Below are 57671 nucleotides of genomic sequence, written 5' to 3' on the forward strand. Positions count from 1 at the left end.
CTCGATCAATTCGTGCCCTAACTATTTTGATATTTATTTATCTCCCTTACCAAATAAGCAGATTCAGTTAATATCTAAGCATGTTTTATTGTTTAGTTTCTGACCCAGACTGCTAGATACCCTGGTGTTGATTTTTTGTTGTTCAATAGCTTTTAGCCCTTATCGCTCCCATGCTGACCCATCACCGCAAGCCTGTGTGCTTATCACTAATTTCCACCGACCTACCAGTTTGGTCTGTTGTGGAAACCGCCGGAACATTGTATCAAAAAGATACTGACCGTTTTCATTTACTCTTGACTGCACCACCTTTAATTAGTTGCGAAATCATAAATTCTCAAAATACCGAGGATACACCTCCGCAAAAACGGAGTAGTGCTTATGCACCCAGCAGTCCCAGAATTTTGTGGTTAGAGATTTCCCCATATCGGGTAATAATGACCATGCAAGGTAACGCGCAAGTGAGTTATCGTCACTTCTGGGAACAGGGTGTTTATGGTGTTAGTCGTTACTGGTTACCAACTGAGTCATTGCAACCTAATGAGCCTATCCGTCTGCGTAATTTCACAACTGCTATGGTTCTCACGGGCAAATCTTTACCAGAGCATTTGCGGATAGAATACGAATTATGGGCAGACAAAGTGCAATTAGGACGCTACATCCTTAATTTAGAAATCAAGCATTAATCGTCAATTTATCTTCACCCTCACCCAGTTAAAAAATCATCGTGAGGGTGAATTTTTAAATGGTCATTGGTCAGAGACGCGATGAATCGCGTCTGTACAATTGTCATTAGTCCTCCTTGTCTCCCTTGTCTCCCTTGTCCTCCTTCCCTTCCCTAGCCCCTAGCCCCTACCAAAATAACTAGGCGCATTCCCAGCTTTCCATTTAATATTGCAGCCAATGCTGGGTTTTTGCTCATCTGACACAGATTTACCCGCTAGCACCGCTTCAATAGCTGCACGTAAATCCGTACCTGTGACAGGTTGACCATTACTGGGTCGGCTATCATCTAATTGTCCGCGATATACAAGTTTCTGTTCACTATCAAAGACAAAAAAATCAGGGGTACAAGCGGCTGTATAAGCCTTGGCTGTTTCTTGGCTTTCGTCGTAGCACACAGGAAATTTTAAACCCAGTTCTATCGCCATTGCTTTTAACGATTCTGGCGCATCATCTGGATAATTTTCCGCATCATTCGCACTAATAGCAATTATGCCTAAATCGCTATTTTCATAGTCAGTTCCTAACAGCGCCAATTGCTGTTGAATATGTTTTACAAACGGACAATGGCGACAAATAAACATGACCAATAAGGCTTTTTTATCAGCAAAATTAGCCAAAGAAATTACTTCACCAGATACTACTTCTGGTAGATGAAAATCTGGAGCGATAGTGCCTAGTGGCAACATTGTTGAAGCAGTTAAAGCCATAATTTACCGGATGAGATTTCCCTAATAGATCATACCAATTGAAAAACAATGCAACAAATTGTAGGGGCACGGCATTGCCTTGCCCTCTAGAATAGATTGATGTGTCGCAAAAATTATTTGAATGGGTATAACAAAATAAAAGCACAACAAATTAATTGTGCCCTATCTGTTTACTTAATTTACTGGAAAGAGGCTAGATTTTCAAATATTCTTCACCACCACAACTTGGTTAAACCCATGTGGATTAAAGTCTCCAAACGAATAGGTAGAAAAGAAAAAGTCACCTGTCAATGGATCAATTGCTGCGCCAATGGGGCCGTCAATTCCAGTTATAAAATCTTGGCGGCTGCTGCTAATGGGATCGCCATTTTCATCTATGCTGTAAACGCCAACTTTGTCAGCATCTTGCTCTGTCATTAAGATGCGCTGGCTTTTAAATTCTGGCATGGAACCAGACACATAAACAAAAGCATCAGTACCACCACTGAGATTGACTGATTTACTTGCAGGTGCTATATCCCAAGTCCCTGCGCCATCAGCAGACACAGTAGTGTCATAAAATGTACTGGTATCGTAGGAGGTAATTTTTAACCGCCCAGCACCAGGAAACCCTTGAGGTACAAAAGTTAGCCCACCTGTAGAGGCGTCAAAACCTAGCTCGTTTAAATCGATTTGCTTGTCAGCGCTAGAACTACCAGGTTTGATTTGCCCTACTGTATTGTCATTCCATGTGGTATAGAATAAGACATTATTAGGGCCAAAGTCTAAACCTGCATCAATCAAACCGCCATTTAACCCAGGTGCAGTAGCTAATAAGCTAGCTGTGCCTGTAAATCCGATAATATGATTATTAGCATCTCGTTGGAGTGCGATCGCATAAATTTGGCTATTTTCTCCCTGGGGTGTAGAACCAATAAACAAAGTATTGGGATCGTCTGCTTTAAAAGCCAATCCCACATAAGGAGTTGGTAACCCTGGTACTGCTCCCAGACTCGTAACAGTATAAGCAGTATTAAAAGGAGCAGCCAAAGTCATAAATTGGCTAACTTGTTGAGCGTAATCGATTAATTTTTTACCAGATTCTGTCTTACGCCATTCTTTTTGGGAATTAATCAGTGCATCTAAGGGAGATGTTTTCCCCGTTGCTCCCTTAATTTGAAAAATCAGATCGTTATAATCCCAATCAGAACCTTGAGACGCAAGGATATCTTCAACACCGAAAGTTGCACCTTTCTCTGTTCCCTGTCCGAGTTGGGCAAAATGAACAGATTTGTCAGTATTCGCATTAGCAATCGAAAATATAGCAATTTTATCTTTAGGAGAATTAACCAGTTCGCTAATTTTTCCATTAGGTAATAGTAGAAAAGCAAACTGCTCCCCAGGATTCATAGCAAAGCTTTTTTCGCCTAAAAAGTTACCATCATTTTTCTCACTTTCTCCAAAGTTGCCACTAAATTTAGCACCTTCTGTAGAATCGGTAATAGCAAGATAACCAGCTACAGAATTGCTGAGAATCCGACGGGCAGATTCTTGAATAAATTCCATCGAACCAAGTTGTAAACTTTCCATCCCCTTCAAACTGAAGAGGCCAAGTTCTCCATGATAACTACCACCATCAGCTAAAAATTCAATATTGGCTTGCCCATCAAGCCCGACATTAAACACACCAGGATCTAAAAAAGACATTGTTTAAAAATGTTGAGCCTTACTCGCAAAAAAAAATCAATTTCAATCATGCAAAATTAGACTTAAATTTTAGTTAGCAATTTACATTACCGTGTAATCTTGCAGCTAAAATTCAAGTCAAGCATGAATACAGACAGGATTTAATTGATAAATCTGCTGTTACTTAAAGATTGATATTTAAATCTAGCAAAAAAAAGTCTCGATAATATTTAGGAAATCTACGCAATTTTTTTTGAATATATTATGTTTTTCTGAATTGATTTCGGTATTTACAGAGATGAATTATTTAGGTAAAATCTAACAAAAAAAATACAACATTTACTGGATATACAAAGTTATTAAATTGACGATTATTAATAATTTTAGAGTTTTTAGCATAAAAACCCTGACTGTATTAAAAAGTCAGGGTTCTTGTTTCTCACAAATTATTGAAAATTACTCAATAAAAATTAAAGTTACTATTTACAGATTTGCCAAAAGACCAACAATACCGTGTCCTGTAACAACTTCTAAGGCTATTAGAGACACAAAACCAATCATTGCTAAACGGCCATTGAGGAGTTCTGCATAGGGTGTAAAGCCAGTGCGATCGCCTTGCTCATCTACATATACCTTTGGTTCAAGGGCAAAGTTGTTCATTAAACCTTGGTCATCAACGATGGAAGTATTGGTACGCATAAGATTTTCCTGCTTTGATTTACTATGTAACGAAGTGTAACTCATTTAGTTAACTTTTGTAAAGTAAATGAGTAAGTTGAATCAAGTCCAAGGCAGCGATATCATAGAGGATCGTTGTTTTAGACATATCTCACGAACAGGCTGCATACTCATGGATCGATTTCGCGTAGAGGTTATTAGCAAAACACCCAATCCTCAGCAGGTGATTTATGCCGCCATGCACCAGGACTACACTGAGGCGTTCGTGTATGATGAACGGGACTCATGGCCGTCTGAGTCACAATGCGGTGAAATTATTGTCAAGCGACTTTTAGCAGGTGAAAGGGGACATTACGGGCCTTTAGAGCATCCCCAGATTGTTTTTAACTGTGGCTACTTTCCCCACAGTGTTATGCAACAGGCGCGTACACATAGGGTGGCTGTATCATTCGATGTCCAATCCCTGAGGTATACGGGTAACCAGTTTATTGATGTAGTAGAGGGCAAGAAAGATATTGAAGATGTTTTTTACCTGCGTCCTGTAGGCTATTACACTGATAGACAAGGTAAAAAATATTATTACTCACCAGAGCAAAGAGCATCAGATTTACAGTGGTGTTTAGAAGCAGCGAAACGATATAAAGCTGACTTTGAAGCTGGAATGTCTGAGGAACATGCTAGAGGTAAAATGCCTTTTGATTATCGCCAGCATTTTGTTGTGAGTTTTAATTTAAGGTCTTTCTTGCATTTTTGCGACCTCAGAAACAAGAAAGACGCTCAATTAGAGATACAAAAGTTATGTGAAATGATGTGGCCGCATTTTGCTGATTGGGTGCCCGCGATCGCAGAATGGTATGAAAAGTCCCGCCTGGGTAGGGCGAGATTAGCACCTTAACTTATGGCTAACTTCAGCCTTAAACTTTCGCTAAGGTGACTTTTTCAGATTGATCCTGATATTTACCTTGACGGGTTTCGTAACTAATTGCGCAGGGTTCACCTTCTAAAAAGAGCAATTGCACAACACCTTCATTGGCATATATGCGACAGTCAGCACTGGAAGAATTAGAAAATTCTAAAGTTAGATGACCTCGCCAAGCTGCCTCCGCAGGTGTTAAATTTGCGATTATGCCACAACGTGCATACGTAGATTTACCGATACAAATCACGGTAATATTATTGGGAATCTCTAGTTTCTCTAGGGCTACACCCAAACCATAGCTGTGGGCAGGTAAGATAAAATAACTACCATTAACATCAGTATGTAAAGGCGTTGACTCTAAATTCTGAGGATTAAAGTTTTTGGGATCGATAACAGTTCCGGGAATGTGGCGAAAAATGCGAAATTCAGCAGATGAAAGGCGAATATCATAGCCATAGGAAGATAAACCATAGCTAATAACTGGTTTTAAGCCTATTTCTGCGTCTTGTTGCACTTTTCTAATTAAAGTTGGCTCAAAAGGCGAAATCATACCCTTTTGGGCCATTTGAGTAATCCAGATATCGTTTTTAATCACAAGTCCACAGTTAATTTAAACAGAATTACTAGAATATCTTGAAGTGGCGCATTATTTACGGGCTATGACTGCGGCGGATTTCGGTAATTTGATCCGCTACATCCAACAGGGATTTTGGCATATCTGGCCCGGTGAGGATGATATCAACATGGGGAGGACGTTTGGCTAAGAATCCTAAAACTTCGCTTTCTGGAATTAAATTAAAGTTGATTGCTAAACTTAATTCATCTAAAACAACGAGAGAATACTGATTCTCACATACTACCTTTTGTGTATGTTGCCACAGCTTTTGTAAAGCTTCGTTTTCTGCATCATCTAACTGTGGTGTATCGATACAACGAGGTAAATCGCAACGAATCCAATCTAAATTTTGCCCCAATTGAATTGGTCTTTCATGCCCTTGACGAATGCCACCTTTGAGAAATTGTACAACTAACACTGGGGTGCCTTGTCCGGCAATTCTCAGTGCTTGAGCCATAACAGTTGTGAAAAAGTTACGGTGTGAGCTAGTGAAAACTTGTACTAGCCCTTCAATGGGGGATGGTAAATTAAGGGTTGAATTTACACTTGAGGTATCTAACTGAGCTACCATAAAACGAAGTTTAAAATATTACAAATTCACAAAGAGTTTTTGCTGAAACAAGCGATCGCCAATTAACCTGTATAATCAATCATATTTTCCCAAATGTATTTTATTGGGCAAGTTGCATTTTTAGTCAAGCACTACCTTTGTGTGGAAGTCAAGAGTTAATGATATTGGCATTAATCGGATATAAATGCAAGTCGTCTTGACCCTCCCCGCACGTCGCTTCTCTGCGAGACGCTGCGCGAACGCTATGTGCGGGGATTCTTCTTTCCACGAGATGATTTACTCGCAGAAGTTACCTTCTTCGAGCAGGGATCAAACTCTCCAGAAGCGTGAATTTCCGACAGTCCATCGGTATTTTTCATCATTTCTAATCCTCGACTGAGGATGTTTTTTGCGGCATTAATGTCGCGGCAATCGATATATGAGCAAGCAGGACAAATATGCGTCCTAGTACTCAAAGTTTTGTGTACTAGATGCCCACAATTGCTGCAATTGATTGTCGTGTTGTGAGGAGGTACAGCTATGACAACTCGCCCATATACTTTGCCAAAATATTCCAACCAGTTAGTGAAAGTTGACCAACTCGCATCTGAAATACTTTTGGCGAGGTGATGATTCTTCAGCATATTTCGCACCTGTAAGTTTTCATACGCCACGATGTCTGCCGACTTCACTACGCATCGAGCTAATTTCACAGCCCAATCTTGACGCTGGCGTTGTACTTTCAGGTGCTTTCTGCCGAGTCGATTCCGTACTTTAACACGATTTATCGACCCTTTGGCACAACGAGATAATCTCCGTTGTGCCTTTTTTAATGCTTTTTCAGATTTTCTCAGACACCGAGGATGTTCTATTTTCTTACCATCAGAGTCGGTGTAGAAACTGCTTAATCCTAAGTCAAGACCTAAAGATTTACCAGTGGGTTCTAATTGTTCCTTCCGGTCGTGGTCAATACAAAATTGAATATATATTCCATCAACACGACGAATAATTCTCACCCGTTTTATCTGACTTATTTGATAGTAATTTAAGTCACGAGTTCCCATTAATTTTATTGTTCCCACACCAAATTTATCTGTGAATGTTATGAATCGACGGCACTCTGAAAGTGACCAGCCACTTTGCTTATATTCAACAGATAATCTAGTTTGAAATCTCCGAAATCTTGGGAATCCTTTCTTACCTGGCACTTTTTTCTGGCAATTATCAAAAAATCTGGAAATTGCTGCCCACACTCGTTCTGCCATTGCCTGTCTTGCCGTCGAGTTCAGTTTTGATACCCAAGGAAAGTCAGGATTGTCTGACAGAACTTTCGTATATTTATTTAAATCAAATCCGGTTTTTGCATGACCATCTAACCAATAGCGCAAGCAAGAATTACGTACAAAAAGAGCAGTCATTAAGACATCATTTATCTTAAGTGACTGCTCTTTTGTTGTTTTTGCTTTTGCTTCGTAAACTATCATAGTTTTGCCGAATTTTTCCTAATTAGATTACCAGAATATTGTCAAAAACTCAACTACCCTCTTAGACTTATTTCTTGTAACGAAATATTGTCTAAAAGGGTGTTTCGTTTTTGACAGTTATTCATGAGGCAGTGCGTTGCGGGGGTTCCCCCCGTTGTAGCAACTGCCGTCCCCAGGTAAAGCTTCGTGCAACCTGGGGTCTTCTAACTTTTAAAGATAAAACTCAAAACACAGAACTAGCAGTGCCAATTCATCAAGAACCAGGGTGCAAGCTCTGCAAATCAGCAGATGTTAGATTTACTATTTGTTTGGGCACAACAGAGTAGGTAAGTAATAAATTTAACAGGATGAGGAGTAAAGTGTTGTGAGATTGGTGATTCTGGGTGGTTCAGGATCGGGGAAAAGCACTCAAGCAGAAAAACTTTGTAGATACTTTGAGATTCCGAAGATTTCTACAGGGGAAATTTTACGAGAGGCCATATCTGTTGACTCGCCATCCTTCCGAGAAGATGCTTTGCAGTCAAGTGTCAACAATCACATGAATAATTTGGGAGATTTGGGACGCTATGCACAACCCTACGTGGAAACTGGGGAACTAGTCCCGGACGAAATGATGATTGAATTGATTCAGATGCAGCTGACAAAGCTAGATTCGCAATCGGGTTGGATATTGGAAGGCTATCCGCGTACAGCTTTCCAAGCTGAAGAATTAGATTTTTTATTGGAATATTTAGGTCAAAAGTTAAATTGGGCAATTTATTTACAAGTACCAGAAGCTATTATGGTTAATCGTTGTTTAGGGCGATCGCTCAAAGATGAGCAATCCGAAATCGTCCAGAGGCGGATAGAGTTATTTTACGATCGCACTATCCCCATACTCGAATATTACGACCGTCGCCGCCGCCTATTAACGATTAATGGCGACCAATCGCGAGAACTAGTACACCAGCAAATTGTTAACCTCTTGGCAGTTCATTAAGAAAATCTGCAATTTTTATTAGTAGTTGCAGGACTTAAGTTGGGCGCTGACTACACCAACAAGCTTCTAGAGAAGCTGTGACATTAATGTAACCTTAAGGCAGTATTCTCTATGAAAATTCTGAGGTAACTCCAATGGTTTGGCAGCGTCCAGACGGCCGGAACTCCGACGAACTCCGTCCTATCAGCTTTGACAGTGGCTTTACTCGCTTTGCCCCTGGTTCTGTGCTGACAAAATGTGGTGATACAAAAGTACTTTGTACAGTCAGCGTTACCGAAGGAGTACCCAAATTTCTTGCAGGTAGCGGTAAAGGTTGGTTAACTGCTGAATATCGAATGCTTCCCAGTGCCACGCAACAACGGCAAGAACGGGAATTGATGAAATTATCGGGACGTACCCAAGAAATTCAGCGATTAATTGGACGTAGCTTAAGGGCTGCCTTAGATTTTGAAGTTTTAGGAGAACGCACGTTAACCGTAGATGCGGATGTCTTGCAAGCCGATGCGGGAACAAGAACCACAGCGATTACAGGTTCCTTCGTCGCCTTAGCTAACGCCATTTCCCAATTATTGCAGCAAGGGAAAATCGAGCGATCGCCTTTATGCGGACAAATAGCCGCCGTCTCCGTGGGTTTATTGGAAGGAGAACCATTTTTAGATCTCAACTATATCGAAGATGTAGCCGCCACAGTAGATTTCAACGTCGTCATGAATCAAAATCTGGATTTCATTGAAATCCAAGGAACAGGAGAAGAAGGCAGCTTTAGCCGCAAACAGTTAAATCAACTATTAGATGTCGCCGAACAAGGCATTCAAGAATTACTCATCGCCCAACGGGAAGCCATTACCGACTGGAAGGAGATTTTTTTGAATTAGGGCATGGGGCATGGGAGCAGGGGGCAGGGAGCAGGGGGCAGGGAGCAGGGGAGACATGGGAGACATGGGAGACAAGAAGGCAGAGGAAGCAGAGGAAGCAGGGGTGCAGAGGAGGAAAATTATATAAATGCTCTCTCTCTGCTCACTATTCACCCAATGCCCAATGCCCCATGCCCAATGCCCAATGCCCCATGCCCAATGCCCAATGCCCCATGCCCATCGACAACTGATCTTAAAAGTTTCAAAAGTTCAAACGGGGGATTGTAATAAATTCGGTATTGTATTGCTGGAAGCAGGCAAAATGATGATAAAGCCATGAACAAAACGGTCGAAGTTCTAACGGATCAGTCCGCTCTAGTTAAACGGGCGCTAGACTTGATTCTGTCCAAGATAGATACTGCTATTCAAGAGCGGGGGCGGTTTACTATCGCCTTATCTGGCGGCAGTACACCTAAGCCGTTGTATGAGGCGATCGCTAATCAAAAACTGCCTTGGGATAAAATTCATGTATTCTGGGGCGATGAACGCTATGTTCCCCCAGATCATCCTGACAGCAATGAACTGATGGCGCGTCGTGCTTGGCTAGACCGGGTTGATCTGCCGGAAACCAATATTCACCCCATGCCAACCTTGGAAGCCGATCCCGCAGTGGCGGCGGTGAAGTACGAACGGCATTTGCATAACTTTTTCAATTCTGCATCCGGAGAGTTTCCTGCTTTGGATGTAGTTTTGCTAGGAATGGGTGATGATGCGCACACGGCTTCCTTATTTCCACATACAGAAGCGTTAAAAGTCAGCGATCGCTTAATTACTGTGGGTAATAAAGATAGCAGCATCCGCATCACTTTTACTTACCCATTTATCAACTCGGCTCGCAGCGTCATTTTTGTAGTTGCAGGTGCTAATAAACGCCCAGCTTTAGCTCAAGTATTTGCGCCCGTAGCCGATGACTTTACCTACCCATCGCGCTTAATTAAACCCCAAGGAGAACTTTGGTGGCTGCTAGATGCGGCGGCGGGTGCAGAACTCCCTAGTTAATTTTCCCAGAGCTGTCTTGCCTGGAAACTGCATCGGGAATCTTTTGGGTCGTCTACTATCATTAGTCATGTAGTATAAATGTTGACAAATGGTAAATTGCCAAGTCTTTTTAACTTTGTCAACATCAAACAAGCGATCGCCAGCAAATTTCTCTGATGCAGGTAATAACACCATCTGCAAGCTCTCTAGGAACAATGTCCAATTGAGACACATGTTAACTTATCAGGAGTAATTGTTTAAAATTGAAAGCTAGAGCCGCTTCTCTGCTTGCCAGTCCCATTTTACGATGAGCTTGAACAAAGGCCGAAATCCATGATCGTCTGCCCTAATTGCAATCACCCCAACCCAGACGGCGCTGTCCAGTGTGAAGCATGTTATACGCCGTTACCAGCGACTAATAACTGTCCCAACTGTGGGGCAACTGTGCAGGCAGATGCCGCTTTCTGTGGTCAGTGTGGCTATAACTTGCGCGCAAATGCAGCAGCACCTCCAACAGCAGTAGCCGCAACTGTCGCCCCTGACATTCCTTTAGAAGTGCCACCATTGGTTACTCCCGATCCACTTGTCGAACTGGTACAACCAGATCCTTTGGCAGTTCCTAACCCGGTTGCTGCTTCGTCTTTACCACCCACAGCCGTGGCTGTTCCTCCAGAGGTACCAGTAGTACCAGTAGCACCGCCACCAGTAGCACCACCAGTAGCACCGCCACCAGTTGTACCAGTTGCAGTAGAAATTACTCCTGCACCGGAACCAGTAGCGGTGATTCCCGAACCCGAACCAGTAGCGGTGATTCCCGAACCCGAACCAGTAGCGGCGATTCCCGAACCCGAACCAGTGGCGGCGATTCCCGAACCGGAACCAGTAGCTGAAATTCCCGAACCCGAACCAGTAGCCGCAGTACCGCCAGCACCTGCTGTTAGCCCTGCCAGAACCCAATTACAGCAGATTACAGCACAACTATTCCACGTACAAAGCGATACCAATATTGAATTACCCCAAACACTGTCTGTAATTCATATCGGCAAACCTAACGATCGCATTCCCCCAGATGTGGATGTCTCCGGATTTCCCAATTCGGAAATTGTCTCGCGGATTCACTCAGATATTCGCGTTGAGGGAGATGCTTTTTATATTGAGGATGTTGGTAGTTCCAATGGTACCTACATCAACAATTTGCCCCTATTACCAGGAAACAGACACCGCCTCAGACCAGGCGATCGCATCAGTTTGGGTAAGGGCGATTTGGTAACATTCCTCTTCCAACTCAGTTAAGTTAATTTTGCAGTCAAGGCTTTAGTCTTAAAAAAGATGACTAAAGCCTTGACTATCAAAATTGTGAATAAAGAAATTAATTCCCCAAATAATCAAACTGAAATTGCTTAGGGACTTCCAGAAAATAATACCAATTGGAAAAAAGAATGCGACAAATTGTAGGGGCACTGGCACTGCCATGCCCTCTAAAATATTTTGATGTGTCGCAAAGATTATTTAATTGGTATAAATTATCTAATTTCCCAGAGAAGACATTGTTATTTTTTCCCCCTGCCCCCTGCTCCCTGCCCCCTGCCTACACAGTGATAGTATATTTTTTTAGTTGGAAGTTCCTTAATCCTGGCGCTTTAGTAAAAACACAGCCAAGATAATTCCTAAAACTGATAAACCAATGGTGACATTAAAAAAGGGTAAATAGTTACCAAAAATATCGCGGATATTACCAGCAATTAAAGTTCCTAGCAACGCACCCATCCCAAAGGCAGTAAAGACGATGCCGTAGTTTTTGGCATAATCCTGAGTCCGAAATAAAATCAAAGTAGATGTAGGCCCAATTGCCAGCCAACCGCCAAAGGCGAGATAAATTAAACTAAAAGCGATGAGGTAAGTAGCGATCGCTCCTTTAGTCGCACTGAGCATCATAATCGAAGCAATCATAATCAATACATAGGAAACAATAGCTGCATTTTTCGGCTGAAAGCGATCGGCAATCCAACCAAATAACGGTCTACCTAAGCCATTAAATATCGCAAATAAAGACACAGCATTGGCGGCGGTATTTTTGTCTAAACCAATAATTTCTGTACCAACTGGACTAGCAATGCCAATTGCCGCTAACCCCCCAAAAGTCCCGACGGTAAAGCATAACCACAACCCATAAAAGCTGAGGGACTCAAATAAAGATGTACTGCGATCGCTTTCAGATTCGCTGAGTTTAATTGGTGGTGTCCAGCCCGCAGGTTGCCAGCCACTAGGCGGATATTTCATCACCGGCGCGATCGCTAATATAATCAGGGTAAAAGCAATACCAAAAGCGATTAACGTTGGTTGCCAACCGCGATCGCCATTAGCAGCAATTAAATTCTTCGCTAAAGGTGCCGTTACTAGGGGCGATAAACCAAAGCCAATTACCGTTGCCCCAACAGCTAAACCTTTTTTGTCAGGAAACCATCTAGCATTAACAGCCAGTGGTACACCATAAACAATCCCTACACCCGCTCCAGCAATGATACCGTAGGTAATAGTTAGTAAAGGGATACTATTGACTAAACCTGAAGCGGTGTAACCAATCCCCATAATTATTGCCCCTACCGCAGTCACCAAGCGTGAGCCAAACCTTTCAACATACGACCCAGTAATCGGCATTAAAATTGAAAATACTACCAATAAAATTGTGAAAGGTAGTAAACTTTCTGTGGCTCCTACCTGTAGGGATTTTTCAATCGTACTGCGGAAAATACTCCAAGAATAAGCAGTTCCTAAACAGAGTAGAATCGTTATTCCTAAAGGAATTAGTAACCATCGCCCTTGTTCGGCAGGTAAACCAAATAGTCTGACATCACCAGACAAAGAATTATCAAAATTTTTATTGATACTCATTTTTTACAATGGTGAGAACTAACCTAAAATCTACCATTAGGAAGTTGCAGGTTATCTCAAAGCTCCAGCTAAAAATCTTTCCCTGCCCCATGCCCGATAAGTAGATTAGCATGGAAGAAAATACACTCAAGCCTTTGAGGTAATTACGCCAAGGAAATAACCATGAAGGAACCAGGAAAGAATTGGGAAAACATGCTTCCCCAAGAAGCACCAAAAGAAGTTGAACGGATGGGGTTGACTTGGTTAATTGCGGCGGCGATCGCTACTGTTGTCCTCTGGCAAGTCCCCGCCGGAGATTACATTTTATACCCGTTTACGATCCTCGCTACTTGGTTTCATGAAATGGGACACGGCTTGATGGCACTGATGTTAGGGGGACAGTTTCTCAAATTAGAGATTTTTGGTAATGGTTCCGGTGTCGCCACTTATCGCATCGCTTCCTCATTAGGCCCCATCGGCCCGGCTTTAGTTGCGGCGGCTGGGCCTATGGGGCCGCCAATTGCCGGTGCAGCTTTAATTCTCGCTTCTCGCAGTTTTAAAGCCGCTTCCTTGAGTTTAAAAATCTTGGGTGGCTTTTTGCTACTTTCCACCTTAGTTTGGGTACGTTCCTTATTTGGATTTATCGCCATTCCTTTCTTAGGCTTAATTATCCTGGGTATTGCCTTAAAAGCACCCCGTTGGGTACAAGGCTTTAGTATTCAATTTCTCGGCGTCCAAGCTTGTATCAGTACATACCATCAACTGAATTACCTATTTAGCTACCGCGCTGGTTACTTGGGTTTGTCCGATACAGGCCAAATGCAGCAGTATTTATTATTACCTTATTGGTTTTGGGGCGGATTAATGGCGATCGCTTCTTTAGTGATTTTAGTCCGTAGTCTGCAAGTCGCTTATCGTCAATAAACGCGACTGTTGTCATACCAATTAAAAAAAATGCGCCGTAGGGGCATGGCACTGCCATGCCCTCCCCACGCGAAATCTAGATGAATTATGAATTATGAATTAGGTGTCTAAATTCAATTACCCAATTTGAGTTGAGGATAAGTGCAATCGCAAAAAACAACAAAGCATAGCTCTACAGCCGCTTCTTGTCAGACATGGCAATTTTTGCGCCAGCAATCTACCTTTTTACCTGCGGAAAACACTAAAATGAGTGCGCGATTTACCGAAATGGGTAAGCAATATACCTTTTTACCTGCGGAAAACACTAAAATGAGTGCGCGATTTACCGAAACGAGTAAGCGATATGGCTTTTTGAGTAGGTGAAATGGTATTTTCCTTGCGGAAAACACAATAATGAGAAGGCGAAATGGCTGAATGAGCAGGTGAAATGGCTTTTTGCTTACTTAAAACAGAAAAATGAGTACTTGATTTCGATAAATGAGAAAGCGATCGCCTTTTTTGTTTACTAAAAATATAAAAATGAGTACTCAATATGTGTAAATGATAAAGCTCGCACTTTTAGAGCAAATTAAATTGCTGTAAGTAAGTCAGGCTCAAACTCTTTCTCCCCCTGCCCCCTGCCCAACAAAATAAAATAGGCTTTAGCCTGTAACGAGTCTTAGGCTAAAGCCATGTTCGTTTATTTATAGCTGTAGCCAGATAGATTAGGACATCAACCTAAGATAAAACCCTGACAATAAAAGGCTTTTAAGTCTGTCAACACTTCGACAGGCTCAGTGCGGGGCTGTCAACAGTCAACTGTCAACAGCTATACTTTCCTAAAACGATTGAGTACTGAGTGCTGGCTTTTGCTCGCGGTTAATCAAAATCCCTCGCAAACCAGCCGCTTTAGCACCGTTATAGTCTTCTTCCACACTATCGCCAATGTGCCATGCGGCGTCAGGCGAGCAATTATGCTTTTCTAAAGCGATCGCAAAAATTTGCGGATCGGGTTTAGCCGCACGGGCTTGGGTAGAAATAGTAATAGACGAGAAAAAGTCTCGCAAACCTAAACTTTGCAGTACCGAATAAATACGGGAATCAAAGTTAGATAATACACCTAATTCAATTCCCATCCTGCGCCAATTTACCAAAGATGGCAGAACATCAGGATAGACAAACCACGGTTCCGCAGTGCCAAAATGGATATATAACTCGCTAAAAAAAGCCGAAAAGTCAGCAAATTCCTTGAGAACTCCTGCGCTTTCAAAGGTATTGAGGGCAACAATCCGCCACCAATCAAATTCCCTTTGGAGTATATCTTGTGAGTCTGCATCGGGAAAAATTGGCGGTGGTGCGGCTTTAAAGCTTTCGTAAAATGCCCGATTTAATGTATCAGAGGGAACATCAACATCAAATTCCTGGGCGATTTGGCGATAAACTTCGCCCACACTACCTTTTACCCCGATGATTGTGCCTACAGCATCTAAAAAAATTACTTTCGGTCGTTCCATCAAAATGTTACGCTTTTGAGTCCTGGATTTGAGATTTTGCCTGATTAGAGTTTCAGTGCATAGTTATATTTACGCACTATTTGCTACTGAGAAAGCGTTTCTATAATAGGACGGACTAGCCAATTAAAACCAACTCTGAGCTGATGATCTAAAGTAGGCAAGCGATAGAGATAAGCTAGGCGACGGGCTACGTAAGCCAATGAACCATCTAACTTAATTCCTAAGCCTGTGAGAGTAGCATTATCTACACCCAATGACAACATTTCCCCTAATTTTTGATATTGGAAAGGTAATAAAGGGCGATTTGTGAGGGAAGCCCAAATATTCCAAGCTGTATAATCTGCTTGTTGAAACGCAGCTTGGGCTGTAGCTGGGATTTGTTGACCTTGAGCATCAATACAATCGGCTAAATCCCCTAAAGCAAAAATTTCTGGATGTTCGGGGACTTGGAGAGTTGTTGTAGTCGCAATTTGACCGCGCTGATTTTGCTTTAAAGGTAAGGAGTGGACTACCGGACTCACCCTAGTACCTACAGTCCAAATCACCAAATCAACTGGAATTGTATCTACTTGATTTTTATACTCTAGGGAAATACTATCTTGACCAATAGATTCTACTTTGGTTTCTAAATCAATAAAAATGCCTCGTGCATCTAAAGCTTTTTTGGCAGCTTCTCGGTTAAATTCTGGCGAGGTGCGTAAAATTTGGTCAGTTAGTTCTACCAGGCGGAAGCGTCCTCTTTCTCCTAACCTATCGGCTAACTTACAAGCTAACTCGACACCGCTATAACCAGCGCCAACAATGGCTACGCGAATTTTATCAGCATCAGATTCTGCCAACACCCGCAAGCGTTCTTCTAAGCGATAAGCATCAGTAATTGTGCGGAAAGGGTAAGCATAGGAAGTAGCACCAGGAACCAAATCTAGGGGAGTTTCGCCACCTAAAGCCAGTACTAAACGGTCATAGGGGATTTCCGGGCCGTTTTCTAACTGTACCCGTTGCTGGTCAACATTAATACCCGCAACCACAGCTTGATAAAAACGTACACCTGTACCTTGCAACAATTCAGCAAAAGGTGGGGCAATTTCCCAAGTTTGCAATTCGCCAGTGAGTAATTCGTACAGTAGCGGCGAAAATAAAAAGCGATCGCTCTGATCTACCAGCACAATTTCCGGTTTTGCAGTAGATTCCCAAGGTAACTGGCTTAAGCGCAAAGCAGTATATAAACCACCAAAGCCTCCACCAAGGATCACAATTCTCTGAGTTTGTTGAGTCATTTTTTCTTCAGGACAGTCAATCCCTTCTAGGCAACTAACTTTCAGTGTAATGATTTATTTCAACCTCTTGCCATCATTGAACAATTCTTCTGGCACAGGAACATGATACACGGGGAATTAACAGATCAATTTGTTACCCCATGTCTCTTAATTGGGAATAATAAAGCCAAGCTCATCCCAGCTGCTCAATTAATTTACTAATATTACCCAGTATTCTGGCAAGGTTTCCTTATTTGATCGTTTCCTTGTCAGTCTCAACCCATAATTAATCATTAATTTTTGGGTGAATCGCCAAACTATGAGTATGTTTCCAATTTAGCTGGAAAACCGCAATTTTAGGAACTGGTGTGCCAAATTTAGATGATTTCAATTAATTTCCCCAAGTTAGTCAGCCAAAAAGAATTTCAAACTCTACTCACCCAACTGGAAACAGATATGGGTACTAATATCTACATTGAAGATATCGCAGGTAAACCATTAATCGGTGTTAATCATGGGCTAAATTCCCAGAAATACCCGATCAAGGTGGAAGAAGAAATAATTGGTTGGGCGATCGCCGATCAAAAAACAGCTAGTATTGCGGCGCTAGTATCTTACCTAGCACAACAGCAATATGCAAAAAAGGCAGTTACAAAGGAATTATTAGAGAAGTACGAGGAAATTGATTTATTTCAAGACTTATCCACACAAGTTACAGCTAGTCTAGATGTTCAAGAAATTGCCCAACTAGTGATTGAGGAAGCTAAAAATCTCATTCAATCTACCAGTGGTGCAATTTTGTTGTTAGATGAAAACACCAACTGGCTGAGAATTATTTGGCAATATGGACAAATTGAAACTTGGGCACAACCTCTAATATTAGGTCAAGGAATTGTTGGTACAATTCTCCAAGCAGGTCAAGGTGAGATACTGAACAATATTTCCATAGATCCTCGGTTTAATCATCTTTCATCGTCAATAAATTCTCTAATTTGTGTCCCTTTAACTACTAAAACCAAGATGATTGGAGCTATTATCATGTGTCATGAAACTCCAATTACCTACTCGACTAAAGATTGGAAACTGCTCAGTATTTTAGCGCTACAAGCAGCAGGCGCAATTGAAAGAGCGATACTCTACGAACAAAGCTGCATTGCGGCAAAAGTAGCCCAAGAACAAGCTCAACAACTCCAGCGTACCCTATTTGAATTGCAACAGACACAAACTAAGCTGATTCAAAGCGAAAAAATGTCTTCTTTAGGGAATCTAGTTGCAGAAGTAGCTCATGACATTAACAATCCCATTAACTATGTCAGTGGGAATCTTAGCCATATTCAAGAATATACTCACGAAATTATCAATTTATTGCAACTTTATCAACAACATTATTCCCCACCCGTTGGCGAGATTCAAGCGCTACTAGAAAGTCTAGATTGGGAATTTGTCATCGAAGACTTAAACAAAATCCTCTCTTCCATGCATTTAGGCGTAGGACGAATGCGCCAGCTAGCTTTATCTTTACGCAACTTTTCTCGCTTAGATCAGCTAGAGATGAAGCCAGTAGATATTCACGAAGGAATTGATAGCACTTTACTGATTTTGCAAGGACGACTCAAGCCAAGAGAAAAGAATTTAGGTATCCAGATAATTAAAGAATACGGCAATATTCCCTTAATTGCAGGCTATGCTAATCAGCTTAATCAGGTATTTATGAACTTAATTGTAAATGCGATCGATGCTTTAGAAGAAGCAATGATTAGTTGTCAATGGCCTCCTGTGACAGATAAAACTAAGAGAGATTTTTATATTCGTATTTCTACTGAGCTAGTTAGCGTCAATTTGCTGAGAATCCAAATTACTGATAATGGCCCTGGTATCCCCGAAAGTCTCAAAGAAAGGTTATTTGAACCATTTTTTACCACCAAGCCTACTGGTAAGGGTACAGGATTAGGTCTTTCAATTAGTCATCAGATTATTGAAAAACATGGCGGAATACTGCGTTGTTTATCGCAATCTGGCGAAGGAACCACTTTTTCTATTGAAATTCCCGTGCTGCAAAATAAATGAAAAATTTATTTTTCTTCATTAGCTTTTTGTAAAATTTCCAAAAATTTCTGTTTGCGTTCATAGTTCTCACGAGTCATTTAATGATATATCAAACTTCCTCAACCTTAAAAATACTGACAGACATATTATAGACACAAGGATAGAATATTATTGCCACATCTGATAATTAATAATTTCTCAAAGATTCACTCAAGAAATAATCGAGTTTTTATGCATGGATAACTTACTTTATTTGATGCCAACCATTTTCACGATCCCGCGATCCCTGTAGGAGAATTATGTATTCATATGAAAAATAAAATATTAATTGTCGATGATGAAATCAGCGTGCGTTTACTACTCGAAGAAGCATTGGAGATTTTAGAAAGTGAAGCAGTAGAAATATTAACAGCGAAAAATGGTACTGAAGCCTTAGAGATTATTATATCTGAAAATCCTCAGCTAGTTTTTCTCGATGTTATTATGCCAAAAATGAGCGGGCTAGAAGTTTGTAATACAGTAAAAAATGAACTCAAAATCCCAGATATCTATATCATTATGTTGACAGCTAATGGTCAAGAAATGGATAAACGTCAAGGTACCGATGTTGGTGCAGATTTATATTTAACTAAGCCATTCCGCGCCAAAAATGTTCTCAATATTTGTCGCGACGTATTAGGTTTATCTGTTACCAATGAGTGAGTTATAGATACTTGTAGGGGGACAAAGATTTTTGTCCCCCTAACCTTGTACTTTATTTAGAGACTTCCAAATAAAAAAACATCCCAATCATTAACTTACCAAGCCCGCAAATTGTAGGGGCGGGGTTACCCCGCCCCTACAATTTGGGATAATTTATGTTCTGGAGTTCCCTTAGCGAAAATTGGCTCTATATAAATCAGGTTATTGCTGAAAATAGAGCTAAAAGTAATTAATTACCGCCGGTAGTAATCGCTTTATTATGTATTGGTGGATCTTCGGGTTTTCTGTGCCATTTTCCTCCATTACCCGGCTCATACTCATTTCTCACGCTATTCCAAGCTACATCACGCGCACCTTGTTCACTCATACCATTGTCTTGAGCTGCATTGAATGCGGCAAAGAAAATTTGTTGGGCGTGTTCGGGTAACTGTTGTCTAATATCCTCAGGTATTTCGTCTATCTGCTTATAAGGCATAAACTTACTCCGATTATCTCAACATAGGTTCATGCTAAAAAACGGTAAAATATATTGCCTCTGTAAGTAGAGATAGACAAATACCCTACTTTAGGCTGAGTTACCAAAAATAATAAGAGGTATTTGTAGGGTGAGAATTTTATACTATATCCAGAATTTAGCAGACTGCTAAAAAGTGATCGTATCTTGCCATTTGTTAATCATCTTATTACTAATACCAGGAACTTTTTCTAAATCCTGCAAAGAGTTAAACTTATGCTGTTGACGGGTAATAACAATGCGCTGTGCTAACTTTTTACCTACACCAGGAAGGGTTGCTAATTCTTCTACACTTGCTGTATTGATGTTTAATTTTGTTGGTGTTTGCGGCAGAATTGATGTAGGGCTTTGTATTTGCTGACATTGTTTGACTTCACTGGCAATTTTCTGTTGAGTTGCAGTTGATAACCCCAGCCTGACAGTACCATAAAGACGGTTAAATTCGCGGACATAATGGGCTGCAATTGTAGGATTTTCAATCACTAATAGGGTTTCGTCATTACCATTATTAGCTGCTTCAGACCAATTATGAGAACCTGTAATTACAGTTTTTTCATCAACTACTGCAAATTTATGATGGAGTAAATCTCCTTTAGGTAATATAGGAACACCAACGCTAGTAATTGGGTTCTGCCAAGGTTTATTATCTACTTCATATTTACATTCTTCACTCAGAGCAAATCCCATCATATCTAAGGCTTCGCTGTAAGAACGAAATGCGAATTGTGGTTCAATCAAAGCGCGGATTTGCACATTCTGTTGGTGACGATTTTCCAGAATATTTGCTAATCGTTGATCGGAAAATACAAATAATGCCATATCAACTGACTTAGTGGCTGATTCTAAAGCTTTTGCGATTAAACCATTAGTACTATTGAGCCAAGGTTGAGTTGCAGAAGTAGGTGAAAATTGAACGGTAATTTTTGTGTCTCCTAATGTGATAGTTTTTGGTAAACGTAGCGGTTTCTTTACGCCAAAAATACTATCGGGTTTGCCGCCTGGCCCATCACCCCACATGATGTTAAACTCTTCTGTAAATAAGGTGGCTAATTCTGAACTTTCTATTTGTAAGAAATTATTGGCATTTCCTAAACTACTAGAATTGCTAAAATCGCCCAAAACATCACTTAACGTGAAGTTAGCCGAAGTAACAATGACAATTTTATTATCGACAATCACAAATTTGTGATGCATTAAACTGCTACCAGCAGAACCATCGGCAGTATCGTCTAACCAAGGAACTTGAGCATTTTGAATAATCGCTAAAGCGTCTCTTTGATTAATTTCTTCGGCGCTGAGTTCATTGTCTTGGTTAATGTCGATAAATTTGCGAAATTCTTGATAGCGTTCCTGTTCTCGTTTTTCTAATTTGCTGATTTCTTCTGGTGTGAAGCTACTCCAAGCACGACTGTAGGTATTTTCTAAAATTACTCTAACCTTAACTCCGGCTTTTTGTCTGGCTGCTAATGCTTGCGCTACCTTGGGTAAACGTAATTCTTGCACTGCTACATCTACTGTAGATTTCGCTTGGGAAATAGCATTGACTATTTGTTGTTCTAAATTATCTCCTAGTCGAGTCTGCTGACGATAAGGCTCGGAAAATTCCGAAGATTGGGAATTGTTAAAGTAAACTTGAACAAATGGATCTTGTGGTAGAGGTTCGGGAAGTTTATTGTATGATTGGACTCGTTCGCAAGCGGTAATGGTAAAGATGAGAAAAAATGTAAAATAATACTTGAGACTAGAAGGAATTTGCACTGTAATCTGCTTAAAGTTGATTGAGAGTTGACAGATATATTATTCCCAAAATTAAGTATGCTGCAATAAGGAGAAAAATACCTTGACAAACAAAGTCAACAATTCATCTATAAGGGACTTACAAAAAATAAATTACCCATATTCCGTAGTGCGAGCATCTTGCTCGCTGATGTTCTAAAGCGAGCAAGATGCTCGCACTACAAATTTATTGGGTATTTAAAAAATTGGATGTCCCTAACTACAAAATTGTTGAGGGATTTTGAGAATTAAGTGACTTAACTGTATATGCTGAAAATATACACAACCCACAGGAAGCTTATGTTTTCACTCATTGATTGGTGATATGCAAATATATCTAGATTACAGTGCTACAACTCCTACCCGCCCAGAAGCGATCGCAGCTATGCAAGCAGTGTTAGCTCAACAATGGGGCAATCCTTCTAGTTTACATGAGTGGGGACAACGGGCTGCAACAGTTTTAGAAACCGCCAGAATTCAAGTTGCGGGATTAATTAACGCTTCTAGTGTGGAGTCAATTATCTTTACCTCTGGTGGTACAGAAGCAGATAATTTGGCAATTATGGGCGTGGCTCGCTTATATCATGCACCCCAACATATGATTATTTCTACTGTGGAACATGCGGCAATTTCTGAATCGGCGCGCTTGCTGGAAAGGTGGGACTGGGAAGTAACACGTTTGGCGGTAGATGCAAAAGGAAGAGTCAACCCCGCAGATTTAGCAGCCGCTTTGCGAGATAATACAGTATTGGTGTCTGTAATTTACGGTCAAAGTGAAGTTGGAACCGTACAAGCGATCGCCAAATTAGCAGATATTGCCCATCAACATGGAGTATTATTCCATACTGATGCTGTCCAAGCAGTGGGGCGTATACCCATTGATGTAGAGAATTTGCCAGTAGATTTACTGAGCATATCTAGTCATAAAATATATGGGCCGCAAGGTGCAGGAGCGCTGTATGTTCGTCCAGGTGTAGAGTTAGTACCCCTATTTGCTGGTGGTGGACAAGAAATGGGGCTACGTTCCGGGACTCAAGCTACAGCGATAATTGCTGGTTTTGGTGTCGCAGCTGAACTAGCAGATCAAGAAATATCTAGAGAAACACCGCGTTTAATTAATTTACGCGATCGCTTATTTGCTCAGTTAGCCGATGTACCTGGTTTAATTCCCACAGGCGATTTAGAACACCGCCTACCCCATCATGTCAGTTTTTGCCTAGAATCAGCCAATAGCAAAAAACTTAGCGGTAAAACCATTGTCCGACAAATGAACCTAGCGGGTATTGGTATCAGTGCAGGTGCAGCCTGTCACAGTGGTAAACTCAGCCCTAGCCCCATCTTACTAGCGATGGGTTATTCAGAACCAGCCGCCTTAGGTGGAATTCGCCTAACATTAGGAAGGGAAACCACCACAGCTGATGTAGATTGGACAGCAATGGTTTTGAAACAGATATTGCAGAGACGCGATTAATCGCGTCTGTACAGTTGTTAGAGACGCGATTAATCGCGTCTGTACTAGTTGTAGTTTAACCATTGACCATTGACTGTTGACCATTGACCATTGACCATTGACTAAAAAATAGGAGCAATAGCAATACCCTCAACAGCTATTCCTGCGGGTACTCCATTGTTTGATCCATCCCAATAGGGCGTAAAACTACCACTGGTATTACTACCAAGTGAAGTTGGGTTAAATACAAAGATATCAGAAGCATCACCGCTAGCACCATTAACTCTAAAATTACCCTCGGTAGTGAGGAAAATCTTGTTACTATTAGCGTCGAACCAAACACCAAGCACATCTTCACTAGAATCAGTTAGACCAACATCAGATCCATCAAACAACATTGTCCAAGTACCAGATGTATTCTGACCTAAACTAGTAGCAGTGAATTTCATCAGGTCTTCATCTGAACCAGATACTCCAGGAACGGTGAAACCACCCCTGGTACTAACGACCAAATTACCATCTCGGTCAATAGCGATCGCATCCAACTCTTCAGCATCGGTGGTTAATCCCACATCCGAGCCATCAAAATACATTTCTAATGTGCCACTGGTAGAATCACCTGTAGTTGTAGGCGTAAACTTGACTATATCTGAATCATCTACAGATAGTTGCCCAGGTAAAATAGTCGGGTTATTTAAAGCAAATAAAATTGAGCCATCTGCATTAATGTGAAAATCTCGCAGATAGGAGCTACCAAAGCCCATATCAGAGCCATCAAAATACAGATACCAGTTACCTGTAGACTGGTCGTGTGCGAGAATGTCTTGCCGATTAAAACTGACTCCGCCTATAGTACCGCTACTGCCAAAGCTGACAAAGGTTATGGATGTAGGATCTAAGACTTGGATAGTTGTCTGGCTGCTTGCTGTTAATTCTCCATCACTGGCACTTAATTGTAAAGTGTAGGTTCCCGGAGTAGTGAAGCTCACACCCGTATCTTCTACCGATGGATCGTCAAAAATTACTTCACCAGGCCCGCTAATGAAACTCCAGGTAGCGGTTACAGTTGCCCCTTGAGGTAAGCCATCATCAGCAACAGCACCGTCAAGGTTAGCGCTGTATAACACTACTTGGGTTTGACCTGCGGTGACAGCTGGTGCTTGATTGGGTACGGGAGTACCGAGAGCAAATTCGTAGATTTTACCGTCATTTTCATTGGGATCGGCATCGTTATCAACAGCGCGATCTACTATGTAAAAGCTTAATTCATAGGGATTTTGACTACTGGGTGCAAAGGTGATACCGGCAGGTTTGAGTGCGTTCGCCGCAGAAATATCGTAGGTGCGGATAAGTTGACCAGTAGTTGAGACTTCAAACACTAAGTTAGCTGGGAAACCTACCATAAACAGGTTCCCACTATTAGGATCGATGGCAATCCCCTCCGGATCGTGAAGTCCGAAACTATTAGTAGCAAATTGGTTGATTAAGGTGCCGTTGGTGGTAACTTGATAAACGATGTCATCTGCCCCGCCAACGATAAATAAAGTACCTGAAGTTGTTGAATAGGCTATATCTTCTGGATCTGTGCTACCCCAAGGAAGAGTACTAAAAGAACTCACCACATCATCTGATGTGTTGTAAGTACCATCGCCTCCAGGATTAACTTGAAAAACCCGTTGCTTGTTATCATCCGCAATATACAGGAAGCGATTCGCGGGGTTATATGCTATCCCTGTTGGCTCGTTGGAATAGTTCATAGTACTTAAACCCCGTTCCAAAGTTCCAGTCAAGCTGACTTGGAACATATTCTTCCCGTCGAAAATAAGCGGCATTTCATCCACTTCACCATCAGAAATCAACAGGGAACCTAAATGACTGATATAAACAATCCCTGATGGATCTGGGCTAGGAGGGATAAATGTAGAGGTGTAGATAGTCTGTACTAATACTGGGTTGGGAATAGATGTTGTCTGCACCGTCTGCGCTGTCATCAAAGATGCATCTGTAGTGTTGGCGCTAAAGGTGCTAATAGAGGTGTTATTAGTAAGCAGTGTTTGTTGATTGTTTAGTCCTAATCCAGATAAATCTCGCTCAACCGCAATTTTACCTGCACTGGTAAATTCATATTGGATTTGACCAGTAGCGCTGTCTACCACAAAGTTACCATTGGCAGAATTTACCTTAATTCCACTCAAATCTGGTAAATTTGCCGGGAGAGTGATGGGAGTAGTTGAGGTATTGGAGAAATTACCTTGAGAGTCTGGTTGAATCTGATAAATCTGCGGTTGAGTACTCCGATCCAAAATTACCAGCCTTCCTGTAATTGGATGGATAGCCATTCCATAGGGATTTTTTAACCCAAGTTGAGAAATATTAGTCCGCTTGAGGGTTGTCAAGTCTAATTCGCCATTTTTAGTTTTCACCTCAACCAGCACAGAGGAATTTTCTAAAGCGAGCCAACGATTAAACTTACTATCAAACACTGTGTTAATCGAATTGGGAAATTCTTCAATGCGAAAATATTGTGAGGTTGCCATTATTATTTACACTTAATAACGTAGCTAGAAGTATTTTTACTGATTTTTTGCGCAAAAACTCTGCATATCAGAGATAACAACTAAAAATTTACCTTGATTTTATATATGTATAAAGTAGTTAAATGTAAAATTCATAGATAATTCATCTAGATTTTATAAAACGCTTACCATAATCGAGATATAACCAAGAAATGTGTGAATAGTTAGCCATTCTCTCAGCAACCGAAAAACCCTCTAAAAGTGCCTAATGACAGGGACTAGAGGAGAAAGGTTTTCCTATTTGGTTGTGGGGTTTTCCCATGAAGGGCTAATTTTAATTATCTTTTTGGAGATATAATTAGCATTGAGCAATTAACACCATAAGTAGGTTGGCATAATTAAATATAAGTAGTCATTTGTCATTTGTCATTTGTCATTTGTCATTGGTAAGGGTTTCAAGGCTATTTACCTTCCGTAACATAATTGTCTTTATTTCCGCCTACTTATACCAATTAGAAAAAAGAATGCGACAGATGGTAGGGCTATGGCATTGCCATGCCCTCTAGAATATATTGATGTGTCGCCAACATTATTGGAATTGGTCTTACTTATTCATCCGGACACAATAATCTTGTGCCCCTACATTTCTGTTAAATTTTGATTTATTTAGAGTATTTTAAATACTAATAATATCTATTTAATTATCCAATAAATAAATAAATGCGATTTATAAATATTTTAATTGAGAGATTTTAATGCTAATAAAATTTCCTGGCTCATAGCCGTTGTTGCTAAAATTGGATGCTTAATACCTCCCCAAACACTACCTTTTTGCAAGCGAATTGAGGTTAATAATTCAGGAATTTGGGCGGAAATTAATACTTCTGGTGGTGCAAGTTGACCGAGCGATCGCGCTAAATTGTAATGGTAAGACTCTGCTAAAGCTATATCTAATTGTTGGGCAATCATTTCCGGGGTTTGCTGTGCTGAATCCAGTAACAAAATATAGTGGGGTGGGTTAGTAACAGGAACCAAACTCTGAAAATGAGTTCCTTGCAAGTTCAGGCGATTTAAAGCATCCTGTACAAAGCTGGCTTGTAACTTTTCTCCTACTAAATCGCTGATATCTTGACTTCGTCCGATAAATTCTAAACAGGGTGTTTGACGATAATAGTGAGTCACGCGGATGCGATCGCCTAGACGATAACGATAAAGACCACCCTTCTGAGATAATATAATCGCGTATTCCTTGCCAATACTCAGTTCGTGTAAACTCTGCAAACAGCCAGTATCATCCTCAAACTCAAAAAACACTTCATCCAACACCGGAACATAACCCCCCGCAGCAATTAAGGGAATTGTCATCGGTGCTTCCGTGGCGAGTAAACCCTTACCCTGAACCAATACACCAGGAAACTGCAATCGCAATCCCTTGGCTTGATCTGCGGCTTTGGCGCTATCCCAGCAGGAAATCAGCTTTAAATTTGCCCATAGCTGCATCCAGGGAATATTTTCTGATAAGAGAATTTGTAAGCGATCGCCTGATATGATTCCTTGTAATTCTCTGTGCAATAACTCCCGATTTTCTTGAATATAATTTAAATGTACTTGTAAAAAACTCGGACTCCACACCGAAATAATTTCTAAATTCTCTGCCTGTAATAAAGCTAAAGCCAACTGATGTTTAAATTCTTCCATGTTATGCAGGCGATTTAGTCCTTTTGGCATTACCAACCAAGGACGCAGCAACCAACGCAACCATCCATCTAAATAATCTAAATCATCTTGTAAAGATTGGGAATTACCCACATTTAGCTGTGGCGAGATAGAAGCGTATATTTTCCCTGTAGAAAATTTTGGCCCATGTACAATTAAATCGTGCGCCCAAACACAAAACATCTGATTAAACGAGCGCCGCAAAGATTGAGTATAGGGAATCCATTTAATCGCCCCAGTACTACCAGAGGTTTTTTCATAAAATAAAATCGGTTCTGGGGTGAGGGGAATTTGTTGACGTTTTTCCTGCCCTAAAATCCAGGGTTCTAGCCCATCGTAATCAACTATCGGTACAGCTTGCCAATCTGCTAGAGAACGAATTCCTAAAGTTTTACCATACTCGCTTTTAATTAGGCGATCGCAAATTTCCCTCTGCACAGATATCTGCGTTAACTCCGGATAATCCAACGCTTGCGTAAAGCGTCGGTAAGCCCCTGCAAAAAGTTGCCCAAATAGTTGAATAATCGGACGCATGATTCCCAAGTACAGTAGTTAAGTTAAATGTTAGCTTGAAAATGGGGGCTAGGGACTGTTTTCAAACCTTAAATTAGACTTCAATGTAGGTTGGGTTGAGGAACGAAACCCAACATTTATGTTACTTCGTTGTGTTGCTTTCACCTCAAGTAACCTACTTTTGGAGTTTCCCAGCAATAGGGGCACGGCATCGACAATCTTCTGGTAAATATAATAATCTTACTGGTGCCGTGCCCCTACTTTGGATCTGTGGTTCAATTACTAGGAAACTGCTGTAAAAGCAGAATAGAGGCACAATATATTGTGCCTCTACAATTATGTCTTTTGCTTAATCAAGGGTATATTTTTACATCCTTGATTAAGCATAGTTACACTTTCGTCAAGAATTTATTACCGTTATTGTTAACATCATTAACATTATTCACCGCCTCATTATTCACCGCTTCATTGTTAGCAGTGTTATTGTCAACAGCGTCATTGTTAGCACTTTGGACAGTCACAAAATTTTCTCGACCGGTAATTAATCTAGAGCGACGATTTCGAGTGATGTAATTCCACGCCCACTGAAATACTACGAGTAATTTAGTGTCAAACTCAATTAAGAAGTAGATGTGAATGATTAGCCAAAATACCCAAGCTAAGAAACCTGTGAGTTTAAGCGGGCCTAAATCTACAACGGCTAAATTTTGCCCAATCATCGCCAAACTACCCACGTGGTTGTAGTGGAATGGTGGCATTGTATAGCCTTGAATCCGTAGTTGAATAAGTTGAGCTACATATTCACCTTGTTGTTTGGCTACAGGTGCAACACCAGGTAAGGGGTTACCATCTTGATGGGAGAAGTTACCTAAATCTCCCACAACGAAAATGTTTTTATAACCCTTGATAGTCAAGTCTGGTTCAACAATTACTCGTCCAGTGCGATCGCATTCTACACCTGTACGTTCTGTCAAGACTCTCCCCATTGGTGAACCTTGAACACCAGCAGCCCACAATATAGTTTTTGAAGTAATAGAAGTTAATTCATTGCCTTTTTTGAAAGTAACGATATCATTTTCAATATTGGTAACTCTGGTGTTAAGTTGGATTTCCACACCCAACTTGCGTAAAGATTTGGCTGCCACTTTCGATAAATCGGGCGCAATGTGTGGGAGGATGCGATCGCCACCTTGTAATAAAAGAATTTTCGCTTCGGAAGTGTTGATGTTGCGGAAATCTTCGGTGAGAGTTTTGTATGCTAATTCCGCGATCGCACCTGCTAATTCTACCCCTGTAGGGCCACCACCAACAATCACGAAAGTCAATAAAGCCCGGCGTTTTTCGGGATCGGTTTCCTTTTCCGCCGCTTCAAATGCAGAGAAGATTCGGCGACGCATTTCAATCGCATCTTCTACAGTTTTCAAGCCAGGTGCTAAATCTTTCCAGTTATCTTTACCAAAGTAGGAGTGGTTAGCACCAGTGGCGACAACTAAGGTATCGTAAGGTACGACATGACCGTCCAAAATCACTTTTTGTGCTTGAGGATCGATATCTGTTACTTCTCCCAACATCACACGTGTATTCTTACTTTTGCTGAATACAGCTCGTAATGGAGAGGAAATATCCGCAGGTGATAAAGTACCCGTAGCAACTTGATATAAAAGCGGTTGAAATAGGTGAAAATTACGTTTATCGATGAGAGTAATTTCTACATTTGCATGAGCTAGAGTCTTGGCTGTATAGAGTCCGCCAAATCCTCCACCAATGATTACAACCTTATGTGGTGCTTTTTTTTCAAATGAAACTACCATAAGAAGTATTTCCTTGTGTTAAGGGAGTTGTAACTTTTCTTTACAAACATCTAACAACAGGAAAATCAAAGTTACCGTTTATTAAGAACAATTGAAAAAATTATAAAAGTATTCATCTGTTACAGAAATTTTTAGATTTAACGATTATTAACGGGGAACGGGAAACGGGGAACAGGGAATGGGGAATGGGGAATGGGGATTTGAGCAAGCGTCAATCAATTTTAGATTTTGCGAAAAGTCTAGCCAGTGCGTTCCTGTCGCCTTGCGTCTCTAAGCATCTGGCGTCACCAGATCAGGCTTCCTTAGGGACTTCCAAATAAAAAAATATCCCAGTATTTATTGTGGGGTGGACATCTTGTCCGCCCAGTTTATGTGGCGGGCAAGATGCCCGCCCCACAAGATGGAATAATTTATTTCTTGGAAATCCCTTAGATATGAACTGTTCAAGCTAGCCAACCAAGGATGAAAATCTGTCTTTCCCATGCCTCATGCCCCATGACGCCAGTTGCTACAACGCGGGAAACCCGCGCAACGCACTGGCTCCCCCATGCCCACTCGCCCTGAGCGAAGTCGAAGGGATGCCCCATGCCCAATGCCCATTTGGCAAATCTATTTTTTAAGGCTTATTCTCAGCGCTTTTATTGCGCCAACCTGGTTTAACTACCTGACGCGCACGGGCGATTACCAGCGCATCATCAGGGACATCTTCTGTAATTGTTGAACCGGCGGCGACGTAGACATCATTACCCAAGGTGACTGGTGCAACTAAAACGCTATTAGAACCAGTTTTAGTGCGATCGCCAATTTTGGTTGGGTGTTTTTTCACACCGTCATAGTTAGCAGTAATTGTACCAGCACCGATGTTAACCTTTGTACCAGCAGTGGTATCGCCTAAATAAGACAAATGAGCTACATTAGTGCGATCGCCTAATTGAGTATTTTTCAATTCTACAAAATTACCAATACGGCAGCCTGCACCAACTTTAGCCTGACCGCGTAAATGGCTATAGGGGCCAATCTGGCTTCCCGCTTGCACAAAGCTATCCCTAATTACGGAATACTGTACGGTAACATTTTCACCCACCTGGCTATTTTCAATTAAACTGCCAGGGCCGATGCGGCTTCCTGCTTGAATTACAGTATTACCACGTAGGTGAGTTTGGGGTTCAATAATTACATCTGGTTGTAATTCAACAGTGTCATCAATGGTAATGCTATGAGGATCGATCAGCGTCACACCCGCCAACATCCATTTTTCTTTAACTCTGGTTTGTAAAATATCGTAGGCATTTGCTAGTTGTAAGCGATCGTTAATGCCAAGAATTTCTTGATAATCGTGGACATCCACCGCCATCACTTTGCCTACTTGCGTGACTGCATCGGTGAGATAGTATTCTTTTTGACTATTATTTGCTTCTAAATGGGGCAGCACTTTAGCTAAATTTTGCCACCGGAAGCAATAAACCCCCGCATTAATCCGGCGATTTTGCCTTTGAGCGCTGGTGCAATCTTTATCTTCCACAATTTGTTGCACTATATTTTCACTATCGCAAAAAACTCGCCCGTAACCTTTAGCATCAGGCAAGTATGCAGTGAGAATCGTGGCATCATTTTGATATTCTTGGTGAGTTTGCCAGAGATTTTCCAGGGTTTGGCTAGTTAATAAGGGTACATCACCGTTTAAGACAATTAAATCCCCTGTATAATCTTCTAAATAAGGCAGTAATTGCTGGATTGCATGACCAGTTCCTTTTTGTTCAGTCTGTTCGACAAACTCTAAACCAGGAATTGGCTCCATAGCAGCTTTCACTTCCTGTGCCTGATATCCGACAATTACTAACCGCCGTGAAGGAGAAAGAGGTTCTACACTGTGAATCACTCTTTCAACTAGCGATCGCCCACCCAAAGAATGTAATACTTTGGGCAGGTTTGATTTCATCCTTGTGCCGCGTCCCGCCGCTAGAATTGCTACAACTACCATAACTTAGCTTTCAGCTATTAATGAATTGCGCTATCGCGCTTGGTGTTTTGAGATTGAGCCTCAAATATTACCAGCTAATCATCATAGACTGAAATACTCAGTCATAATTCATTAGATCCATATCAAAGCTATTACCGCAGAGCTTGGTTTGCTACTTCAATTATCTGTTTTGCGGCTTTCTCCTTGCGTTCGCTGTAGCGATCGGTGAGGTAGTCTACTTTGTCTCGGAGCAACAGAGTAAACTTATAAAGTTCTTCCATCACATCCACAACGCGATCGCGGTAAGACGAATCTTTCATGCTACCATCCTCGTTAAACTCCTGATAAGCTTTAGCCACCGAGGATTGATTGGGAATAGTAAACATCCGCATCCAGCGCCCCAGAATTCTCAAGGTGTTGACAGCGTTGAAAGACTGCGAACCACCACTGACTTGCATCACAGCCAAAGTTCTCCCTTGCGTCGGGCGAACAGCTCCAATATTTAGAGGAATCCAGTCAATTTGATTTTTCATAATCCCAGAAATCTGACCGTGCAGTTCCGGGCTACACCACACTTGTCCTTCTGACCATTGGCTTAATTCGCGCAACTCTTGCACTTTGGGGTGAGTGTCGGGAACGCTACCGTAAATTGGTAATTCCCTGGGATCGAAAAACTTTACCTCTGCGCCAAATTCTTCAATGATGCGAGCCGCTTCCTCTGCTAACAAGCGGCTATAAGAACGCTCGCGCAGAGAACCATACAAAAACAAAATTCTGGGGGGATGGTCAAATGTTGTCATAGAGATTCCACATACAGATTAAATAAGTGCAGAGCTACAAACTAAGAACAGGCGCAGCTTTTAGTGCTGACTTCTACAGGTTTGATATCCCGCACTTGGGAGTCACTCAAAACTTTATAAATCTCCCAAGGTGCGCCATCTGGATCTTGCACCCATACTTTATCTTGCAGAGCATAGCAACAAGTTACTTGCTCTTCTGTTCGCGTTTCTAGTCCCAGTTGTTGCAGGCGTTCGGTTGCTATGTTGACTTCCCCAGTTGTTTCTACTTCCACACCTAAATGGTTAAGAGTTCCAGCCGCTTCCGGATTCTCAATCAATACTAATTTGAGCGGTGGTTGAGCGATCGCAAAATTCGCGTAACCAGGACGGCGTTTTGCTGGTTCAGTACCGAAAAGCTTGCTGTAGAATTCAACCGCAGCATCAATATTACTTACATTCAGCGCCAGTTGTACGCGGGACATCGCAGTTCTCCTTAAATTGATAGTCATCAATATTTATGTATATCTATATATTGCCAACTATATTGATAAGTGTCAATATATAAGTATGAATTCTGCAAACTCTACTTCAAGCTGTTGTTCTTCCCTGTTGCAAAACCTATTGCAGCCAGATGAAGCCGCCCAAATGGCGGCGTTATTTCGCGTACTGGGCGAATCGGCTCGGTTACAGTTGCTCAGTTATATTGCAGTTCAACCTGCACAAGAAGCTTGTGTTTGCCAATTGGTAGAGCCACTGGGTTTATCTCAACCTACTGTCAGCCATCATCTCAAGGTGTTGTATGAAGCTGGCTTGCTAGAGAAGGAACGACGCGGTACTTGGATTTACTATCGATTAGTACCAGCAAGGTTTGAAATATTACGAAAAGCTCTAACCTTTCCAGATTGAACTAATTATCTAGCACAAGCTAGAAGAATCCCGCTACACCGAAGGTTAGCGGGAGATGAATAGCGGTCAAAAACTCCTTGGTATTCTAATTGATAGAAATTAAGTAAAAGCATGATAGTCTACGAAGCAAAAGCACAAGCAACAAAAGAGCAGTTACTCAAGATAAATGAAGTCTTGAGAACTGCTCTTTTTGTGCGTAATTCTTGCTTGCGCTATTGGTTAGATGGTCATGCAAAAACTGGATTTGAGTTAAATAAGTACACGAAAGTTTTGTCAGACAATCCTGACTTTCCTTGGGTATCAAAACTGAACTCAACGGCAAGACAAGCAATGGCAGAACGAGTGTGGGCAGCAATTTCAAGATTTTTTGATAATTGCAAGAAAAATATTCCAGGCAAAAAAGGATTCCCAAAGTTTCGGAGATTTCAAACCAGATTCTCTGTTGAATATAAGCAATCAGGTTGGTCACTTTCTGATTGTCGTCAATTCATAACATTTACAGATAAATTTGGTGTGGGAACGATGAAATTGATGGGCAGTCGTGATCTTAATTTCTATCAGATAAACCAGATAAAACGGGTAAGAATTGTTCGTCGTGTTGATGGAATATACATTCAATTTTGTATGGACCACGACAGGAAGGAACAATTAGAATCCACAGAGAAAACTTTGGGGATTGATTTGGGTTTAAACCACTTCCTTACTGACTCTGATGGTAATAAGGTTGGCAATCCTCGGTATCTGAGGAAGTCTGAAAAAGCATTAAAAAAGGCACAACGAAGATTGTCTCGTTGTGCCAAAGGGTCTAAAAATCGTGCCAAAGCACGAATTAGATTAGGAAGAAAGCACCTCAAAGTTACACGCCAGCGTAAAGATTGGGTAGTGAAATTAGCTCAATGCGTGGTGAAGTCGGCAGACATCGTGGCGTATGAAGACTTGAAGGTGCGAAATATGGTAAAGAATCATCATCTTGCAAAGAGTATTTCTGACGCGAGTTGGTCAATCTTTACCAATTGGTTGGAATATTTCGGCAAGGTATATGGGCGAGTTGTGATAGCTGTACCTCCTCACAATACGACGATTAATTGTAGTAATTGTGGGCATCCAGTACACAAAACATTGAGTACTAGAACGCATATTTGTCCTGCCTGCTCACATCACGAATGCCGTGATATTAATGCCGCAAAAAATATCCTCAATAGAGGATTAGAAATGATTAAAGATACCGATGGGCTGTCGGGAATTCAACACGCCTCTGGAGAGTCTGATCCCTGCTCAAAGAAGGTAACTTCTGTGAGTAAATCATCTCGCAGAAAGAGGAAAGTTCAACAGTAATGTTGGAATCTCCCGCTACATTGCTTGCAATTAGCGGGAGAGGAGGTCAAGAATTGTGAGATTTAGCTTTGTGAAACACTCGAAACGCAGAGACATTTAAAATTACCCCTAATGTAACTTTGAGTACTGACGCAGGAACAACCCCAACAAGCATTCCGCCAATAACTGCGCCAATTACCGAACCCACTCCCATAGGCGCGACGGTATTCCTCAAAGCTGCACGGTTTGCAAATGCCCCACGACTGGCATATTTCACAACTCCCACCAGTACTGTGGGTAAGCTAACCAAAAGACTAGCTGTACCTGCTGTTTTAATGTCTGCACCAAAAGCAAAAACCAGTGTTGGAATAATTATTTCACCACCTGCAACCCCAAGGAGACTGCTTACCAGCCCAATTGCCAAACCAAACAAAATACCTGCTCCAATGCGCCAAACCAAGCTGGGAGGTAGAAGGGCTGGTATTTGTTGGGGAAGAAAACCTTCAACTATTAGGGCAACGCCAATTAAGACTAATAGCACTAAGATAATTTTCTCAAGCTGCTCATTTGAAAGCTTTCCTGCCATTGCTGCGCCAAAAAAGGCAGTAATAACTGCTCCGCAAATTAAGGACAAAACCGCAGGTAACAACGGAATAACTGAGCTAAAGGAGAGCGTACTACCCCGAATTGCTAGAGATGCAGCAATTGTCACCAAGCTCACAGCTAGGTTTAGGGGTACAGCTTGCCGTACTGAATAACCCAAGACACCAGCTAATACTGGTAGTCGAAACTCTGCACCCCCCAAGCCAATTAATCCTCCTAACACCCCAATCGGTACAGAGTAGAGAAAGGATAATTGCAAAAGACGCGATCGCTCTAGTGCAGATGAGTTATTCTTGTCCATCAACGTTCTGCCTTTTAGAGCTTAATCATACAGTTTTACAGGGACTGGATCTAGTGCCAAATAATTTAATAATTTGGCGCTAGACAACTGTTTTAATCTCCATCCCCTGCTTTCCAGGCGATCGCTTTACTTGGTTGAGGATTGGGTAGCTTGAGAGTAATTAATGCAGCTGCTAATACAAATAACATTGATGTCCACAGACAACCCACTAAACCGAAAAACTGATATATCAAACCTGATAAAACAGTACCAGCTAATCGACCACCTGAGTTTGCCATGTAATAAAAACCAACGTTCAGCGCTACCTTATCATCATCAGTAAAAGCCAACACTAAATAAGAGTGAACTGCTGAGTTAAAAGCAAACACAATGCCAAAAATCAAGAGTCCGCCAACGATCGCAATATTTGCAGGTATACCTAATTGGAGAGCAAGAGCGATCGCAGCTGGAACTGCTGTTAAAGTAAATGTCCAAAACTGGATAGTCTTTGATTGTGGTGGACGACCAGAACCAAATCGCTGAATTAGCGTTGGCGCTAAGAACTGAATCATGCCATAACCAATTACCCAACAAGCTAAGAATCCACCGACCTGATAGAATGACCAGCCCAAAACGCTACGTAAAAATACTGGTAATCCTACAACAAACCACACATCCCTAGAGCCAAAGAGAAAAAATCGTGCAGCCGAAAGAATATTAATCTCTTCACTCTTAGAAAACAGTTGACTAAACTTGACTTTCTTCTTGATTTTGCCCATCCCTTTAGGCAGCATTAGCCCAGAAAACATAATCAAGGCAAGTCCCCCGGCCATAATCCACAGGGAATTGATGAAGCCAACCCCAGCGAGGAGAGCGCTACCAAGAAAGAAACCAACTCCTTTCAGAGCATTCTTAGAACCAGTCAGCACCGCCACCCATTTAAACAAAGATGATTGAGCATCCTGGGGTACCACCAACCGAATGGCACTTTTAGAACTCATCTTGGTTAAGTCTTTAGCAATCCCAGAAAATGCCTGTGCCACCATCACATAACCAACTGCAATCCACTGTACCCAATCTGGATTTAGGAAGGACAGCATGACTAGTGAAAAAACCTGTAATCCGATGCCGCTATAAAGTGTTACCTTCAATCCCAACTGAGAACCAATCCAACCGCCTAAAAAGTTTGTGACAACTCCGAAGACTTCGTAGAACAAAAACAGAAAGGCAATTTGTATTGGGGTATAGCCAATTTGGTTGAAATATAGCAACACCAGCATTCGCAAGGCACCATCAGTTAGGGTAAAGCCCCAGTAGGCGAGGGTGACTAGGATATAGTTCTTGAAATTGGCACTATGAGCTGTAGTAGAAGCCATGAGGTAATAGAGATTTAACGCAGAGTATTTCTAAATCAGAAGATTTCACGCTATAAAATTCAAAGCCACCTTACGGGCGAGTTCAACCATCCGGTTGGCATAGCCCCATTCGTTGTCATACCAAGCAAGTATTTTCACTTGCGTCTCATCTACCACCATTGTGGAGAGAGCATCGATAATGGAAGAACGAGGATCATCTTTGTAGTCAATAGATACCAAAGGACGCTCTTCATAGCCCAAAATGCCTTTAAGAGGTTCTTGCTCAGAAGCAGCTTTCAGCAAACTATTAATTTCTTCTACTGTGGTAGATCGCGCAACTTCAAATACACAATCTGTTAAAGAAGCGTTGAGTAATGGCACTCGTACTGCTAAACCATTGAGTTTGCCATTGAGTTCGGGATAAATTAAGCCGATCGCAGTTGCCGATCCAGTACTAGTAGGAATTAGAGATAAACTGGTAGCTCTTGCCCGTCGCAGATCCTTGTGTGGCGCATCTACGATGGTTTGAGTATTAGTATTATCATGAATTGTGGTAATAATTCCATGTTTAATCCCCAAACCTTCATGGATTACCTTCACAACTGGAGCTAAACAGTTAGTTGTACAAGAAGCCGCAGTTAGCAGATGATGCTTATCTGGGTCATAAAGTTGATCGTTAACCCCCATAACAATATTCAGGGCTTCTTCCTTCACTGGAGCAGCTACAATTACCTTTCGTACCCCTCGCTTAAAATAAGGGTTTAGGGTAGCGGGAGTCCTAAACTTACCGGAGCATTCCAGTACAATATCAACGCCTAAGTCTTCCCAAGGGACATCACCAGGTTGGGAATATTCACTAAAGCTTAAGGGTGTACCGTCAATGAGAATGCGTTCTCCCTGTGCTTCTACTTCTGGTGTCCAACGTCCATGAACAGAATCGAACTTGAGTAAATGAGCGGCCGCTTCTGCTCCACCTTTAATCTCATTAATATGGACAAATTCTAATTCTGTCCAACCCCATGCAGCACGCAGAGCCAGCCGTCCCATCCTACCGAATCCATTAATAGCAATACGAATGCTCATTACTTTTCCTACCGTTAATTAAAAAAATATGATTGTCTTGTCAAAAGCTTTGCTCTCTACCTACGTCGTCACCAGCAACGATTAGTAGGTGATACCAATTTGAAAATGATTGCGACAGATGGAAATCTGAAACGCTTATCCAATAGATGTTTCACAATCCAAAATCTAAAATCTAAAATCCAAAATGGTATGAGTTATGTTATTTGTCTATCCTGCTCTAATTCTTGTAGAAATTTGTGTTGGTTTTCTCGCAGTTCGATTTCGGGATTTGCACGCCTAATCGCCTCGATGACATCGTTATAAGATGAGCCAGTACAAATCAAGTAAGTAGCTAGCATTGTTCCCGTTCGCCGTCTACCATTGGTGCAATGAATTGCAACAGCGTTACCAAGGTTATTTTGGTTGTCAACGAAATTTTGTAAATCATGAATTTGCTCTTGGCTGGGTGTCGTACCACCTTTAATTGGCAACCACAGATAAGGAATATTTGCCGTTTGATATAAATCTAAGTTAGAGGGATCATCCATAACGGAGATAATTGCCTGTACACCTGCGGTTTGTAACTCTGTCAACTCCTCTGCTATAGGCTTGCGAACACCTGCTAGTTTTCCTGGAATTACCCACCACAGGTTTTCTAAAATCGGTTGAATTGTTTCTTGCTCCATTGGTTCGAGCCTTTCATTAGGTTGTTATTTAAAAGCTCCAAAACAACGCGGATCTGGTAATGTTGCTTTTTGCGGCTCTCGTGGAAACCAAGGTGCTGTCCGCTTACAAAATTCAACTAACATTAACATCACTGGAACTTCGATTAAAACCCCGACTACTGTAGCCAGTGCTGCACCTGAATTTAAACCAAATAACATGACAGCCGTGGCAATAGCAACTTCAAAATGATTACTAGCTCCAATTAATGCTGCTGGTGCTGCATCTTCGTAGGATAAATTCAGCTTTAATGCCGCTACATAACTAATTAAAAATATAAAATTAGTTTGGATAAACAGTGGTACAGCAATTAATACAATATGCAAGGGATTGTTAACTATTAGTTCACCCTTGAATGCAAATAGCAGTACCAAAGTTAGCAATAAAGCCGTAATTGCCACCGGAGTCAGATACTTGAGAAATCTGCTTTCAAACCACTCTTTACCTTTGTATTTAAAAATCCAGTAACGGCTGTACATCCCTGCTGCTAAAGGTAAGCCCACATAAATTAATACGGACAAAACAATGGTTTCCCAGGGCACAGTTAAATCATTCGCGGCTAATAACCATCTCCCCAAGGGTGCATATAAAAACAGCATTGCCAGAGAATTTACTGCCACCATAATTAAAGTGTGTCCCTGGTTGCCGTAGGATAGATATCCCCACATCAACACCATCGCTGTACAAGGCGCAATTCCTAATAAAATGGTACCAGCAATGTAGGAATTAGCCAGTGTCACTTCGCTCCCACGAATCACCTCTGTTGCGCTTATCAAAGGACGAAATAACCAGCCTAAAAAGAATTGCGCAAATATCACCATTGTGAATGGTTTAATTAACCAATTCACTACTAATGTCAGAATCACTGGCTTAGGGGCGCGGATAGCATTTGCTGCTTGTGTAAAGTCAATTTTCACCATGATGGGATACATCATGAAAAACAAACATACAGCAATAGGAATAGAGACTTGATACATACTCATAGCATCAAGAGCTACCGCTATCCCTGGAAATAATCTACCTAAGAATATTCCCACAAAGATACATAAAAATACCCAAACAGTAAGGTATTTTTCAAAAAAGCTCAGATTGCTTCCTGCTTTGATTCGGGCTGTACTAATTTGTGAATTATCATTCATTGAAATTAACCTACAATTAACAAGAATTGCTAAAATTTCGCTTCCTTGCGTAACAACTCACCAATTGTTAAGTTCATTTCTGCTTTTCCATCAAAAACTGTTCCAACTTTGCCCTTATACAAGTGAACAAAATTAATTTGGTAGCCATCATCTGGTAAAGGTATATACCCCACAGAACTGACTGCTTGTGGTGCGTTCTTAATATAGAAATCTGTGAATGTGTATAGCGCTCCTCTGTTTGGTAAAGACTGAGGATTGATATAGATAAACAAAGGCCGAGAAAGTGGTTGATACTGAGCTTTCTCTACAGCTTGTCTGGATGGCAATACTGCACCCTTTCCGTTATCAATGGAGAGTGCTTTTAACTTATCTTGATGTTTTTCGTAATATGCGTAGCCGAAATAACCCAATGCATTAGGGTCTTTGCGTATCCCATTTACCAGTACTTCATCATCTTCACTAGCTGTATAATCGTTGCGAGATGATCTAGCTTTACCTACAATTGCTTCTGTAAAGTAGTCAAAAGTACCAGATTTTTTACCAGCACCATACAAATTTATAGGGCGATCTGGCCAAGATGAGCGTATTTGGTTCCATTTGGTGATTTTACCTTCAGCCGCAGGTTCCCAAATCTTCTTTAATTCTGCAACGGTGATATCTTTTGCCCAGTTATTTTGCGGATGAACAGCAACGGTAAGGGCATCAAAAGCTATAGGAAGCTCTATGTATCCTACTGCATTTTTCTTGCAAGCTTCCATCTCTGAAAGTAAAATCGGTCGGGAGGCGTTGTTGATATCTGTTTCACCAGCGCAGAATTTTTCAAATCCGCCTGTAGTCCCAGAAAATTTTACTTCTACTTGCAGCTTGTCATTGGAGTCTTTGGGAAACTTTTTAGCGATCGCTTGGGTAATTGGATATACCGTACTAGAACCATCAATTCTTATCTTCGTGCCAGCTGTGGTAATATTACTAGCTTCAATAGCATTTGAGGGCTGTTGACTTTCGGTACTAGAAGTTGAGCTACCTGCACAACTACTAACTAAAGTCACCATTCCCAGTGCGAGAGCCAATTGCTTGATTTTGGCTTCCATCTTTCCACCCTGTGTTGTGGCTAAATTTTTATCAGTCTCATTTCAATAAAACTTGATATGTACGTGTCTTGTCAACTACCAGGATATAAAAATTCATCAAAAAAACTTGATGTACTATTGGTAATTTTCACAGGGTCGAGCAGGTGAGATTTTAGCTAGGCGGCGATAATCAGATAAATATTCTTCTAGAACGAGAAATTGAGCCACATTCAGGCTGTAGTAAATCCAACGTCCTTCTTGACGCGATCGCACTAAGCCAGCTTCTTTGAGAGTTTTCAGGTGAAAAGACAGCTTAGACTGGGGGACGCCTAAAGTTGCACACAAGTCACATACACACAGTTCTTGCTCGCGCAGCAGTTCCAAAACCTGAATCCGCAAAGGTTCAGACAGTGCGTGAAACCCAGCTGCGATCGCCTCAGAAGTTAAACTAGTTAGAGAATCCATCAACTTTAATTGAAATATCTTTTGATATCGATCATAACTAGCCTAACTTCAACTTGCTGCAACTATTTAGGGACTTCCAAATAAAAAAATATACAACTATTTATTGTGGGGTGGGCGTCTCGCCCGCTCATAGTTAAAGGCGGGCAAGACTTCGGCGTGAGCGCTCAGTCGAACGCTGCCCACCCCACAAGATTGGATAATTTATTTCTTGGAAGTCCCTTATTGCTTATCCAGAATCCTAAGCCGCTCTTTTGGTGATGAAATCGACAAACTGCTGCACTAGTTCCGGATTGCGCCAACCAGATTGAGTTTCTTCTAGCATGATCTTAAGTGCTTCCTCTAGTGTAAAACTCTTTTTGTAAGGTCGTTCGCTGGTGAGAGCATCATAAATATCAATGATCTGAAACACTTGTGCCAGATAGGGAATATCATTACCTTGCAAACCATCAGGGTAACCAGTTCCATCCCAGCGCTCGTGGTGATGGCGAATAATGGGAATTACACCGCGCATACTGCGTAATGGTTGACAGATTTTCTCTCCAATGGAAACATGCTGTCTCATAATCTCCCACTCTTCGGGGGTGAGTTTACCTTTTTTCAACAGCACTGCGTCAGGGATACCTACTTTACCAATATCATGCAGATAACCGCCCCACATCAAATCCCGAATTTGGTTGCGTGAAAGACAAAGGTATTCACCAAAGGCTTGTCCGAGATTTACTAAGCGTTCGCAGTGATCGCCAGTATTCGGATCTCGGCTTTCAATCGCCATCGCCACGGAAAACAGTACTTTTTCCGCATGATCTAAATCTTCATTCAACCGCTTCTGACGAACTAAGGATTTAACACGCGCTACTAGTTCTACCCGATCGAAGGGTTTGGTGAGAAAATCATCTGCGCCAACTTCAATACCCCGGATACGCGATCGCCTATCGTTTAATGCTGTAATAAAAATGACGGGAATCAGCCTTGTATGCTCGTTTTGTTTGAGGATTTGGCAGACTTCAAACCCATCCATCCCCGGCATCATCACATCCAGTAAAATCAAATCTGGTTGTTGCTGTGCAACCATATCTACCGCCATAGAACCACTGTCAGCTTCAATCACCTCATATCCTTCCATACCTAACAGTGCAACAGCAGTCATCCGACTTGCAGCATGATCATCAACTACTAAAATTTTTGGTAAATCTGTATCCCAGTGATTAACTTGAGAACTTTGGACTGGTGATGCTTTTAAATCTAATGATTTTTCATTAGCATGGAAATTTGTTTGTTTCATTAAAGAAGCCAACCCTGGGGTGTTTTCTAGCATCAAATCCCCTGGAGATAAGCTGATTGAATCCCCCTCTACACTTTTTAATTCTAAGGAATGATTGGCGCTTATATTCGTTAATTTGTTTAGGGGGTTAGACCCATTAACGATAATTTCGGTAGAGTTTGTATGCTTGGGTTCCCATTCAATCACAGAATTGCTCCAGTTTTTTTCCAAAAACGTCAACAGGTGTTAGGTTTTAAAAATAATTTTTTAAGTCTAGTACTAGTATTTGCATAATTACAGTCAGCCATTATTATACAAATTTTTTTTATTTTGCATATACATCTCTTCCTAACTTAGATGCATTATCTTTTTTAATATTTATTGAAAAAAATTCAATAAACTCCAATAGTCTCTCAGATTCTTGATTGTTGGGAAAGAAATTCACTTAAATATGCAATCAGCCCTTCTACGTAGATTTGCCTTAATGTCAGAACAGGAGATTGCGTAAAATCTCCAATTACTAATTTAGATAAGTAGACATCTCCGAATCTTTGTCAGAACCAAAGATAACTACTTAGCTTCTGGCGTTTCTTCTAGTTCAAGTGGCAGTCAACCATTTAGATTCTATATCTCACCAGCAATCTACCGTTTTGACATCGGTGATTACCGAGATTTTGAAATTATATACCTACCCACAAAGATTTTTTTTCAAAGAAATGTTGCAACACTTCGTAGCTTTGAATTTTTGGTATGTGATATCCTGATTTCTAAGTACGTGTAAGAATTGCAATTATTGATTTTTTCGGTAACTATTAAGTAATTTCGCTAATTAGCTCTAATCCATTATCTACTAAATTATGGCTATATTGGCGTGATTTAAAACACACATAGTCATGATCTTGATTACTACAAAGTGTAACTCTACCTCACCAATTAATATCAACTTGACATTTGCAATTGGGGATGTAGAGCGAAAAAAGGCGATCTCTAAACGCTTATACAAATCTCAACCCCTACTAAACATCGTAATTTAGCACAATTACTCATTGAATTTGTACCGATCAAGAATGTATTTTTGATATTTCCAAAAGCTTGGCTTCTTGTTACCTATAAAATATCAGCTATGTAGCAAAAAACTCTCGATCTAAAAATTTGTTTTTCTTTGAATAGAGAATTAAAAAGCGTTTGATATGTCAATAGCTAGTCGCACTGTCTAACAGCCATCTTTTACGCCAGCTAGAGGTAGACTCTAGTAAAGAAGCTTGTTGTTCTTGTTGTCGTCGCTGCAAAATGACATCAGCTACATCTTGCAATTGAGGATCTCGGTAGGGAATAGCCGCACGGGTGAGCAAATGCTCGGTTTCTGCCTGAGAAAGTGGTGGAAGCGCTAAAATACCAGAATATCCTTGATGTACTGCAACTGTACCAGGCGATCGCCTACCTACAGGTGGAGTAGAAGCGATAATTAAACCAGCAGCCAATAAAGCCGCGCGCACAGCAGCAGCGCAGGAATAAGTAGCTAGAATACCATCAGGGTGCAAACACCGAGCAACTAGCTCCAGGAACTCCACAGTCCATAACTGAGGACACTGAGGCGGTGAAAACGGATCGAGAAAAATTGCATCAGCTAAAAAACCAGACTTTTGGAGTAAAGCAATCGAATTTCTCGCATCGCCAATGATTAACTTAGCTTTGAGGTGCGGTTGTTGCACTTCATACTCAAAAGCTAGCTGGTGCAAAATATCAGTATATTTATAGTCCCAGTTATCAAATAAACCATGAGCGATCGCTGCTTGGGGAACATTCGGATTAAGTTCCAAAGCCATGACTTCAATATGACAACCAGGATTTATTTCCCAAATCGTCTGCAAAGCTGCTGCCGTGTTGTATCCTAGACCATAACAAATGTCCAACAGCCGCAATCCTGATTTTTGCGCACGTTCAGCAAGTTGCGTCGGCACTGCAAACTTCTGAAAACTCTCCTGCTTGGCTCCATAACGACTATGAAAGTCTTCGCCAAACTCTTGAGAAGTGAAAGTAAAAGAACCATCTGCCGTAGTTTGGGGGATAAATTGCTCAAAATCTGGCATTTTCAGAATTTTCAGGAAAACGAAGGGTAGGGAGAAAAGGAGGACAAGGGAGACAAAGGAGACAATTGTACAGACGCGATTCATCGCGTCTCTGACAACTGACAATTGTACAGACGCGATTCATCGCGTCTCTGACCAATGACCAATGACAACTGACCAATGACAAATTTAATTATTTCACCAGCCTGGTTATTTGAACATTTAAACGATCCGCAAGTTGCGATCGTTGATTGTCGCTTTTCTCTAGCCGATCCACAACTAGGACGCCAACAATATGAAGCCAACCATATACCAGGCGCTTATTATCTCGACTTAAATCAGGATCTTTCTAGTCCTGTCACAGAACATGGCGGGAGACATCCTTTACCCAATCCTGAGGAGTTAGCGCAGAAATTAGCCGATATTGGGGTAAATTTTCAAAAAACCTTAGTAGTAGCTTATGATGATTCCCGTTTTGCCTTTGCCTCGCGGTTATGGTGGCTACTGCAATATTTAGGACATGACAAGGTAGCTGTCCTCGATGGTGGATTTACGGGATGGCAAAAAGCTAATTATCCCTTGACAAATATAATTCCTTCACCGCAAACTGCTACCTTTGTACCGCAAATTCAAACAGATATGGTAGTAGATATTCATGGCGTCAAAAGTAAAAAGGATTTACCAGAGGTAGCTTTGGTAGATTCTCGAGAGAGCGATCGCTACCGAGGTGAACGGGAACCAATCGATAAAATCGCCGGTCATATTCCCGGTGCAGTTAACTATCCTTGGCAAGAAGTTACAGATTCTACCGGATATTTACTGTCACCAATAGAACAATGTCGTAGGTGGGAAAACTTAGCTACAATTGAAGAAATTATCGTTTATTGTGGTTCTGGTGTAACCGCTTGCGTAAATTTACTTTCATTAAAATTAGCAGGTATTTCTACAGGTAAACTCTATGCCGGTAGCTGGAGTGATTGGATTAGTTATATGTAGTTTTACTAGTTCCAATCTGCAACAATATCTATTTCAACTACCTGTATAAATAGAATAGAATAAAAACAAACTTTCTCAAAAGATTATTATCTATTTTGAGAAAACTGCACAGGTAAAACTGTAGCAAAATTAGTGGGCACTATCATTTTAGCTAAGAGCAAATGAGCGAAACTAGCCAGCGTCGAATTGTAATTGGCGATGTACATGGTCAATATGAAGGATTAATGACCTTATTAGGAGCTATTGCACCAGGATCTAACGATCGGCTCTATTTTCTGGGCGACTTAATCGATCGCGGCCCCCAAAGTGCCCAAGTAGTTGATTTTGTCAAAAAAAATAACTATCCTTGTCTGTTGGGAAATCACGAACAGATGTTATTAAATGTATTAACCGGCGGTAGCGCTTCTACTTCAGCGATGCAAGCATGGTTATACAGTGGTGGACAAGCGACTATAGCCAGTTACCAAGAAGCAACAATTCCCCAAGAACATATCCAATGGTTAACAAGTCTACCTACATATATTGATTTAGGAGATATTTGGTTAACCCATGCAGGGATAGATCCACTCATTCCTTTGCATGAACAAACAGCTGAACAATTCTGCTGGATTAGAGAAGAATTTCACAGTATGGAAAAACCATACTTTCCTAATAAATTAATTATTATTGGTCATACTATTACCTTTACCTTTCCTGGCGTGAATCCAGGTCAACTAGCACAAGGAAAAGGCTGGTTAGGTATAGATACTGGTGCATATCATCCCCGCAGTGGCTGGTTGACAGCATTGGATGTCACTAATCAACTGGTACATCAAGTAAACGTGTTTAAAAAGTGCGTGCGTACCTTACCTTTAAAAGACGCGATCGCCACTATCGATCCAGATGAAATTAAAGGTACTCGCCGCAATAAGCAAAGAGCGTGAAAAAATGCTAAAGATGCTAAGGGCATGGCATCGCCATGCCCTATAGAATATATTGATGTGCCGCAAACACTATTTAAATGGGGATGAGAATTAAAGTAAGGGGCGGATATTGGCTTTATAAGCAGCATTATCTAATCCATAACGCCCATTGCTTGGTTGTTGACTAATAGCGCGTTTGAGAGAATTAATGCGATCGCTCGTTGCTGGGTGAGTACTTAAAAATGTCGGCGTAGAACCTCTTCCTAGCAGTTTTTGCATAAAAGAAACCATTCCCGATTGCGCATAACCACTACGTGTCAAAGTTCTTAAACCTCTTTGATCCGCATCAAATTCATCTTGACGACTGCGGGGACGGTTAAGTGCTAATTCTACACCAATACCCACTGCAGTATTGCGATCTAAACCCGCAGCTGTAGCTACACCACTAGCGATCGCTCTTTGTCGCATTTGTTTGACTAAATGTTTCCCTCCAATGTGGCCGATTTCATGGGCGATCACACTTGCTAGTTCCGCTTCATTGTCAGCAGCTTTGAGCAAACCAGTGTGTACATATACATAGCCACCCGCCGTTGCAAAAGCATTAATCGCCGGATCGTCAACTACTTGGAATGTATAAGGGAGATTAGGGCGATCGCTATTTGCCGCCAACCGTCGCCCAATTTGTTCCACATAACGATTAACTTCTGCATTGCGGTACAGCCGCATTTCACTGCTAACTTGCTGATTAATATCCTTACCCAAATCCACCTCTTGGCGATCGGATATATTAGATAGCTGAAGTATCTGCACTCCCTGGAATAACAGGGGTAACAAATCAAACGCCCTTCCCGGAAGAGGTGCAGTTACACAGACACTCAGGGTTACTACCAAAGAAACTAACGGGTAAAACCAGCGACGCCGCCAAAAACGGTAATTAGTTAAAAACGCATTCCCAGCATTCATAAATCCAGTCTTTATGGATAATTGTGGAAGAACATCAAACTTATGAGACGAATTTCAGTCTTGCTATGTTGCATTCTCTACCCAAAAAGCCAAATGCGTAACCGCTTTTGCACTTAAATAAAGTGATTGATCGGCTAAAACACATCTAATTTGCCGATTAAATTTTATCAGTCTCTTGTGGGGTAGGCATCTTGCCTGCCTTTCTTCCGTCAACCATCAACCGTCAACCGTCAACCGTCAACCGTCAACCATATTCTTAAACTAGGCTACCTTGCCCCGGAATTTTAGAAGTCGTGATAAACTGTCGCATGACTGCAACGCCCAGCTAATTTTGGGACTTAGCAAATAGGGAAAAACTCATTATGGCTATTTTAGATTCTAAAGGTCGCTTGTTCGGCAAAATCAATCTCCTAGATTTTGGTGCTTTACTGGTAATTGCCCTAGTTATCTTTGGTATATTCGTCTTCCCCGGTACTTCCGGTTCTGTCGCCCAAGTGGGTACAAAAACCGTACCCATAGAAGTAGATCTAGTAGTTCGCGGCTTGAATGTGCGCGATCCGCAGCAATTATTTGATAAGGGATTAAAAGCCAATGGTAAAACCAACGTAATTATCCGCAATCAACCCCACGGTGAAATTGCCATTAAATCTGTCAAACAACTACCCAGAACAGTCAATGTTCCCCAACCAGATGGTACTCTCAAAGAATTACCAGATCCCAAAAGCAACAACTTTAGTACAGATATGCTGCTGACTTTAGAAGGTAAAGCCCAAATTACAGCCAATGGCCCAGTTTTAGGGAACAGCAAAGTCAAAATTGGGATGCCATTTGAGTTAGAAGGCTTTAACTATAACTTTAATGCCACTGTCATCGATTTAAGATTAAAAGAAAAATAGAAATCGGGCAGAATGCAAAAATTGTGACTGGAAAACAGTTGCTATCAACTGCGTACAGCAACATCTTCTGAAAGTCTGTCTTTCCCGTTCTTAATGCCCAATTTTCAATATGGAGACATGGCAAGTTCTATTGCTGGCAGAAAATAAAACTGTATCAAAGTATCAGCAGACTAGAAACCAAGTACCGATACAAGGTAGGATAGGATATCGACAATTTACACAGAAAGTGTTAAAACGCCTTTAAATAGAATCTAAGTTCGATCAACCTCTCCTACCTCAACTCTCTAGACTGCGAGTAAAGGAAGAAGTAATCTAAAATATCAGGGTCAAGAGCTTCTACTTTGATCAACAGAGGCAAAAAAATCCCATGTATCGAACGCAAATTCATTGAGCGGTTACCAGAAAAATCCCTAAATTCTTATTTGGGTAGATTTTTGGGAAACTCTGCTGCTTGACATCATTATTTTTTCTTCTAGTTAGAGAAATTTGGATTCAGTAGACTAAGTATTAGAGCCTTGAATAAGCTATTGTTTACAGGTAAATCTTTCCGCTTGATGGCTTGTGCCCTACCGCTACTCATGTGGTTAGGATACAAGGAAGTCAAAAACCAAATCGTTCAACCCCAAGCAGTATTAGTATTAGGTGGTTCCACAAAAAATTTAGAACGAGAGAAGTTTACAGCCGATTTTGCCAAAGAGCATCCGAATTTACCAATTTGGATTAGTGGTGGCAGTCCACCTAGATCGACGCAAAAGGTATTTACCAAAGCAGGAGTAGATCCTGAGCGTTTGAACTTAGATTATGAAGCTGTAGATACAGTTACTAATTTTACAACGTTGGTAGATGATTTGCAAGCTCGTGGCATCAAGAGTGTTTATTTAATCACCTCTGAATTTCACATGCGGCGTGCTTGTGTCATTGCGGAAATTGTTTTAGGTAGTCGGGGAATTGAATTTAAAGCTGTACCCGTTCCCTCAAAAAATACATCGGAACCTCTTGAAAAAACTTTCCGCGATGGCGCGAGAGCAATCCTTTGGCTAGCAACTGGTTATACAGGTGCAGAGGAGACGAAGATTAAGTAGGGGCTAGGGGCTAGGGGCTAGGGGCTAGAAGGGGACAAGGGGGACAAGGAGGACAAGGGAGACAAGGGGGAAAAATCACCATTGACTGTTGACTGTTGACTGTTGACTATTGACTGTTGACTATTGACTATTTACCAATGCCCAATGCCCAATGCCCAATGCCCAATGCCCCATGCCCCATCCCCTAATCTAAATCCCGATGGGTAAATGATTTAGCATTCGCGCCAGTGTAGGTAGTGACAATATGACCATTCCCTGTCATTTGATATTTATAGGTGACTAAGCCTTCTAAGCCAACGGGGCCTCTAGGAGGCATTTGTTGAGTACTAATACCTACTTCTGCGCCAAAGCCGTAGCGGAAGCCATCAGCAAAGCGGGTAGAACAGTTGTGATAAACTCCGGCTGCATTTACCAATCCTAAGAAGGTTTCCGCCGCCGCTAAATCTTCGGTGACAATTGCTTCTGTATGGCGCGAACCATATTCGTTAATATGAGCGATCGCATCTTCTAAAGAATCAACAATTTTAATTGCTAAAATCAAATCGCTGTATTCTGTCTCCCAATCTTGCTCTGTAGCATTGGTAATCTGATGCAAAATCTTGATACTGCGTTCATCTCCCCTGAGTTCTACATGATGTGCTTGCAAAGCAGTTGCAATTTTCGGGAGGAATTCACCAGCAATATCAGCATGAACTAGTAAGGTTTCAATCGCATTACAAGCTGCTGGGTATTGAGTTTTCGCATCCACAGTAATGTTAACGGCTTTTTCCAGTTCCCCAGCTCTATCTATATATATATGACAAATACCATCAGCATGGCCAAGTACAGGAATCCGGGTATTGTCTTGAACGAAGCGGACAAAAGCGTTAGAACCTCTGGGAATAATTAAATCTACATATTTATCTAAATTCAATAGTTCTAGGGTTTCTTCTCTAGTTGTCAGCAACTGGACTGCATCTGGATTTACAGCCGTGTCTGCTAAACCTTGCTTAATTGCTTTGACAATCACCTCGCAAGAACGTATTGCTTCTTTACCACCTTTGAGAATGACGCCGTTACCTGATTTAATCGCCAAAGAGACAATTTGAATTGCGGCTTCGGGACGCGCTTCAAAAATAATTCCCAAAACTCCCAAAGGACAGCTAATCCGCTTGAGGATTAAGCCTGTGTCGATTTCGCGGTGAATTTGCACTTTCCCTACTGGATCAGCTAGCTTCCCAACATCTCTCACTCCCGCGATCGCATCTCTTAATTTATGGGCATCTAACTGCAAGCGTTTATATAATGGTTTGGCAATGCCATCAGCAGTCGCAGCTTCACAATCAGCAAGATTGGCTTTTAAGATGTCATCCGTTGCTGATTCTAAAGCTTGAGCGATCGCTTCAATGGCTTGGTTTTTCGCCTCTGTCGAGAGAACAGCTAACTTACTTGCAGCAGCGCGAGTTTTTTGCGCGATCGCATTCAGGGGAGCAGCAATTTCGAGACTAGTCATAGCAAACAACAAATTTCCAGTACGGCCAATATCTTTGGTGTTTTCCTATCCTACCAACCTTAGTTCTCATCTCAACTTATTCTTTAGTTGAGTTTTTCACTCCTTTCATCGCCATCTCCCCAAAAACAGTAGGAGCGCAACAACCGTTGCGCTCCCATAAAAGATGCATATTCTACATAATTGAAAATGGCTATGCTTGACTAAGTTTCATTTCCAATAATTCTTCAGCATTGTGCAACTAATCTCTAGCGATCGCACTATTAAATAGAGACTTCACTTAACCACGTTGCACTCGGTTCTCAAAGTCTGCCCGGGTTTTTTCCACTACGCTCACAGCAGAAGAATAGATATCATTATGTTCCTGTTGCAGCCAAGTTAAAAGGTTAGCCATCTGGGCATTCCTTAAATCTAGATCTGTCTGAAAAATAATTGAAGTTGCCATCAATTGAGCATATTTAGGTTCATTCCCTTGTTGTACCAAATGAGCTATTAAGCCAGCTAACGCTTCTTGCCGGACTGGATCTGGATTTGCTTCCTTAAACATATTTGCTAGACAACGATAATTGTTGCCATCATCCTATTTCATGCAGCCGACTATTTTGTATCCGTATTATCACTGAAATTGCCTTACTACATTGCTATATATCAATGACTTACATTTACTTTTGCGCTTGACTAAAAAAGTCTAATTTATACATGAAATATACAAAACAAACAATATCGCTCAAAAAACAACAAATTCTTGCATAGTAAGCGTTTTAAAGCAAAGTAAAGCATACAAATTAAACAAACATGCGTATCTACTTTTCGGATTATGTCATATTTGTTTACAGCATTTGCGATGTAATCCTCTTTACATTTGCCGAATAGGTTAATAGTATAGTTTTAGAGATTGAGAGCAGCGCAAGCGCATCAATCTTACAAACAACAACAATGAGTTAAGGTACAAGAAAATGGCAGTTGAAAAAACTAATTCTTCCTCCAGCTTGGCAGAAGTTATCGATCGCATCTTAGATAAAGGTATCGTTGTAGACGCATGGGTACGTGTTTCTTTAGTAGGTATTGAATTACTAGCTATTGAAGCTCGGATCGTTATCGCTTCCGTAGAAACCTACTTGAAATATGCAGAAGCTGTTGGTCTAACTCAATCAGCTGCAGTACCTGCTTAATTATTAAGTAGTTCGCACAACAATAGAATTAGTAACTAACTAATTCTATTGTCCAACCCTTGTCTAAATCAAACGTAAACCATAACCAATTAAAGGTGCAATCAAATGGCAGTTGAAAAAACCAATTCTTCCTCCAGCTTGGCAGAAGTTATCGATCGTATCCTAGATAAAGGTATCGTTGTAGATGCTTGGGTACGTGTTTCTTTGGTAGGTATTGAATTATTAGCTATTGAAGCTCGGATCGTTATCGCTTCTGTTGAAACATACTTGAAGTATGCAGAAGCTGTTGGTCTAACTCAGTCAGCCGCAGTACCTGCTTAATTCCTTAAGCAGTATTTAAAATCAGAATTTTTGGGTTGAGATTCTGATGTTTATTCTGCTTTTTTCTAATTATCTGGATTTGCTCCGACCAAGCTAATCCTAAGATAAAAGGAAGAGAGCAGATATTCCTTCGACTACATTCACTAAGTCTCAATATTTAGTGAATGTAGTTCATTAATCATGATTTAGTTGTATTGCGGAGAACCTCATGACTCCTTTAATGGTAAGAATCCGGCAAGAGCATCAAGGAATAGCTGGGGAAGTAGCTCAACTATTTAAAGATACTCAAGAATTCTTGTCTGTGACCACAGCTCAAAGAAAAGCGCAAGCTAAAGAGCAAGCAGAAAATCTGAACCAATTCCATCAGGATTTGCAACAAGAAACCGAAGAGTTTTTGACAGAAACTGCTAAAGAAAGAATGGCGCAAGCTAAAGCACAAGCAGAAAATCTGTACCAATTCCATAAGGAACTGGAAGAAAACACTGAAGAGTTTTTGACAGAAACTGCTAAAGAAAGAATGGCGCAAGCTAAAGAGCAAGCCCGTCAATTGTACGAGTTCCATCAAAATCTTGAGCAAACAACCCATGATTTCTTAACTGACACAGCTAAAGAAAGAATGGCGCAAGCTAAAGAGCAAAGACAAGAACTACAACAATTCCGTCAAGATTTGTTCGCTAGCGTTTTTGGCATCTCTATTGGTTAATCAAAGCTCCGAACAAACGGAGTTTATCTGTTGAAGAACGGGGCCAATAGTAAAACCCCCTAATCTTCCAGGTACAAACTGGTAAGACCAGGGGGTAGTCAAATTCAACAATGAGTTTTAGCACGAAATATAAATAACACATATTGTCACTGATGACAAGGCTTCAGTAACCAGTACTGATAACCTATTTTTACCTCTCTTCTATCAGTGAACAATATATAACTCTATCGAGTATCAATTATCCAAACAATCGACTAGAGGGTTATTTATAGTTTGTTCTTCTATCCTAGCACACAGATGCATAAATAGCATCTAATTTCTGTTATTTTTGGAAATTTTTCTGCCCATCATCAACAACATTATGAATACTACCGAAAATCATAAAAAAAGAGCCGTTCTTCGTGTCCGTCCTGGCCAGTTTGTAGTTACACCTGCGATTGAGCAAGTAGCCATTCGTGCGCTGCGTTATCTCACATCAGGATTTGCAATTCACTTACGGGGGCCAGCCGGAACAGGAAAAACGACTCTAGCCATGCATCTAGCCAACTGTCTAGATAGACCTATCATGTTGATTTTCGGGGATGACGAATTTAAGAGTTCTGATTTAATTGGTAGTGAATCTGGCTACACTCACAAAAAATTATTAGATAATTACATTCACAATGTTCTGAAAGTTGAAGACGAACTCAAGCAAAATTGGGTCGATTCTCGCCTGACTTTAGCTTGTCGGGAAGGTTTAACCTTAGTCTATGACGAATTTAACCGTTCGCGGCCTGAAGTTAATAACGTCTTACTTTCAGCTTTAGAAGAAAAAATCCTCACTCTACCTCCTAGCAGCAATCAGCCTGAATATTTGCACGTTCATCCGAAATTCCGGGCTATCTTCACTTCTAATCCTGAAGAATACTGTGGAGTTCACTCAACTCAAGATGCTTTAATGGATCGGCTGGTAACAATTAATATGCCAGAACCAGATGAGCAAACTCAAACCGAAATTTTAACCCATAAAACAGGTATCAATCGCGAATCGGCGCTGTTGGTTGTGCGTTTAGTCAAAGCATTCCGCGCCGCTACTGGTGGTGAAAAAACTTCCGGCTTGCGTTCTTGTTTAATGGTTGCTAAAGTGTGTGCGGAACACGATATTTTAGTGGCTCCCGAAAATTCCGATTTTCGCGAAATCTGTGCAGATGTGCTGTTTAACCGCACAAATTTATCTGCTAGCGAAGCTACAACTTTGTTTCTGCAATTACTCAACCACTTACACGTACAATCACAATCGGTAGAGCAGGTTGATCATAGCGATCCTTATGATGTTGCGGAAGAAGAAATCAGTGGTGAAATCGAGCCACAAAAAGAAGCACTTGCTGAACCTGTTACCCTCGACGAAACCTTATTAAGCGACAATCCCAATTAATGCTTGCTCGCTAAAGACAGTCTTTATCTCATTCAAGAGTCTAATTCATCGTGACTACTACACCCATCCTGCAACAACGCCCTCAATCTAACTCTAGTCGAGCAATTACCACATCTACCCAAGGTTCTACCTTGGCAGACATTCTAGAACGAGTGTTAGATAAGGGCATTGTGATTGCTGGTGATATTTCTGTATCTATCGCTTCCACCGAACTGCTGCATATTCGGATTCGCTTATTAATTTCCTCCGTCGATAAAGCCAAGGAACTTGGTATTAATTGGTGGGAAAATGACCCTTATCTCAGTAGTAAGAATCAACATTTAGTTGAGGAAAATCAAGAACTTCAGCAACGGCTGGCGAGTTTAGAAGCGCAACTAAAAGCGCTGACTGCGGCTAATAGCAAGAAACCGGAATTATTCACAGTCAAAGCTGAAGAGCGCGAACACAGCGATGCAGAAAATTTGCCATTGCCAATAAATTCTCAACTTGATGAATAGACTGAGTTTACTCAAAAAAGCAATTAACCAAAGGTGGCATCATGGCAATGGCCTGCACTCCAGTTGAAAATTCCAACGACTTGGTAGCTACCAATTCTCAAGCTAATAATCAAGCCGGATTAGTTCCCTTACTATTAACTGTAGTGGAACTAATACGTCAGCTGATGGAAGCTCAAGTAATTCGCCGAATGGAACAGGAGTGCCTAACGGAATCTGACTTAGAGCGAGCTGCAGAAAGTTTGCAAAAGTTAGAAGAACAAGTTTTAAATTTGTGTCAAATCTTTGAAATCGATCCAGCAGACTTAAATATTCATTTAGGAGAACTTGGTAGTCTGTTACCATCTGCTGGCTCTTACTATCCGGGGGAAACAGGAACTTCTCCCTCTATCCTAGAACTATTAGACCGTCTATTAAATACGGGAATTGTTGTAGACGGGGAAATAGATTTAGGTGTAGCCCAACTCAATCTGATTCACGCGAAATTGCGCGTAGTATTAACCTCAAAACCTTTGTAATTACAAAGTAATTTTTTGTTATGGATGCTGGTCTTTATTTGTACGGTATTTTTTCCGATCCTATCCCTGCTTCAATTAGTCTCAAAGGCTTGGATTCTCAGCCTGTTCACAGCGAAGTGATTGAAGGTTTTACCTTTTTATATTCCGATGCTAAACAAGAAAAATATTTGGCTTCCCGCAAGAATTTAATTAGCCACGAAAAAGTTTTAGAACAAGCAATGCAGGAAGGCTTCCGCACCTTGCTACCTTTACGGTTTGGATTAGTTGTCAAAAATTGGGAAACGGTAGTTACACAACTTATTAAACCCTGTGAAAGACAATTGCGCGAACTATTCCAAAAATTGGCAGGAAAGCGAGAAGTAAGTATTAAGATTCTGTGGGATACGAAAGCTGAATTGCAAGCAATGATGGATGCGAATCTAGAATTGAAGCAAAAGCGCGATCGCATGGAAGGTAAAAACCTGAGTATGGATGAAGTCATTGAAATTGGTCAATTAATTGAAGCCAATTTAAAACTCCGTAAAGAATCTGTAATTCAAGCTTTCTTTAACGAACTCAAGCCTCTCGCCCATGATGTGATTGAAAGCGAACCGATGACGGAAGAAATGATTTACAACGCTGCATTTTTGATTCCTTGGGATAACGAATCTCAATTTAGCGAACGTGTAGAAGCTGTCGATCGGCAATTTGGTAACCGTTTGCGTATTCGTTACAATAATTTTACTGCACCTTATACATTTGCTCAGATATCATAATTGGAGAAAACTTATGCTTGGTAAGCTTTTATTATTTCCCGTCATGGGGCCAATCAATGGACTGATGTGGATTGGCGAACAAATTCAAGAACGTACTAATACTGAATTTGACGCTCAAGAAAATTTAAATAAACAATTATTAAGTTTGCAACTTTCCTTTGATATTGGCGAAATTTCTGAAGAAGAATTTGAAGAAAGAGAGGAAGAACTCCTGCTGAAAATTCAAGCTTTAGAAGAACAAGCTCAACTAGAAGCAGCAGCTTTAGCAGCTGAAGAAGCGGAAGAAGCTGAAGAAAATGAAGAAGATGAATTAGAAGAGACTTACTTTATACCCGTACCTGAAGATACTAAAGTCTTTGCAGAAGCACTTCGGGGGAAGAACCAATATGAAGATAATGAAAATCTCGTCTTATCACCCTGATCATTTGTTGACATAACTTAATGTTGATATTGAATTAAAAACCCGCTTTTGCGGGTTAATAGTTTAATTATGTAGTGAAGCTATCAACATTAATATTCAATCTCAAATGCTTGATAATTTTTAGCTTCAAAAAAGATATTAGGACGCTTGGGTAAGTGAGAATGGCGAGGATCGGATTGGCGTAACTTTTGAATATTTTGTTCTGCGTCTGCTATCTGGTTCTTGAGTGTACCCAACCGTTGTTTTAACATTACGGTTCTCTGCTCTATAAACTGTAGCTCTTGCTTAATTCTTTGCTGTTCGGTCACCAGTTTATAAAGTTCTAACTGATTAGAAGCTTCCGATTTACTCCGTGGCATAGTAGTTATTTTAGGTCTAATAGAACCGCGATTACGAAGATTTTTCATTGATTTTACCTGAACAATTGTTTGTATTATAACTAACAAAATCAGATTGTAAAGTCTAAAAAAGAATAATTTATTATTTTGTTTTCAGGTAATTATGGGTGCTATAAATATTAAGGAAAATCTCATTTTTTTAAATACATCGATAACAATGGAATCGTTAAATCTTTACACTTATGCTTTTTTGAAAACTCCTGATATATCTTTGAATTTACCAATAGGTAATTTAGGACAATTATGCTTAATTCATGGTGCAGGTATTTCCGCCGTTGTGGAACAAGGAATATCTTTAGAATCAGTGCAAGATAATGATGAAGAAGTTATCAAAATGGTTTTAACTCACGATCGCGTGAT

General features: G+C 41.0%; 57 protein-coding genes (1 of these 57 only partly in view). 27 read left to right on the top strand and 30 right to left on the bottom strand.

The window, feature by feature from the left end; genetic code table 11:
* Positions 1–170 precede the first annotated feature (170 nt).
* Complete coding sequence (locus AACW45_RS15330; protein WP_190538878.1) at positions 171–683, top strand: hypothetical protein; 513 nt, start codon at positions 171–173, stop codon at positions 681–683.
* A 159-nt stretch (positions 684–842) separates the two neighbouring features.
* Here AACW45_RS15330 and AACW45_RS15335 read toward each other — a convergent pair whose 3' ends face one another.
* The 3 genes from AACW45_RS15335 to AACW45_RS15345 all read right to left on the bottom strand — a co-directional run bounded on the left by AACW45_RS15335 (position 843) and on the right by AACW45_RS15345 (position 3794).
* Complete coding sequence (locus tag AACW45_RS15335; protein WP_190633410.1) at positions 843–1430, bottom strand: thioredoxin family protein; 588 nt, start codon at positions 1428–1430, stop codon at positions 843–845.
* Between the two features lie 201 nt (positions 1431–1631).
* Complete coding sequence (locus tag AACW45_RS15340) at positions 1632–3116, bottom strand: DUF4114 domain-containing protein (protein ID WP_190633411.1); 1485 nt, start codon at positions 3114–3116, stop codon at positions 1632–1634.
* Between the two features lie 462 nt (positions 3117–3578).
* A complete protein-coding gene (locus tag AACW45_RS15345; RefSeq protein WP_190633412.1) occupies positions 3579–3794 on the bottom strand; it encodes a chlorophyll a/b-binding protein in 216 nt (71 codons plus the stop codon).
* Positions 3795–3945: 151 nt separating this feature from the next.
* On the opposite strand from AACW45_RS15345, the gene thyX reads away from it, so the two are divergent.
* Positions 3946–4668 carry an FAD-dependent thymidylate synthase gene (thyX, locus tag AACW45_RS15350; protein WP_190633413.1) on the top strand — a complete coding sequence of 241 codons (723 nt, stop codon included), beginning with the start codon at positions 3946–3948 and terminating at the stop codon, positions 4666–4668.
* A 19-nt stretch (positions 4669–4687) separates the two neighbouring features.
* On the opposite strand, the gene dcd is transcribed toward thyX, so the two are convergent.
* The 3 genes from dcd to AACW45_RS15365 form a co-directional block, all read right to left on the bottom strand.
* Entirely contained in the window at positions 4688–5257 is a 570-nt protein-coding gene (gene dcd, locus AACW45_RS15355; RefSeq protein WP_199331146.1) for a dCTP deaminase, read from the bottom strand.
* A gap of 85 nt (positions 5258–5342) precedes the next feature.
* Positions 5343–5879 carry a P-loop NTPase family protein gene (locus AACW45_RS15360; protein WP_190633415.1) on the bottom strand — a complete coding sequence of 179 codons (537 nt, stop codon included), beginning with the start codon at positions 5877–5879 and terminating at the stop codon, positions 5343–5345.
* Positions 5880–6121: 242 nt separating this feature from the next.
* Positions 6122–7342, bottom strand: coding sequence for an RNA-guided endonuclease InsQ/TnpB family protein (locus tag AACW45_RS15365; protein WP_190633416.1), 1221 nt, complete (start codon positions 7340–7342; stop codon positions 6122–6124).
* 364 nt (positions 7343–7706) lie between these two features.
* On the opposite strand from AACW45_RS15365, the gene AACW45_RS15370 reads away from it, so the two are divergent.
* The 5 genes from AACW45_RS15370 to AACW45_RS15390 all read left to right on the top strand — a co-directional run bounded on the left by AACW45_RS15370 (position 7707) and on the right by AACW45_RS15390 (position 11506).
* A complete protein-coding gene (locus tag AACW45_RS15370; RefSeq protein WP_190633417.1) occupies positions 7707–8321 on the top strand; it encodes an adenylate kinase family protein in 615 nt (204 codons plus the stop codon).
* A gap of 134 nt (positions 8322–8455) precedes the next feature.
* A complete protein-coding gene (rph, locus tag AACW45_RS15375; protein WP_190633418.1) occupies positions 8456–9196 on the top strand; it encodes a ribonuclease PH in 741 nt (246 codons plus the stop codon).
* A gap of 184 nt (positions 9197–9380) precedes the next feature.
* Positions 9381–9515, top strand: a complete 135-nt coding sequence (locus tag AACW45_RS15380) for a hypothetical protein (protein WP_277880402.1) — start codon at positions 9381–9383, stop codon at positions 9513–9515.
* Positions 9512–10234: a 6-phosphogluconolactonase gene (pgl, locus tag AACW45_RS15385; protein ID WP_190633419.1), complete on the top strand. Its 723-nt coding sequence runs from the start codon at positions 9512–9514 to the stop codon at positions 10232–10234. The genes AACW45_RS15380 and pgl overlap by 4 nt, the downstream gene beginning before the upstream one ends.
* A 312-nt stretch (positions 10235–10546) precedes the next feature.
* Entirely contained in the window at positions 10547–11506 is a 960-nt protein-coding gene (locus tag AACW45_RS15390) for an FHA domain-containing protein (protein ID WP_190633420.1), read from the top strand.
* A 333-nt stretch (positions 11507–11839) separates the two neighbouring features.
* Here the strand turns inward: AACW45_RS15390 and AACW45_RS15395 are convergent, their stop codons facing one another.
* Entirely contained in the window at positions 11840–13105 is a 1266-nt protein-coding gene (locus tag AACW45_RS15395) for an L-lactate MFS transporter (RefSeq protein ID WP_190633421.1), read from the bottom strand.
* Positions 13106–13267: 162 nt separating this feature from the next.
* Between AACW45_RS15395 and AACW45_RS15400 the strand changes: the two genes are divergently transcribed.
* The gene (locus AACW45_RS15400) at positions 13268–14008 is read left to right on the top strand and encodes a M50 family metallopeptidase (RefSeq protein WP_190633422.1); all 741 of its coding nucleotides are present in this window, start codon (positions 13268–13270) and stop codon (positions 14006–14008) included.
* Positions 14009–14149: 141 nt separating this feature from the next.
* Positions 14150–14371: a hypothetical protein gene (locus AACW45_RS15405; protein WP_190633475.1), complete on the top strand. Its 222-nt coding sequence runs from the start codon at positions 14150–14152 to the stop codon at positions 14369–14371.
* A gap of 455 nt (positions 14372–14826) precedes the next feature.
* Here the strand turns inward: AACW45_RS15405 and AACW45_RS15410 are convergent, their stop codons facing one another.
* Both AACW45_RS15410 and AACW45_RS15415 read right to left on the bottom strand, forming a co-directional pair.
* Positions 14827–15501 carry an HAD-IA family hydrolase gene (locus AACW45_RS15410; RefSeq protein ID WP_190633423.1) on the bottom strand — a complete coding sequence of 225 codons (675 nt, stop codon included), beginning with the start codon at positions 15499–15501 and terminating at the stop codon, positions 14827–14829.
* Positions 15502–15584: 83 nt separating this feature from the next.
* On the bottom strand, positions 15585–16778 hold the full coding sequence (locus AACW45_RS15415) for an NAD(P)/FAD-dependent oxidoreductase (protein ID WP_190633424.1): 1194 nt from the start codon (positions 16776–16778) through the stop codon (positions 15585–15587).
* A 360-nt stretch (positions 16779–17138) separates the two neighbouring features.
* On the opposite strand from AACW45_RS15415, the gene AACW45_RS15420 reads away from it, so the two are divergent.
* Positions 17139–18824: an ATP-binding protein gene (locus tag AACW45_RS15420; protein WP_190633425.1), complete on the top strand. Its 1686-nt coding sequence runs from the start codon at positions 17139–17141 to the stop codon at positions 18822–18824.
* 288 nt (positions 18825–19112) lie between these two features.
* Positions 19113–19505 carry a response regulator gene (locus AACW45_RS15425; protein WP_190633426.1) on the top strand — a complete coding sequence of 131 codons (393 nt, stop codon included), beginning with the start codon at positions 19113–19115 and terminating at the stop codon, positions 19503–19505.
* 229 nt (positions 19506–19734) lie between these two features.
* Here AACW45_RS15425 and AACW45_RS15430 read toward each other — a convergent pair whose 3' ends face one another.
* Both AACW45_RS15430 and AACW45_RS15435 read right to left on the bottom strand, forming a co-directional pair.
* Positions 19735–19980: a ChaB family protein gene (locus AACW45_RS15430; protein WP_190633427.1), complete on the bottom strand. Its 246-nt coding sequence runs from the start codon at positions 19978–19980 to the stop codon at positions 19735–19737.
* A 168-nt stretch (positions 19981–20148) separates the two neighbouring features.
* Entirely contained in the window at positions 20149–21777 is a 1629-nt protein-coding gene (locus AACW45_RS15435; protein ID WP_190633428.1) for a phospholipase D-like domain-containing protein, read from the bottom strand.
* A 343-nt stretch (positions 21778–22120) separates the two neighbouring features.
* Here AACW45_RS15435 and AACW45_RS15440 point away from each other — a divergent pair, with 343 nt between their 5' ends.
* Positions 22121–23266: a cysteine desulfurase family protein gene (locus tag AACW45_RS15440; protein WP_190633429.1), complete on the top strand. Its 1146-nt coding sequence runs from the start codon at positions 22121–22123 to the stop codon at positions 23264–23266.
* A 101-nt stretch (positions 23267–23367) separates the two neighbouring features.
* Here the strand turns inward: AACW45_RS15440 and AACW45_RS15445 are convergent, their stop codons facing one another.
* The 6 genes from AACW45_RS15445 to AACW45_RS15470 form a co-directional block, all read right to left on the bottom strand.
* Positions 23368–25782, bottom strand: a complete 2415-nt coding sequence (locus AACW45_RS15445) for a PKD domain-containing protein (RefSeq protein ID WP_190633430.1) — start codon at positions 25780–25782, stop codon at positions 23368–23370.
* A 717-nt stretch (positions 25783–26499) separates the two neighbouring features.
* Entirely contained in the window at positions 26500–28011 is a 1512-nt protein-coding gene (locus tag AACW45_RS15450) for a GH3 family domain-containing protein (RefSeq protein WP_190633431.1), read from the bottom strand.
* Positions 28012–28379: 368 nt separating this feature from the next.
* Positions 28380–29801, bottom strand: coding sequence for an NAD(P)/FAD-dependent oxidoreductase (locus AACW45_RS15455; protein WP_190633432.1), 1422 nt, complete (start codon positions 29799–29801; stop codon positions 28380–28382).
* A gap of 616 nt (positions 29802–30417) precedes the next feature.
* The gene (gene glmU, locus AACW45_RS15460) at positions 30418–31782 is read right to left on the bottom strand and encodes a bifunctional UDP-N-acetylglucosamine diphosphorylase/glucosamine-1-phosphate N-acetyltransferase GlmU (RefSeq protein ID WP_190633433.1); all 1365 of its coding nucleotides are present in this window, start codon (positions 31780–31782) and stop codon (positions 30418–30420) included.
* A gap of 131 nt (positions 31783–31913) precedes the next feature.
* Positions 31914–32561, bottom strand: coding sequence for an arsenical resistance protein ArsH (gene arsH / locus AACW45_RS15465; protein ID WP_190633434.1), 648 nt, complete (start codon positions 32559–32561; stop codon positions 31914–31916).
* A gap of 41 nt (positions 32562–32602) precedes the next feature.
* Positions 32603–33022 (bottom strand): ArsI/CadI family heavy metal resistance metalloenzyme, encoded by a 420-nt coding sequence (locus AACW45_RS15470; protein WP_190633435.1) that lies wholly within the window; start codon positions 33020–33022, stop codon positions 32603–32605.
* An 85-nt stretch (positions 33023–33107) separates the two neighbouring features.
* Here AACW45_RS15470 and AACW45_RS15475 point away from each other — a divergent pair, with 85 nt between their 5' ends.
* Positions 33108–33446, top strand: coding sequence for an ArsR/SmtB family transcription factor (locus AACW45_RS15475; protein ID WP_190546836.1), 339 nt, complete (start codon positions 33108–33110; stop codon positions 33444–33446).
* Between the two features lie 111 nt (positions 33447–33557).
* Positions 33558–34781 (top strand): RNA-guided endonuclease InsQ/TnpB family protein, encoded by a 1224-nt coding sequence (locus tag AACW45_RS15480; protein WP_190633436.1) that lies wholly within the window; start codon positions 33558–33560, stop codon positions 34779–34781.
* Between the two features lie 46 nt (positions 34782–34827).
* Here AACW45_RS15480 and AACW45_RS15485 read toward each other — a convergent pair whose 3' ends face one another.
* The 9 genes from AACW45_RS15485 to AACW45_RS15525 all read right to left on the bottom strand — a co-directional run bounded on the left by AACW45_RS15485 (position 34828) and on the right by AACW45_RS15525 (position 44808).
* Positions 34828–35664 carry a sulfite exporter TauE/SafE family protein gene (locus AACW45_RS15485; protein ID WP_190633437.1) on the bottom strand — a complete coding sequence of 279 codons (837 nt, stop codon included), beginning with the start codon at positions 35662–35664 and terminating at the stop codon, positions 34828–34830.
* A 92-nt stretch (positions 35665–35756) separates the two neighbouring features.
* Positions 35757–37019, bottom strand: coding sequence for an organoarsenical effux MFS transporter ArsJ (gene arsJ, locus AACW45_RS15490; RefSeq protein WP_190633438.1), 1263 nt, complete (start codon positions 37017–37019; stop codon positions 35757–35759).
* Positions 37020–37064: 45 nt separating this feature from the next.
* Positions 37065–38081, bottom strand: coding sequence for an ArsJ-associated glyceraldehyde-3-phosphate dehydrogenase (locus AACW45_RS15495; protein ID WP_190633439.1), 1017 nt, complete (start codon positions 38079–38081; stop codon positions 37065–37067).
* Between the two features lie 194 nt (positions 38082–38275).
* Positions 38276–38746: a phosphatase domain-containing putative toxin gene (locus tag AACW45_RS15500; protein WP_190633440.1), complete on the bottom strand. Its 471-nt coding sequence runs from the start codon at positions 38744–38746 to the stop codon at positions 38276–38278.
* A gap of 24 nt (positions 38747–38770) precedes the next feature.
* Entirely contained in the window at positions 38771–39922 is a 1152-nt protein-coding gene (gene arsB, locus AACW45_RS15505; protein ID WP_190633441.1) for an ACR3 family arsenite efflux transporter, read from the bottom strand.
* 29 nt (positions 39923–39951) lie between these two features.
* The gene (locus AACW45_RS15510) at positions 39952–41013 is read right to left on the bottom strand and encodes a PstS family phosphate ABC transporter substrate-binding protein (RefSeq protein ID WP_190633442.1); all 1062 of its coding nucleotides are present in this window, start codon (positions 41011–41013) and stop codon (positions 39952–39954) included.
* Positions 41014–41127: 114 nt separating this feature from the next.
* Positions 41128–41457, bottom strand: a complete 330-nt coding sequence (locus AACW45_RS15515) for an ArsR/SmtB family transcription factor (RefSeq protein WP_190633443.1) — start codon at positions 41455–41457, stop codon at positions 41128–41130.
* A gap of 238 nt (positions 41458–41695) precedes the next feature.
* Positions 41696–42925 carry an HD domain-containing phosphohydrolase gene (locus AACW45_RS15520; RefSeq protein ID WP_190633444.1) on the bottom strand — a complete coding sequence of 410 codons (1230 nt, stop codon included), beginning with the start codon at positions 42923–42925 and terminating at the stop codon, positions 41696–41698.
* A 986-nt stretch (positions 42926–43911) separates the two neighbouring features.
* Complete coding sequence (locus AACW45_RS15525; RefSeq protein WP_190633445.1) at positions 43912–44808, bottom strand: tRNA (5-methylaminomethyl-2-thiouridine)(34)-methyltransferase MnmD; 897 nt, start codon at positions 44806–44808, stop codon at positions 43912–43914.
* Positions 44809–44967: 159 nt separating this feature from the next.
* Between AACW45_RS15525 and AACW45_RS15530 the strand changes: the two genes are divergently transcribed.
* Positions 44968–45783, top strand: a complete 816-nt coding sequence (locus AACW45_RS15530) for a sulfurtransferase (RefSeq protein WP_190633446.1) — start codon at positions 44968–44970, stop codon at positions 45781–45783.
* A 161-nt stretch (positions 45784–45944) separates the two neighbouring features.
* Entirely contained in the window at positions 45945–46706 is a 762-nt protein-coding gene (locus AACW45_RS15535; RefSeq protein WP_190633447.1) for a metallophosphoesterase family protein, read from the top strand.
* 90 nt (positions 46707–46796) lie between these two features.
* Here AACW45_RS15535 and AACW45_RS15540 read toward each other — a convergent pair whose 3' ends face one another.
* A complete protein-coding gene (locus AACW45_RS15540; protein ID WP_190633448.1) occupies positions 46797–47648 on the bottom strand; it encodes a M48 family metallopeptidase in 852 nt (283 codons plus the stop codon).
* Positions 47649–48010: 362 nt separating this feature from the next.
* On the opposite strand from AACW45_RS15540, the gene AACW45_RS15545 reads away from it, so the two are divergent.
* The gene (locus tag AACW45_RS15545; protein WP_190633449.1) at positions 48011–48544 is read left to right on the top strand and encodes a DUF4330 domain-containing protein; all 534 of its coding nucleotides are present in this window, start codon (positions 48011–48013) and stop codon (positions 48542–48544) included.
* 554 nt (positions 48545–49098) lie between these two features.
* Entirely contained in the window at positions 49099–49626 is a 528-nt protein-coding gene (locus AACW45_RS15550) for a YdcF family protein (protein WP_190633472.1), read from the top strand.
* Between the two features lie 184 nt (positions 49627–49810).
* On the opposite strand, the gene AACW45_RS15555 is transcribed toward AACW45_RS15550, so the two are convergent.
* Both AACW45_RS15555 and AACW45_RS15560 read right to left on the bottom strand, forming a co-directional pair.
* Positions 49811–51118 carry a glutamate-5-semialdehyde dehydrogenase gene (locus AACW45_RS15555; protein WP_190633450.1) on the bottom strand — a complete coding sequence of 436 codons (1308 nt, stop codon included), beginning with the start codon at positions 51116–51118 and terminating at the stop codon, positions 49811–49813.
* Positions 51119–51395: 277 nt separating this feature from the next.
* The gene (locus tag AACW45_RS15560; RefSeq protein ID WP_096646037.1) at positions 51396–51662 is read right to left on the bottom strand and encodes a hypothetical protein; all 267 of its coding nucleotides are present in this window, start codon (positions 51660–51662) and stop codon (positions 51396–51398) included.
* Positions 51663–52071: 409 nt separating this feature from the next.
* Between AACW45_RS15560 and gvpA (AACW45_RS15565) the strand changes: the two genes are divergently transcribed.
* The 8 genes from gvpA (AACW45_RS15565) to AACW45_RS15600 all read left to right on the top strand — a co-directional run bounded on the left by gvpA (AACW45_RS15565) (position 52072) and on the right by AACW45_RS15600 (position 56913).
* Positions 52072–52287, top strand: a complete 216-nt coding sequence (gvpA, locus tag AACW45_RS15565) for a gas vesicle structural protein GvpA (protein ID WP_045871251.1) — start codon at positions 52072–52074, stop codon at positions 52285–52287.
* A 105-nt stretch (positions 52288–52392) separates the two neighbouring features.
* The gene (gene gvpA, locus AACW45_RS15570; protein ID WP_045871251.1) at positions 52393–52608 is read left to right on the top strand and encodes a gas vesicle structural protein GvpA; all 216 of its coding nucleotides are present in this window, start codon (positions 52393–52395) and stop codon (positions 52606–52608) included.
* A 208-nt stretch (positions 52609–52816) separates the two neighbouring features.
* Positions 52817–53311, top strand: a complete 495-nt coding sequence (gene gvpC, locus AACW45_RS15575) for a gas vesicle protein GvpC (RefSeq protein WP_190633451.1) — start codon at positions 52817–52819, stop codon at positions 53309–53311.
* A gap of 361 nt (positions 53312–53672) precedes the next feature.
* Positions 53673–54725, top strand: coding sequence for a gas vesicle protein GvpN (gvpN, locus tag AACW45_RS15580; protein ID WP_242045565.1), 1053 nt, complete (start codon positions 53673–53675; stop codon positions 54723–54725).
* Positions 54726–54775: 50 nt separating this feature from the next.
* Positions 54776–55222 (top strand): gas vesicle protein, encoded by a 447-nt coding sequence (locus AACW45_RS15585; protein ID WP_096646034.1) that lies wholly within the window; start codon positions 54776–54778, stop codon positions 55220–55222.
* A 47-nt stretch (positions 55223–55269) separates the two neighbouring features.
* A complete protein-coding gene (locus AACW45_RS15590; protein ID WP_199331150.1) occupies positions 55270–55737 on the top strand; it encodes a gas vesicle protein K in 468 nt (155 codons plus the stop codon).
* 20 nt (positions 55738–55757) lie between these two features.
* Complete coding sequence (locus tag AACW45_RS15595; protein WP_190633452.1) at positions 55758–56492, top strand: GvpL/GvpF family gas vesicle protein; 735 nt, start codon at positions 55758–55760, stop codon at positions 56490–56492.
* Between the two features lie 13 nt (positions 56493–56505).
* A complete protein-coding gene (locus AACW45_RS15600) occupies positions 56506–56913 on the top strand; it encodes a gas vesicle protein GvpG (RefSeq protein ID WP_190633453.1) in 408 nt (135 codons plus the stop codon).
* An 89-nt stretch (positions 56914–57002) separates the two neighbouring features.
* On the opposite strand, the gene AACW45_RS15605 is transcribed toward AACW45_RS15600, so the two are convergent.
* Complete coding sequence (locus AACW45_RS15605) at positions 57003–57320, bottom strand: gas vesicle protein (protein ID WP_190633454.1); 318 nt, start codon at positions 57318–57320, stop codon at positions 57003–57005.
* 148 nt (positions 57321–57468) lie between these two features.
* Between AACW45_RS15605 and AACW45_RS15610 the strand changes: the two genes are divergently transcribed.
* On the top strand, positions 57469–57671 hold the 5' end (the start) of the coding sequence (locus AACW45_RS15610; protein ID WP_190633455.1) for a GvpL/GvpF family gas vesicle protein. The gene runs 481 nt beyond the window's last position; only the first 203 of its 684 coding nucleotides appear in the window; it begins with the start codon at positions 57469–57471; the stop codon falls past the right edge of the window.

It is taken from the genome of Calothrix sp. FACHB-168, assembly GCF_963889195.1.
GTDB classification, from domain to species: domain Bacteria; phylum Cyanobacteriota; class Cyanobacteriia; order Cyanobacteriales; family Nostocaceae; genus Aulosira; species Aulosira anomala_A.

What these genes read in the sequence shown, in the direction of transcription:
- AACW45_RS15345 (WP_190633412.1), bottom strand. Translation starts at nt 3,794, where the DNA reads ATGCGTACCAATACTTCCATCGTTGATGACCAAGGTTTAATGAACAAC.
- dcd (WP_199331146.1), bottom strand. Translation starts at nt 5,257, where the DNA reads ATGGCCCAAAAGGGTATGATTTCGCCTTTTGAGCCAACTTTAATTAGA.
- AACW45_RS15515 (WP_190633443.1), bottom strand. Translation starts at nt 41,457, where the DNA reads ATGGATTCTCTAACTAGTTTAACTTCTGAGGCGATCGCAGCTGGGTTT.
- AACW45_RS15600 (WP_190633453.1), top strand. Translation starts at nt 56,506, where the DNA reads ATGCTTGGTAAGCTTTTATTATTTCCCGTCATGGGGCCAATCAATGGA.
- AACW45_RS15430 (WP_190633427.1), bottom strand. Translation starts at nt 19,980, where the DNA reads ATGCCTTATAAGCAGATAGACGAAATACCTGAGGATATTAGACAACAG.
- AACW45_RS15605 (WP_190633454.1), bottom strand. Translation starts at nt 57,320, where the DNA reads ATGAAAAATCTTCGTAATCGCGGTTCTATTAGACCTAAAATAACTACT.
- AACW45_RS15425 (WP_190633426.1), top strand. Translation starts at nt 19,113, where the DNA reads ATGAAAAATAAAATATTAATTGTCGATGATGAAATCAGCGTGCGTTTA.
- AACW45_RS15470 (WP_190633435.1), bottom strand. Translation starts at nt 33,022, where the DNA reads ATGTCCCGCGTACAACTGGCGCTGAATGTAAGTAATATTGATGCTGCG.
- gvpC (WP_190633451.1), top strand. Translation starts at nt 52,817, where the DNA reads ATGACTCCTTTAATGGTAAGAATCCGGCAAGAGCATCAAGGAATAGCT.
- AACW45_RS15475 (WP_190546836.1), top strand. Translation starts at nt 33,108, where the DNA reads ATGAATTCTGCAAACTCTACTTCAAGCTGTTGTTCTTCCCTGTTGCAA.
- glmU (WP_190633433.1), bottom strand. Translation starts at nt 31,782, where the DNA reads ATGGTAGTTGTAGCAATTCTAGCGGCGGGACGCGGCACAAGGATGAAA.
- pgl (WP_190633419.1), top strand. Translation starts at nt 9,512, where the DNA reads ATGAACAAAACGGTCGAAGTTCTAACGGATCAGTCCGCTCTAGTTAAA.
- AACW45_RS15410 (WP_190633423.1), bottom strand. Translation starts at nt 15,501, where the DNA reads ATGGAACGACCGAAAGTAATTTTTTTAGATGCTGTAGGCACAATCATC.
- AACW45_RS15480 (WP_190633436.1), top strand. Translation starts at nt 33,558, where the DNA reads ATGATAGTCTACGAAGCAAAAGCACAAGCAACAAAAGAGCAGTTACTC.
- AACW45_RS15590 (WP_199331150.1), top strand. Translation starts at nt 55,270, where the DNA reads ATGGCCTGCACTCCAGTTGAAAATTCCAACGACTTGGTAGCTACCAAT.
- AACW45_RS15415 (WP_190633424.1), bottom strand. Translation starts at nt 16,778, where the DNA reads ATGACTCAACAAACTCAGAGAATTGTGATCCTTGGTGGAGGCTTTGGT.
- AACW45_RS15550 (WP_190633472.1), top strand. Translation starts at nt 49,099, where the DNA reads ATGGCTTGTGCCCTACCGCTACTCATGTGGTTAGGATACAAGGAAGTC.
- AACW45_RS15510 (WP_190633442.1), bottom strand. Translation starts at nt 41,013, where the DNA reads ATGGAAGCCAAAATCAAGCAATTGGCTCTCGCACTGGGAATGGTGACT.
- AACW45_RS15420 (WP_190633425.1), top strand. Translation starts at nt 17,139, where the DNA reads ATGATTTCAATTAATTTCCCCAAGTTAGTCAGCCAAAAAGAATTTCAA.
- AACW45_RS15400 (WP_190633422.1), top strand. Translation starts at nt 13,268, where the DNA reads ATGAAGGAACCAGGAAAGAATTGGGAAAACATGCTTCCCCAAGAAGCA.
- arsH (WP_190633434.1), bottom strand. Translation starts at nt 32,561, where the DNA reads ATGACAACATTTGACCATCCCCCCAGAATTTTGTTTTTGTATGGTTCT.
- AACW45_RS15360 (WP_190633415.1), bottom strand. Translation starts at nt 5,879, where the DNA reads ATGGTAGCTCAGTTAGATACCTCAAGTGTAAATTCAACCCTTAATTTA.
- rph (WP_190633418.1), top strand. Translation starts at nt 8,456, where the DNA reads ATGGTTTGGCAGCGTCCAGACGGCCGGAACTCCGACGAACTCCGTCCT.
- AACW45_RS15485 (WP_190633437.1), bottom strand. Translation starts at nt 35,664, where the DNA reads ATGGACAAGAATAACTCATCTGCACTAGAGCGATCGCGTCTTTTGCAA.
- AACW45_RS15555 (WP_190633450.1), bottom strand. Translation starts at nt 51,118, where the DNA reads ATGACTAGTCTCGAAATTGCTGCTCCCCTGAATGCGATCGCGCAAAAA.
- AACW45_RS15560 (WP_096646037.1), bottom strand. Translation starts at nt 51,662, where the DNA reads ATGTTTAAGGAAGCAAATCCAGATCCAGTCCGGCAAGAAGCGTTAGCT.
- AACW45_RS15535 (WP_190633447.1), top strand. Translation starts at nt 45,945, where the DNA reads ATGAGCGAAACTAGCCAGCGTCGAATTGTAATTGGCGATGTACATGGT.
- AACW45_RS15545 (WP_190633449.1), top strand. Translation starts at nt 48,011, where the DNA reads ATGGCTATTTTAGATTCTAAAGGTCGCTTGTTCGGCAAAATCAATCTC.
- AACW45_RS15540 (WP_190633448.1), bottom strand. Translation starts at nt 47,648, where the DNA reads ATGAATGCTGGGAATGCGTTTTTAACTAATTACCGTTTTTGGCGGCGT.
- gvpN (WP_242045565.1), top strand. Translation starts at nt 53,673, where the DNA reads ATGAATACTACCGAAAATCATAAAAAAAGAGCCGTTCTTCGTGTCCGT.
- AACW45_RS15495 (WP_190633439.1), bottom strand. Translation starts at nt 38,081, where the DNA reads ATGAGCATTCGTATTGCTATTAATGGATTCGGTAGGATGGGACGGCTG.
- AACW45_RS15380 (WP_277880402.1), top strand. Translation starts at nt 9,381, where the DNA reads ATGCCCCATGCCCAATGCCCAATGCCCCATGCCCATCGACAACTGATC.
- AACW45_RS15525 (WP_190633445.1), bottom strand. Translation starts at nt 44,808, where the DNA reads ATGCCAGATTTTGAGCAATTTATCCCCCAAACTACGGCAGATGGTTCT.
- AACW45_RS15455 (WP_190633432.1), bottom strand. Translation starts at nt 29,801, where the DNA reads ATGGTAGTTTCATTTGAAAAAAAAGCACCACATAAGGTTGTAATCATT.
- AACW45_RS15440 (WP_190633429.1), top strand. Translation starts at nt 22,121, where the DNA reads ATGCAAATATATCTAGATTACAGTGCTACAACTCCTACCCGCCCAGAA.
- thyX (WP_190633413.1), top strand. Translation starts at nt 3,946, where the DNA reads ATGGATCGATTTCGCGTAGAGGTTATTAGCAAAACACCCAATCCTCAG.
- AACW45_RS15450 (WP_190633431.1), bottom strand. Translation starts at nt 28,011, where the DNA reads ATGCGTCCGATTATTCAACTATTTGGGCAACTTTTTGCAGGGGCTTAC.
- arsB (WP_190633441.1), bottom strand. Translation starts at nt 39,922, where the DNA reads ATGAATGATAATTCACAAATTAGTACAGCCCGAATCAAAGCAGGAAGC.
- arsJ (WP_190633438.1), bottom strand. Translation starts at nt 37,019, where the DNA reads ATGGCTTCTACTACAGCTCATAGTGCCAATTTCAAGAACTATATCCTA.
- AACW45_RS15365 (WP_190633416.1), bottom strand. Translation starts at nt 7,342, where the DNA reads ATGATAGTTTACGAAGCAAAAGCAAAAACAACAAAAGAGCAGTCACTT.
- gvpA (WP_045871251.1), top strand. Translation starts at nt 52,393, where the DNA reads ATGGCAGTTGAAAAAACCAATTCTTCCTCCAGCTTGGCAGAAGTTATC.
- gvpA (WP_045871251.1), top strand. Translation starts at nt 52,072, where the DNA reads ATGGCAGTTGAAAAAACTAATTCTTCCTCCAGCTTGGCAGAAGTTATC.
- AACW45_RS15395 (WP_190633421.1), bottom strand. Translation starts at nt 13,105, where the DNA reads ATGAGTATCAATAAAAATTTTGATAATTCTTTGTCTGGTGATGTCAGA.
- AACW45_RS15390 (WP_190633420.1), top strand. Translation starts at nt 10,547, where the DNA reads ATGATCGTCTGCCCTAATTGCAATCACCCCAACCCAGACGGCGCTGTC.
- AACW45_RS15445 (WP_190633430.1), bottom strand. Translation starts at nt 25,782, where the DNA reads ATGGCAACCTCACAATATTTTCGCATTGAAGAATTTCCCAATTCGATT.
- AACW45_RS15595 (WP_190633452.1), top strand. Translation starts at nt 55,758, where the DNA reads ATGGATGCTGGTCTTTATTTGTACGGTATTTTTTCCGATCCTATCCCT.
- AACW45_RS15340 (WP_190633411.1), bottom strand. Translation starts at nt 3,116, where the DNA reads ATGTCTTTTTTAGATCCTGGTGTGTTTAATGTCGGGCTTGATGGGCAA.
- AACW45_RS15335 (WP_190633410.1), bottom strand. Translation starts at nt 1,430, where the DNA reads ATGGCTTTAACTGCTTCAACAATGTTGCCACTAGGCACTATCGCTCCA.
- AACW45_RS15500 (WP_190633440.1), bottom strand. Translation starts at nt 38,746, where the DNA reads ATGGAGCAAGAAACAATTCAACCGATTTTAGAAAACCTGTGGTGGGTA.
- AACW45_RS15330 (WP_190538878.1), top strand. Translation starts at nt 171, where the DNA reads ATGCTGACCCATCACCGCAAGCCTGTGTGCTTATCACTAATTTCCACC.
- AACW45_RS15530 (WP_190633446.1), top strand. Translation starts at nt 44,968, where the DNA reads ATGACAAATTTAATTATTTCACCAGCCTGGTTATTTGAACATTTAAAC.